The sequence below is a fragment of the Hydrogenophaga sp. PML113 genome (assembly GCF_001777155.1).
Taxonomy (GTDB): Bacteria; Pseudomonadota; Gammaproteobacteria; order Burkholderiales; family Burkholderiaceae_C; genus Hydrogenophaga; species Hydrogenophaga borbori.
This window is the reverse complement of record NZ_MIYM01000002.1, coordinates 221,721-279,391: the sequence shown is the minus strand read 5'-3', so window position 1 is coordinate 279,391 and position 57,671 is coordinate 221,721. Positions and strand designations below refer to the sequence as shown.

General features: G+C 70.5%; 43 protein-coding genes (2 of these 43 cut by a window edge). 29 read left to right on the top strand and 14 right to left on the bottom strand.

Annotated elements, in window-relative coordinates:
* A protein-coding gene (locus tag BHU06_RS04855; RefSeq protein WP_175442795.1) for a non-ribosomal peptide synthetase/type I polyketide synthase crosses the window boundary here: on the bottom strand, positions 1-10,953 show its 5' portion. 1,713 nt of this gene lie to the left of the window's left edge; only the first 10,953 of its 12,666 coding nucleotides appear in the window; it begins with the start codon at positions 10,951-10,953; the stop codon falls past the left edge of the window.
* Between the two features lie 403 nt (positions 10,954-11,356).
* On the opposite strand from BHU06_RS04855, the gene BHU06_RS04850 reads away from it, so the two are divergent.
* Together BHU06_RS04850 and BHU06_RS04845 are read left to right on the top strand one after the other, a co-directional pair.
* A complete protein-coding gene (locus BHU06_RS04850) occupies positions 11,357-12,136 on the top strand; it encodes a class I SAM-dependent methyltransferase (protein WP_070398011.1) in 780 nt (259 codons plus the stop codon).
* Between the two features lie 26 nt (positions 12,137-12,162).
* The gene (locus BHU06_RS04845; protein WP_083292924.1) at positions 12,163-13,218 is read left to right on the top strand and encodes a hypothetical protein; all 1,056 of its coding nucleotides are present in this window, start codon (positions 12,163-12,165) and stop codon (positions 13,216-13,218) included.
* A gap of 12 nt (positions 13,219-13,230) precedes the next feature.
* On the opposite strand, the gene BHU06_RS04840 is transcribed toward BHU06_RS04845, so the two are convergent.
* Positions 13,231-15,408, bottom strand: coding sequence for a hypothetical protein (locus BHU06_RS04840; RefSeq protein WP_083292921.1), 2,178 nt, complete (start codon positions 15,406-15,408; stop codon positions 13,231-13,233).
* A gap of 282 nt (positions 15,409-15,690) precedes the next feature.
* Here BHU06_RS04840 and BHU06_RS04835 point away from each other — a divergent pair, with 282 nt between their 5' ends.
* From BHU06_RS04835 to BHU06_RS04800, 8 genes are all read left to right on the top strand, one after another.
* A complete protein-coding gene (locus BHU06_RS04835; protein WP_070398010.1) occupies positions 15,691-17,628 on the top strand; it encodes a hypothetical protein in 1,938 nt (645 codons plus the stop codon).
* Positions 17,629-17,731: 103 nt separating this feature from the next.
* Positions 17,732-19,126 (top strand): TIGR03013 family XrtA/PEP-CTERM system glycosyltransferase, encoded by a 1,395-nt coding sequence (locus tag BHU06_RS04830; protein WP_070398009.1) that lies wholly within the window; start codon positions 17,732-17,734, stop codon positions 19,124-19,126.
* A gap of 111 nt (positions 19,127-19,237) precedes the next feature.
* Entirely contained in the window at positions 19,238-19,852 is a 615-nt protein-coding gene (locus BHU06_RS04825) for a hypothetical protein (protein ID WP_070398008.1), read from the top strand.
* Positions 19,849-20,145, top strand: coding sequence for an HPr-rel-A system PqqD family peptide chaperone (locus tag BHU06_RS04820; RefSeq protein WP_139146952.1), 297 nt, complete (start codon positions 19,849-19,851; stop codon positions 20,143-20,145). Before BHU06_RS04825 ends, BHU06_RS04820 begins: the two co-directional genes overlap by 4 nt.
* Positions 20,142-21,062, top strand: a complete 921-nt coding sequence (locus tag BHU06_RS04815; protein ID WP_083292919.1) for an HprK-related kinase A — start codon at positions 20,142-20,144, stop codon at positions 21,060-21,062. Before BHU06_RS04820 ends, BHU06_RS04815 begins: the two co-directional genes overlap by 4 nt.
* 61 nt (positions 21,063-21,123) lie before the next feature.
* Positions 21,124-22,233, top strand: a complete 1,110-nt coding sequence (locus BHU06_RS04810) for a nucleotidyltransferase family protein (protein WP_070398007.1) — start codon at positions 21,124-21,126, stop codon at positions 22,231-22,233.
* Position 22,234: 1 nt separating this feature from the next.
* A complete protein-coding gene (locus BHU06_RS04805; protein WP_070398006.1) occupies positions 22,235-23,005 on the top strand; it encodes a S1C family serine protease in 771 nt (256 codons plus the stop codon).
* The gene (locus BHU06_RS04800) at positions 23,002-24,120 is read left to right on the top strand and encodes an NAD(P)/FAD-dependent oxidoreductase (protein WP_070398005.1); all 1,119 of its coding nucleotides are present in this window, start codon (positions 23,002-23,004) and stop codon (positions 24,118-24,120) included. The genes BHU06_RS04805 and BHU06_RS04800 overlap by 4 nt, the downstream gene beginning before the upstream one ends.
* A gap of 12 nt (positions 24,121-24,132) precedes the next feature.
* Here the strand turns inward: BHU06_RS04800 and BHU06_RS04795 are convergent, their stop codons facing one another.
* The gene (locus BHU06_RS04795; RefSeq protein WP_070398004.1) at positions 24,133-25,215 is read right to left on the bottom strand and encodes a quinone-dependent dihydroorotate dehydrogenase; all 1,083 of its coding nucleotides are present in this window, start codon (positions 25,213-25,215) and stop codon (positions 24,133-24,135) included.
* Positions 25,216-25,257: 42 nt separating this feature from the next.
* On the opposite strand from BHU06_RS04795, the gene rpiA reads away from it, so the two are divergent.
* Positions 25,258-25,929: a ribose-5-phosphate isomerase RpiA gene (gene rpiA, locus BHU06_RS04790; protein ID WP_070398003.1), complete on the top strand. Its 672-nt coding sequence runs from the start codon at positions 25,258-25,260 to the stop codon at positions 25,927-25,929.
* Between the two features lie 7 nt (positions 25,930-25,936).
* On the opposite strand, the gene BHU06_RS04785 is transcribed toward rpiA, so the two are convergent.
* Genes BHU06_RS04785 through BHU06_RS04775 form a run of 3 tightly spaced genes read right to left on the bottom strand, consistent with a single transcriptional unit; the run spans position 25,937 to position 29,243 of the window.
* Positions 25,937-26,599 carry a glutaredoxin family protein gene (locus tag BHU06_RS04785; RefSeq protein ID WP_070398002.1) on the bottom strand — a complete coding sequence of 221 codons (663 nt, stop codon included), beginning with the start codon at positions 26,597-26,599 and terminating at the stop codon, positions 25,937-25,939.
* Positions 26,600-26,645: 46 nt separating this feature from the next.
* A complete protein-coding gene (locus BHU06_RS04780; RefSeq protein WP_070398001.1) occupies positions 26,646-28,715 on the bottom strand; it encodes a M3 family metallopeptidase in 2,070 nt (689 codons plus the stop codon).
* 57 nt (positions 28,716-28,772) lie between these two features.
* On the bottom strand, positions 28,773-29,243 hold the full coding sequence (locus BHU06_RS04775) for a YhbY family RNA-binding protein (RefSeq protein WP_070398000.1): 471 nt from the start codon (positions 29,241-29,243) through the stop codon (positions 28,773-28,775).
* Positions 29,244-29,282: 39 nt separating this feature from the next.
* Between BHU06_RS04775 and BHU06_RS04770 the strand changes: the two genes are divergently transcribed.
* From BHU06_RS04770 to BHU06_RS04750, 5 genes are all read left to right on the top strand, one after another.
* Positions 29,283-29,948, top strand: a complete 666-nt coding sequence (locus BHU06_RS04770; RefSeq protein WP_070398248.1) for an RlmE family RNA methyltransferase — start codon at positions 29,283-29,285, stop codon at positions 29,946-29,948.
* Positions 29,949-30,105: 157 nt separating this feature from the next.
* The gene (ftsH, locus tag BHU06_RS04765; protein WP_070398246.1) at positions 30,106-32,022 is read left to right on the top strand and encodes an ATP-dependent zinc metalloprotease FtsH; all 1,917 of its coding nucleotides are present in this window, start codon (positions 30,106-30,108) and stop codon (positions 32,020-32,022) included.
* A 74-nt stretch (positions 32,023-32,096) separates the two neighbouring features.
* Positions 32,097-32,921: a dihydropteroate synthase gene (folP, locus tag BHU06_RS04760; RefSeq protein WP_070398247.1), complete on the top strand. Its 825-nt coding sequence runs from the start codon at positions 32,097-32,099 to the stop codon at positions 32,919-32,921.
* 75 nt (positions 32,922-32,996) lie between these two features.
* Positions 32,997-34,331, top strand: coding sequence for a phosphoglucosamine mutase (gene glmM, locus BHU06_RS04755; protein ID WP_070397999.1), 1,335 nt, complete (start codon positions 32,997-32,999; stop codon positions 34,329-34,331).
* Positions 34,331-34,822 (top strand): GNAT family N-acetyltransferase, encoded by a 492-nt coding sequence (locus tag BHU06_RS04750; RefSeq protein WP_070397998.1) that lies wholly within the window; start codon positions 34,331-34,333, stop codon positions 34,820-34,822. Before glmM ends, BHU06_RS04750 begins: the two co-directional genes overlap by 1 nt.
* Before the next feature lie 21 nt (positions 34,823-34,843).
* On the opposite strand, the gene BHU06_RS04745 is transcribed toward BHU06_RS04750, so the two are convergent.
* Both BHU06_RS04745 and BHU06_RS04740 read right to left on the bottom strand, forming a co-directional pair.
* On the bottom strand, positions 34,844-36,049 hold the full coding sequence (locus BHU06_RS04745) for an exo-beta-N-acetylmuramidase NamZ domain-containing protein (protein ID WP_070397997.1): 1,206 nt from the start codon (positions 36,047-36,049) through the stop codon (positions 34,844-34,846).
* Between the two features lie 11 nt (positions 36,050-36,060).
* A complete protein-coding gene (locus BHU06_RS04740; RefSeq protein WP_139146951.1) occupies positions 36,061-36,594 on the bottom strand; it encodes a DOMON-like domain-containing protein in 534 nt (177 codons plus the stop codon).
* A gap of 135 nt (positions 36,595-36,729) precedes the next feature.
* On the opposite strand from BHU06_RS04740, the gene BHU06_RS04735 reads away from it, so the two are divergent.
* The 4 genes from BHU06_RS04735 to BHU06_RS04720 are packed head-to-tail and all read left to right on the top strand — an operon-like array spanning position 36,730 to position 40,985.
* Positions 36,730-37,473, top strand: a complete 744-nt coding sequence (locus BHU06_RS04735) for a GNAT family N-acetyltransferase (RefSeq protein ID WP_254668122.1) — start codon at positions 36,730-36,732, stop codon at positions 37,471-37,473.
* Positions 37,473-38,402, top strand: a complete 930-nt coding sequence (locus BHU06_RS04730) for a UDP-2,3-diacylglucosamine diphosphatase (protein ID WP_070397995.1) — start codon at positions 37,473-37,475, stop codon at positions 38,400-38,402. The genes BHU06_RS04735 and BHU06_RS04730 overlap by 1 nt, the downstream gene beginning before the upstream one ends.
* On the top strand, positions 38,399-40,477 hold the full coding sequence (ppk1, locus tag BHU06_RS04725) for a polyphosphate kinase 1 (RefSeq protein ID WP_070397994.1): 2,079 nt from the start codon (positions 38,399-38,401) through the stop codon (positions 40,475-40,477). The genes BHU06_RS04730 and ppk1 overlap by 4 nt, the downstream gene beginning before the upstream one ends.
* A gap of 25 nt (positions 40,478-40,502) precedes the next feature.
* The gene (locus BHU06_RS04720) at positions 40,503-40,985 is read left to right on the top strand and encodes a histidine phosphatase family protein (RefSeq protein WP_070398244.1); all 483 of its coding nucleotides are present in this window, start codon (positions 40,503-40,505) and stop codon (positions 40,983-40,985) included.
* 7 nt (positions 40,986-40,992) lie between these two features.
* Here the strand turns inward: BHU06_RS04720 and BHU06_RS22765 are convergent, their stop codons facing one another.
* Together BHU06_RS22765 and BHU06_RS04710 are read right to left on the bottom strand one after the other, a co-directional pair.
* Positions 40,993-41,454: a hypothetical protein gene (locus BHU06_RS22765; RefSeq protein WP_070397993.1), complete on the bottom strand. Its 462-nt coding sequence runs from the start codon at positions 41,452-41,454 to the stop codon at positions 40,993-40,995.
* Between the two features lie 73 nt (positions 41,455-41,527).
* Positions 41,528-43,015 (bottom strand): Ppx/GppA phosphatase family protein, encoded by a 1,488-nt coding sequence (locus BHU06_RS04710; protein WP_070397992.1) that lies wholly within the window; start codon positions 43,013-43,015, stop codon positions 41,528-41,530.
* A gap of 196 nt (positions 43,016-43,211) precedes the next feature.
* On the opposite strand from BHU06_RS04710, the gene pstS reads away from it, so the two are divergent.
* The 7 genes from pstS to phoR all read left to right on the top strand — a co-directional run bounded on the left by pstS (position 43,212) and on the right by phoR (position 49,971).
* Positions 43,212-44,243, top strand: a complete 1,032-nt coding sequence (pstS, locus tag BHU06_RS04705) for a phosphate ABC transporter substrate-binding protein PstS (protein WP_070397991.1) — start codon at positions 43,212-43,214, stop codon at positions 44,241-44,243.
* 145 nt (positions 44,244-44,388) lie between these two features.
* Positions 44,389-45,381: a phosphate ABC transporter permease subunit PstC gene (gene pstC, locus BHU06_RS04700; protein ID WP_175442804.1), complete on the top strand. Its 993-nt coding sequence runs from the start codon at positions 44,389-44,391 to the stop codon at positions 45,379-45,381.
* A 19-nt stretch (positions 45,382-45,400) separates the two neighbouring features.
* Entirely contained in the window at positions 45,401-46,255 is an 855-nt protein-coding gene (pstA, locus tag BHU06_RS04695) for a phosphate ABC transporter permease PstA (RefSeq protein WP_070397989.1), read from the top strand.
* 38 nt (positions 46,256-46,293) lie between these two features.
* On the top strand, positions 46,294-47,121 hold the full coding sequence (gene pstB / locus BHU06_RS04690; protein WP_083292913.1) for a phosphate ABC transporter ATP-binding protein PstB: 828 nt from the start codon (positions 46,294-46,296) through the stop codon (positions 47,119-47,121).
* 39 nt (positions 47,122-47,160) lie between these two features.
* Positions 47,161-47,862, top strand: coding sequence for a phosphate signaling complex protein PhoU (phoU, locus tag BHU06_RS04685; RefSeq protein WP_070397988.1), 702 nt, complete (start codon positions 47,161-47,163; stop codon positions 47,860-47,862).
* Positions 47,859-48,590, top strand: coding sequence for a phosphate regulon transcriptional regulator PhoB (gene phoB / locus BHU06_RS04680; RefSeq protein ID WP_070397987.1), 732 nt, complete (start codon positions 47,859-47,861; stop codon positions 48,588-48,590). The genes phoU and phoB overlap by 4 nt, the downstream gene beginning before the upstream one ends.
* A 58-nt stretch (positions 48,591-48,648) precedes the next feature.
* Positions 48,649-49,971, top strand: coding sequence for a phosphate regulon sensor histidine kinase PhoR (gene phoR, locus BHU06_RS04675; protein WP_083292911.1), 1,323 nt, complete (start codon positions 48,649-48,651; stop codon positions 49,969-49,971).
* A 12-nt stretch (positions 49,972-49,983) separates the two neighbouring features.
* Here phoR and BHU06_RS04670 read toward each other — a convergent pair whose 3' ends face one another.
* The 4 genes from BHU06_RS04670 to trxA form a co-directional block, all read right to left on the bottom strand.
* Positions 49,984-51,687 carry a glycosyltransferase family 39 protein gene (locus tag BHU06_RS04670; protein WP_070397986.1) on the bottom strand — a complete coding sequence of 568 codons (1,704 nt, stop codon included), beginning with the start codon at positions 51,685-51,687 and terminating at the stop codon, positions 49,984-49,986.
* 110 nt (positions 51,688-51,797) lie between these two features.
* Positions 51,798-52,052: a type B 50S ribosomal protein L31 gene (locus BHU06_RS04665; RefSeq protein ID WP_070397985.1), complete on the bottom strand. Its 255-nt coding sequence runs from the start codon at positions 52,050-52,052 to the stop codon at positions 51,798-51,800.
* A gap of 166 nt (positions 52,053-52,218) precedes the next feature.
* Positions 52,219-53,481 (bottom strand): transcription termination factor Rho, encoded by a 1,263-nt coding sequence (gene rho, locus BHU06_RS04660; protein WP_070397984.1) that lies wholly within the window; start codon positions 53,479-53,481, stop codon positions 52,219-52,221.
* A gap of 205 nt (positions 53,482-53,686) precedes the next feature.
* Positions 53,687-54,019 (bottom strand): thioredoxin TrxA, encoded by a 333-nt coding sequence (gene trxA / locus BHU06_RS04655; RefSeq protein ID WP_070397983.1) that lies wholly within the window; start codon positions 54,017-54,019, stop codon positions 53,687-53,689.
* 162 nt (positions 54,020-54,181) lie between these two features.
* Between trxA and BHU06_RS04650 the strand changes: the two genes are divergently transcribed.
* Entirely contained in the window at positions 54,182-56,767 is a 2,586-nt protein-coding gene (locus BHU06_RS04650) for a PD-(D/E)XK nuclease family protein (protein ID WP_070397982.1), read from the top strand.
* On the top strand, positions 56,764-57,671 hold the 5' portion of the coding sequence (locus BHU06_RS04645; RefSeq protein ID WP_070397981.1) for an exodeoxyribonuclease V subunit beta. It continues 2,365 nt past the right edge of the window; 908 of the gene's 3,273 nt are visible here — the first part of the coding sequence; it begins with the start codon at positions 56,764-56,766; its stop codon lies off the right edge, out of view. The genes BHU06_RS04650 and BHU06_RS04645 overlap by 4 nt, the downstream gene beginning before the upstream one ends.

Sequence of the window (57,671 nt, the reverse complement as noted above, 5' to 3'; positions counted from 1 at the left end):
CACCAGCCAGAAGTTCAGGTCCTCGGTGGCGCCGCGGTGTTTGAAGCGCGTGCGCTCATGCGTGAGCGGGCCCCAGTTGGCGGGACGCGCGCGCGCGTCCTGGAAGGTGAACAGGGCCTGGTAGAGGCGGCCGTGCTGGCCGGGCTGGGCGGTCTCCAGCGCGGCGGACAGGCGCTCGAAGGGCACGTCCTGGTTGGCGAAGGCGTCCACCATGGTGGCGCGCACGTGCTTGATCCACTCCAGCCAGCTCATCTCGGGCCGCACGGCCAAGCGCACCGGCAGCATGTTGTTGAAGAAGCCCATGATGGGCTCCAGGTCCGGGTGCGGGCGGCCGCGCACCGGCACGCCGATGGTGGGCTCGGGGTCGTGCAGCAGCTGCGAGGCCAGCACCGCGTACACGGCGAGGGCGACGATGCTCAGCGTGGAGCCGGTCTGCTTGGCGACCTCGCGCACGCGCTCGGCGTGGGCGGATTCGATGCGCATGTACTCGGTGCTGCCCACGCGCTGCGCGCCGGGCAGGCGCGGCAGGTCGGTCAGCGCGGCCGGTACGGGGCGCTTGAGGAACTGGCGCTGCCAGTGGTCGAGCTGGCTGGCGATTTCTTCGCCCTGCATCCATTCGTTGTGCCAGGCGGCGAAGTCCACGTACTGCAGCGGCATGGCGGGCAGCACGGGCTCGCGTTTCTCCAGCAGGGCCGAGTAGAACGCGCTCATGTTCTCGTACAGCAGGTCGAAGGACCAGCCGTCCCACACCACGTGGTGGGTCATGAAGAAGAAGATGTGGTGGCGCTCGTCCATGCGGATGAGCCGCGCGCGGAACAGCGGGGCCTGGTCCAGGGCGAAGGGCTGGGCCACCCAGGTGGCGACGAGGTCGGCCATGGCTTCCTCGCGCCGGGCCTCGGGCACGTGGCTCAGGTCTTCGACGGGCAGCAGCGAGCAGGGCACGCTGTCGAGCGTGCGCTGCACCCAGGTGTCGCCGTCGCGCACGACGATGGTCCGCAGCGAGGCCTGGCGCCGCACCATGGCCTGGAAGGCCTGGTCGAACAGGGCTTCGTCCATGGGGCCGCGCAGGCGGTGGGCCGAGGGCACGTTGTAGACCACGCGGCCGGGGTGCATCTCCTCGATGAAGCGGATGCGCTCCTGCATGAGCGTGAGCGGGGCCTGGCGCCGCTCGGGCTGGTGCACCAGCGGCGGGCGCTGCGGGGCCTTGCCGCCGCGCTGCTCGTCGATGGCGCGCGCCAGCTTCTGCACCGTGGGCGATTCGAAGAGCACGCGCAGGTTCAGCTGCAGGCCCAGGCCCTTGTTGAGCTGGCCCATGAGCTTGGCGGCGAGCAGCGAGTGGCCGCCGAGCGCGAAGAAGTCTTCGTCGGCGCCGATGGCGGGCAGCTTGAGCACGGCCTGCATGGCCTCCAGCACGGCGCGCTCGGTGTCGGTGGCGGCGGCGGTGAGCGGGCCGCTGGCGGCCGGGGCCATGGCCACGGGCTGCGGCAGGGCCTTGCGGTCGATCTTGCCGTTGGGCAGCAGGGGTAGGGCGTCGAGCAGCACCACCTGCTGGGGCAGCATGTAGTCGGGCAGGCCGCCGCGCAGGGCTTCGCGCAGCGCGGCGGGCTCGGGCGCAGCGCCGGCGGCCGGCACGGCGTAGGCGATCAGGCGCACGTCGCCAGGCGTGTCCTCGCGCGCCATGACCACCGTGCGCGCGACGCCGGGCAGCGCGGCCAGGCGGGCCTCGATTTCGCCGAGTTCGATGCGGTAGCCGCGGATCTTGACCTGGAAGTCCAGGCGGCCCAGGTGTTCCAGGGTGCCGTTGTCGAGCCAGCGGGCGAGGTCGCCGGTGCGGTACAGGCGCGCGCCCGGCACGGCGCTGAAGGGGTCGGCCACGAAGCGCTCGGCCGTGAGTTCGGGGCGGTTGAAGTAGCCGTTGGCCACGCCGGTGCCGCCGATGCACAGCTCGCCTTCCTGGCCGATGCCGCAGGGCCGGCCCTGTTCGTCGAGCACCCAGACCTGGGTGTTGGCGATGGGGTGGCCGATGCTGATCTTCTGCGTGGCGTCGGTGATGCGCTGCACCGTGGACCAGACCGTGGTTTCGGTCGGGCCGTACATGTTCCAGAGTTCGATCTTCTGGTCCAGCAGCTGGGCGGCGAGCGAGGGCGGCAGCGGCTCGCCGCCGCACAGGGCGCGGAAGTTCGCGGGCGCGCGCCAGCCGGCGTCCAGCAGCATGTGCCAGGTGGTGGGCGTGGCCTGCATCACGTTGATGCGCTGCTCGGCGATGAGGCGGCCCAGCACCTCGCCGTCCATGATCTCTTCGCGCTGCGCGAGCACGGTGCAGGCGCCGGTGGCCAGGGGCAGGTAGAGCTCCAGCACCGCGATGTCGAAGGACAGGGTGGTGACGGCGAGCAGGCGGTCGCTGGCCGTCAGCCCCGGCTCGCGCCGCATGGTCATGAGGAAGTTGCTGACCGCGCGCTGCGGCACCACCACGCCCTTGGGCTTGCCGGTGGAGCCGGAGGTGTAGATCACGTACATCGGCGCGTCGCCGCTGGGGTTCTGCGGCGCGGGCGGCTCGGTGTCGGGTGCGGCGTCGATCAGGGCCCGGTCGTCGTCGACGCGGATCTGCTGCTCGCGCGGCAGGCCGCTGAGCGCGGCGTGCGCCGATTCGGTGATGACCAGGCGCAGGCCCGCGTCCTCGGCCATGTAGCTCAGGCGGTCCTTGGGGAAGTTCGGGTCCAGCGGCACGTAGGCGGCGCCGGTCTTGAGGATGCCCAGCAGCGCGGGCACCAGCTCGGGGCCGCGCGCCATGCACACGCCCACCAGGTGGCCGGGGCCGACGCCGCGCTGCGCCAGCAGCTGGCCGAAGCGCCGGGCGCGCTGTTCGATCTGCGCGTAGGTGAGCGGGGCGCCGTGCGCGATCACCGCGATGGCGTCGGGCGTGGCCTGGGCCTGCTGGCGGATGGACGCCTCGACGCGCGTGGTGACGTCGAACGGCGTGTCGGTGGCGCGGTTCCAGGCGCTCAGGCGCGGGTCGACGGTGGGCGTGGCGGCGCTGGCCGGCGCCGCCGCGGCGGGCGACCTCGGCGTGGCGGGCGCGGCCATGGCGGGCGCGCCGTTGAGCCGGTCGATCTGCGCCAGCAGGCCGTCCACCAGGGATTGCGCGCGCTCCAGGCTGAAGAACTCGGCGCTGTGGTGCAGGTCCAGCGTGAGCGCGGCGTCCTGCTCGTAGAAGTTGAAGAACAGCTCGGCCAGCAGGCCTTGCTTGCGGCCTTCGTGCAGGGCGGCGCGCAGCGGCAGGTAGCCCGAGAGGTCGACCTTGGGGTTGAGGTTGAAGTAGATGCCGGTGAGCGGCGGGCGGTCGCCGCGGCTGGGCAGGCCCAGGGCGCGGGCCAGCGTGCCCTGCGTCATGACCGGGTACTCCAAGGCATCCATGAGGTGCGAGCGCACGCGCGTGAGCAGCGCCTCATCGGTGTCCTGTGGCGAGCACGACAGTCGCAGCGGCAGGTCGAGCACGCCGTCGGCCATGAGCGGGCCATGGCGCTGCAGCGCCTGGCTGGCGTAGGGGATGCTGACGACGAACTCCTCCTGGCCGCCGCGTTCCTGGATCAGGCGCGTGACGGCGGCGAGCAGCCACTGGAACAGGGTGGCGCCGCGCGCCTTGGCGCGCTGGCGCAGTTGCTCCAGCCGCGCGCCCTCGATGCGCACGCGCACGGTGTCGGCCGTGAACTGGCGGCGCCCGGCCGGGCTGCGGTCGCCCAGGTTCACCGGGGGGGGCGGCTGCTGCATCACGTCGGTCCAGAACGCCAGCGCTTCCCGGGCCTGCGCGCTGTCCTGGCGCGCCTGCTCGGCGGCGGCGAAGGCCAGCGGCGACTCGGCGGGTTTGGCGAAGGCCGGCGCCATGCCTTGGCGGCGCGCCTGGTAGGCCTCGGCGAGCTCGGCGTTGAAGACGCTGGAGGCCCAGCCGTCGAAGATCAGGTGGCTGGCGACCACGTGCACCACCACCCGGCCGTCGGACAGCTCGAGCAGGCTGAAGGCGGCCAGCGGGGCCTGGTCGAAGGGGAAGTCGCGCCGGCTGGCCTGGGTGCAGAAGGCGTCGAGCGCGGCCTCGGCGTCGGCCTCGTGGCGCAGGTCCACCTCGGCGATGGCCACGGGCTTCAACGGCTGCAGGCTCTGGCGCGGCTCGCTGGTGTCGAAGGCCAGGTGGAAGGCGGCGTGGCGCTGCGCCACGTCTTGCAGGGCCTGGCGCAGCGCGGCCTTGTCGGCGCCGCCCTGCAGGCTCACGCAGAAGGACTCGTTGAGCGCGCGGCGCGCGTTGTCGTCGAAGGCGCCGACCAGCCAGCGCTCGGTCTGGCCGGGCGAAAGGGCGGCCTCGGTGGGGGCCGCGGTGGCGGTGGTGGTCGCGGGCGCGGGCTCCACGGGCTGGCCGCCGCCGGGCGAGCCGCCGTCGCGGCGCGTGATGAAGCCCAGGGCCATCAGCTCGTCCAGGGCCTTCAGGATGGTGTCGGCGATGCGGTGGGTGATCTCCTCCGTCATGGCCTCGGTCACGAAGTGGCCGAACTGCTCGTAGACGTGCAGGCCCAGGTGGCGGATGAGGTAGTAGAAGAGGCTGACGTTCTTCTGCCCTTCGTCCCAGTGCAGGCGCCAGATGGAGGCGCAGTGCACCGCGTCGCAGGGCGCGCCGCGCTGCGCGAAGCCGGCGTTGAGGCGGTCGATCATGCGCTGGGTGCGCGCGTTGATCTCGGTGTAGAAGGCCGGGCCCGCGCGGTCGATGTGCTCCAGCGAGGCCTTGGCCGCGGCCAGGGCCAGCGGGTGGCGCACGAAGGTGCCGGCGAAGTAGGTGACGCCCGCTTCGGGGTAGGAGTGGTCGCCGTACTGCCAGTGGCCGCCGTCCAGGGCGTCCAGCCAGTTGGCGTTGCCGGCGATGGCCGCGAAGGGCAGGCCGCCGCCGATGACCTTGCCGAAGGTGGCGATGTCGGCGCGCACGCCGTAGAACTCCTGGGCGCCGCCGCGCGCCACGCGAAAACCGGTGACGACCTCGTCGAAGATCAGCGCGCAGCCGTTCTGGTCGGCGATCTCGCGCAGCGAGCGCACGAATTCGCGCGGGCGGATGTTGGGGTACTTGTTCTGGATCGGCTCGGTCATGATGGCCGCGAGCTGCGGCCCCTGCTCGCGCAGCACCTTGAGCGATTCCTCGCTGTTCCAGTCGAGCACCAGGATGTTCTCGACCGCGTTGGCCAGGATGCCCGGCGCGGCCGACAGCGAGCGCAGCTGTTTGGTGCCGCGCACGATGACCTCGTCGAAGATGCCGTGGTACGAGTTGCTGAAGATGGCGATCTTCTTGCGGCCGGTGACGGTGCGCGCGATGCGCATGGCGCCCATCACGGCCTCGGAGCCGGTGTTGCAGAAGCCCACGCGCTCCATGCCGGTGAACTGCGAGATGAGGCGCGCAACGTCGGCCGACAGCGGGTGCTGCGGGCCGACCTCCAGGCCCCGGTCGAGCTGCTGGTGCATGGCCTGCAGCAGGTAGTCGGGCTGGTAGCCCAGCATGTTGGCGCCGAAGCAGGAGAGCAGGTCGATGTACTCGTTGCCGTCCAGGTCCCACAGGCTCGCGCCCTTGGAGCGCTCGACCACGATGGGATAGACGAGGTCTTTCCACATCGGGTTGAAACCGGTGACCACGCGCGGGTCGGCCATGACCTTGCGGTTGTCCTGGCTGAAGGACTTGGATTTGCCGGTGCGCGCGTTGTACTTGGCGATGAAGTCGTCGATCCAGCGGTGCTGGGCGGGCGTGAAGTCCTGCCCGGCCTGCAGCGTGAGGCGCGGCGAGGCGCCGAAGGGCTTGTCGACCAGGGCCTTGATGGAGGGCTCGCTGCCGTCGGCGCTGGGGGTGTTGCCCCCGGCGGTGGGGGCGGGGGCGGGTGCACTGGCGCGGGCCACGGGCGCGGCCGCGCTGGCGGCGGCGCTGACAGGTGCGGCGAGCGGCGCGGGCATCGGCGCGGCCACGGCGGCCGGCGCCACCGGCGCGCCCGCGAGCAGCGCGAGCTGCTGCGACATGAGCTGCATCTGCTGCTGGATGAGCGTGTGCAGCGCACCGCCCTGGCCGGCGGCCAGCGGGGCGGCGTTGAAGGCGGGCAGGGCGACGGCTTGCGGCGCGGCCATGGGTGCGGCCAGGGCGACGGCATCGGCCACGGCCGGCGCGGCCACCGCGGCCGGCGCCGGCGGCGCGAAGCGCTCGGGCGGCATCTCGGCGTCGAGCAGGGCCGCCAGCTTGTGCGTGTTGTCCAGGTCTTCCAGCAGGCGGCGGAAGCGCAGCTTGACGCCGAACACGCGCTCGATCTCCAGCGTGGCCTGGGTCAGCGAGAGCGAGTCCAGGCCCTGGTCCACGAAGCTGGCTTCGGGCGCGATCTCGTCGGCGGGCAGGCCCGAGACATCGCTGAGGATGCGTTGCAGTTCGGCTTCGACGGCGGGGATGCGACTCATGGCAATAGGGGCCTGCTGGGGTGCCGGGGCACCGGTCGATGAAAGGGTGGGGGTGGCGGTGGGCGCGCGGCGCGTGAACCAGTGGCGTTCGCCGCCGAAGGGGTAGGTGGGCAGGGCCGCGCGGCGCGCGCTCGCGGCCACGGGCCAGGCGATGTCCACGCCCGTGCACCACAGCGCGCCGATGGTGGCGAGCGCGTGCGCGGCGGGCTCGCCGGGCTGGTTGGCGGGACCGAGCAGGGCCAGGCAACGCGGCGCCGCGTTCTGCGCGCCGCGGTGCTGGCGCACCAGCGCGGACAGCGCCTGGCCGGGGCCGACTTCCAGGAAGACGCACTCGCCCTGGGCGAGCTCGGCCTGCACGGCCTGGCTGAAACGCACGGGCGCGCGCACCTGGCGCGCCCAGTAGGCGGGGTCGGTGGCCTCGGCGGCGGTCAGGGGCGCGCCGCTGACGCAGGAGTACACCGGCAGGCGCGGCGCGCCCAGGTGGGCCTTGGCGAGCGCGGCTTGCACGCGCGGCAGCGCGCCGTCCATGCTGGCGCTGTGGAAGGCGTGCGAGACGCGCAGGCGGGTGCAGTGCACCTCGCTGCGTTCCAGGGCCTTGGCCAGCGACTCGATGGCCTCGAAGGGGCCCGCGACGACGGTGAGCGTGGGCGCGTTGATGCCGGCGATGTCGATGCCTTCGGGCAGGCGCGCGCGCAGTTCGTCGGCGCCCAGGCGCACGGCCAGCATGGCGCCGGGGGGCTGGTCGGCCATGGCCTGGCCGCGCGCGACCACGGCGGCCAGCGCGTTGTCCAGCGGCATCACGCCGGCGTGGCAGGCGGCGGCGTACTCGCCGATGCTGTGGCCGATGAGCGCCGCGGGTTTCAGGCCCAGGCTGTCGAGCCAGCTGGCCAGCGCGTAGGACATGGCGAACAGCGCCGGCTGCGCGTGGCGGGTGTCGGCCAACTGGGTCGCGATGGCCTCGTCGGCCGGATCGGCCTGAACCAGCCAGGGCAGCAGGTCGGTGCCGCCGAGCAGGGGCTTGAGCGCCTCGGTGCAGCGCCGCAGGGCCTCGCCGAAGGCCGGGGCCTCGTCGAACAGCTGGCGCGCCATGCCCGGGTGCTGCGAGCCCTGGCCAGGGAACAGGAAGACCAGGCGCGGCGCGGCCAGCGCGGTGGTGGGGGACTTGAGCCCGCGCAGCGCCGCCACGGCTTGCGCGGTGGAGGCCGCGACCACGCTCAGGCGCTGCGCCATGGCCCGGCGCCCGCGCATCAGCGTGGCGGCCACGGCGGGCAGCGGCAGCTCGGGATGGGCCTGCAGGTGGTCGGCCAGGGCGTGGGCGCGCGCCAGGGCCTCGTCGGCCGTGCGGGCGGACAGCGGCAGCACCCAGCGCTGGCCTTCGGCCTCGTTGCCGGGCGAAGGCGGCGCGGCGGGCGCGGCCTCGATGACCACGTGCGCGTTGGTGCCACCCACGCCGAAGGAGCTGACGGCGGCGCGGCGCGGGGTGTCGCCATGGCCCTCGGTCCAGGGCGTGTTGCGCGCCACCACCTGGAAGGGCGTGCGCTCGAAATCAATCTGCGGGTTGGGCTGGGTGTAGTGCAGCGTGGCCGGGATGACGCCGCGCTGCAGCGCCAGCGCGGCCTTGGCCAGGCCCACCACGCCGGCGCCAGCGGCCAGGTGGCCGATATTGCTTTTGACCGAGCCGATGGCGCAGAACTGCGTGTCCGGCGTGTCCTCGGCCCAGGCCTTGCTCAGCGCGCTGATCTCGATCGGGTCGCCGAGCGCGGTGGCGGTGCCGTGCGCTTCCACGTAGCCGATGCTGCGCGGGTCGACGCCGGCGTGCTCCAGCGCCATGCGGATGGCTTCCAACTGGCCGGTGACGCTGGGCGCGGTGAAGCTGGCCTTGTCGCCGCCGTCGTTGTTGAGGCCCACGCCGCGCACCACCGCGTAGATGGTGTCGCCGGCCGCAACGGCGTCGTCCAGGCGCTTGAGCACCACCATGCCGCCGCCGCTGGCGAACACGGTGCCGCTGGCCTGGGCGTCGAAGGGGCGGCAGTGGCCGTCGGCCGATTCCATGCCGCCTTCCACGTGCAGGTAGCCCGTGGCCTGCGGCACATGCACGTTGGCGCCGCCGGCCAGCGCGATGTCGCACTGCCCGCTGGCCAGCGCGTGCCAGGCCTGAGCCACGGCCACCAGGCTCGTGGAGCAGGCGGTGTGGATGCTGAGCGCCGGGCCCTTGAGGTTGAGGCGGTTGGCGATGCGCGTGGCGACGTAGTCCTTCTCGCTCGCCAGCATGGTGGCGAACTCGCCCACCTGGCGGATGAGCTCGGGGTTCTCCTGGCGCAGCGCGAGCGCATAGGCGTTGTTGCCGGTGCCCGCGTACACGCCCACGCGCTCGCTGGTGCGCGTGTGGTCGATGCCGGCGTGCTCCAGCGCGCTGATGCTGAGCTCCAGCATCAGGCGCTGCTGCGGGTCCAGCAGCACGGCCTCGCGGGCGGAGACGCCGAAGTGCGCGGCGTCGAAGCGGTCGGCGTGCTCCAGTGCGCCGTGCGCGGGCACGAAGTTCGGGCGCGCGCGCTGTTCTTCGGGCACCGCGGGATCGAGCTCGTCCGGGCGGAAATGGCGGATGCCCTCGCGGCCGTCCAGCAGGTTCTGCCAGAAGGACTCGAGGTCGGGCGAGCCTGGCACGCGCACGGCCATGCCCACGATGGCGATGCCGCCGCCGGCGTTGGCCGGGGCAGCGCGGCGCTGGCGGCGCGGCGCGCTGGCCGCGCCCGCCATGGCGGCGGCCATGCCGGCCAGGGTGGGGCGGTCGTACACGTCGGCCACGCCGAGGGTGGTGATGCCCGCCTCGCGCACCCGCGAGACGAAGCGCATCACCAGCAGCGATTTGGCGCCGATGTCGAAGATGTTTTGCTCGTCCGCAATGCGTTCGACCCCCAGCAGTTCGCACCACAGCCGGCGCGCCAGGGCCAGCGGGTCGCTGGCGTCCAGCGGGCTCGCGTCCATCGCGGGCAGGGGCAGGCTGCGGCGGTCGATCTTGCCGCTGGGGGTGACGGGCAGGCGGTCGAGCACCACGTAGCGCACCGGCACCATGTACTCGGGCATGCGCGCGCGCAGGTGCTGGCGCCACAGGGGCGACAGACTCGCCGCGTCGCCGGCCGCGCCGGGGTTCAGCACCACATGCGCCACCAGCTGGCGGCCCGCGCCGGGCAGCTCGGGCGCGGTCACCACGGCTTCCTTCACGCTCTCGTGCGCCATCAGGGCGAGCTCGATCTCGCCGGGCTCGATGCGAAAGCCATCGACCTTGACCTGCTGGTCCGCGCGGCCCAGGTAGGTGAGCACGCCGTGTTCGTCGCGGCGCACCAGGTCGCCGGTGAGGTACCAGGTCTGGCCACCGGGGCCGGGCTCGGGGCCGACGTCGGTGCGGAAGCGCTCGGCGCTCAGGTCGGCGCGACCCAGGTAGCCGTTGGCCAGGGTTTCACCGCCGAGCAGCAGTTCGCCCACGGTGAAGCCTTCGCCGTCGTCGTGCGCCTCGCGCAGGGCCACCTGCACATGCGGCAGGGCCTTGCCGATGGGGGGGATCTCGGGCCACTGCGCCGGGTCGCCGGTGAGGTCGTGCGCGGTGACGACGTGGCTTTCGGTGGGGCCGTAGTGGTTGTGCAGCTCGGCGCCGGGCAGGCGCTGGAACAGGGCGCGGATGGCCGGGCTCACCTGCAGCTGCTCGCCCGCGCTGACCACTTCGCGCAGGTGGCGCGGCGCCTCGTCGCGCGAGGCGTCGGCGATCATCTGCAGCGCCACGTAAGGCACGAAGAGGCGTTCCACGCGCAGGTCGATCAGCGCGCGGTGCAGCAGGGCCGGATCGCGGCGCTGGGCGTCGGGCACCAGCACCAGGGTACCGCCCGTGGCCACGGTGGAGAAGATCTCCTGGAAGTGCACGTCGAAGGACAGCGGCGCGAACTGGAGGGTGCGCGCGGCCTGGCCCAGGCGCGGGTGCGCCACGTGCCAGTGGATCAGGTGGCGCAGCGGACGCTCGCCCATGGCCACGCCCTTGGGCCGGCCGGTGGAGCCGGAGGTGAAGAGCACGTAGGCCAGGTCGGGTTCGGCCGCGTGCAGGCCCGAAGCGGTGGGGGCGGGCCGCTCCAGCGTGGGCAGCTCGCCCACGCGTTCGCGCAGCAGGGCCAGGGCCGATGCCTCGCCCACTACGGCGCGTGGGCGCGCGTCATCGAGCATGGCGGCCAGGCGTTCGGCGGGGTACGCCAGGTCGAGCGGCACATAGCCCACGTCCAGGTGAGCGGCGGTGAGGATGTGGACGATGGATTCGGGCGAGCGCGTGGCGGCGATGGCGATGCGCTCGCCACCGCGCACGCCCGCCGCCCGCCAGCGGCGCGCCCCGTCTTCGACGCGGGCGAGCAGTTTGCGGTACGTCAGCGTCTGACCGTCGGCGGTTTCCAGGGCGGGCCGCTCGGGCCAGGCCCGCGCCGCCTGGACGAGCCATTCACCCAAACGGGACACGCGCCGTGCCGATGGTTCCGTTTGAGCTTTCTTGTCCATCCTCACCTCGTAGAACCAGAGCCGGAGAATCTAATACAAAATAACGCCACTCGAAACCGACTGTAACAACGGCGTTCCCGAAGGCCAATCGCCGCGGCCGCGCGGTTGTGAACTTTTTGACGGTACCGGTGGCGGTATGGGGAATCAGGCGCCAAGCGGTGCGCTGAGGCCTGCTGGCGGCGGAATGCGAGTACCAGTAAGGCGATTGTGTTGATGATTGACATCTCATGCATCGCCATTTCGTGGAGATATCGCACGTTCGGATGTGCATCGAAGGTATGTAAATGTGCATCCCTGTGCTAGCTTCGCCGGATGGTGGCGGCCCATGGGCGCCCATTCGCACAAATCAACTGGAGGCCTTCGCATGACGAGCCCGACTTCACACGATGCCCAGCGCGTCAGCCGCGAGGCCGAGATCTACGACAACGACGAGCTGGAGCGCGACCGCCTGGAAGCGGTCATGGCCTACACGCAGATGGGCCCTGCGCGGCGCCGCCGCGACGAGTTGATCCGCGCCGTGCACACGCGCCACACCGACACCCGCGTGCTGGAGGTCGGCAGCCAGGCCTGGGAAGCCCACTACCTCAAGTGGAACCTCAAGCCCACGCAGCTCACTTGCATCAACATCTCCGACCGCGAACTCGACAAGGGCCGCCAGGTGGCCCAGGCCAAGGGCCTGCCGGTGGAGTTCAAGCTGATGGACGCGCACGAGCTGCAGTTCCCCGACGCCACCTTCGACCTGGTGTTCGGCACGGCCATCCTGCACCACCTGGAATTCGAGCGCGCGGTCAAGGAGATCGCGCGCGTGACCAAGCCGGGCGGCGAGATCCTGTTCGTCGAGCCTTTGCTGCTCAACCCGGTGGCGCGCCTGGTGCGCGCGCTCACGCCCAAGGCGCGCACGCCCGACGAGAAGCCGCTGGCGCGTGAGGAGCTCGACATCCTGGACCGCTACTTCGCGCCCAAGCACCTGTACACCGATCTGTTCGCCTTTCCCGCCGCGGTGCTGTCCAAGGCGGTGCGCGCGCAGCCCAGCAACTGGATGGTGAACGCGGCCGACCGCGTCGACGCCGCCATCGCCTCGTCCATGCCCTCGCTCGGCGCCTACTACCGCACGGTCACCGTGCACGGCACGCGCCGCGTGTGAGCCTGGCGCGTCCCACCGCTCGCCCGATGGTCGCCGGCTACCGCCCGATCGATCACCCGGAACTGCGCCCGGTGCCGGCGCGGCGTTCGTCCGATCGGCCCCTGTTGCTCGTGGTGGTGGACACCGAGGAAGAGTTCGACTGGACCCAGCCCTTCAACCGCGACGCCGTGGCGACGGAGTCGATCCCCGCGCAGGACCATGCCCACGCGGTGTTCGATAAATACGGCATCGTGCCGACTTACGTGCTGGACTATGCGGTGGCCCGCTCGGCGCCGGCGGCGGCCTACCTGCGCCGGCTGGTCGACGCGGGCCGCGCCCACTTTGGCACGCACTGCCATCCCTGGGTGACGCCGCCGTACGAGGACGAGGTCAACGCCTACAACTCCTTCCACGGCAACCTGCCGCCCGAGCTGGAGGCCGCCAAGCTGGAGGCCAGCACGGAGGCCGTGGCCCAGGCCTTCGGGCAGCGGCCGCTCATCTTCAAGGCCGGGCGCTATGGCGTCGGCGCGGCCACCTTGGGCGTGATTCGGCGCCTGGGTTACCGCATCGACTGCAGCTTCGTGCCGGCCACCAGCTTCGAGCGCGTGCACGGCCCCAACTTCCTGGGCACGTCCATGCACCCCTTCTTCGCCGACGAGTCGCGCGACCTGCTGGAGGTGCCACTGACCGTGGGCTACGGCGGACGCGCCTGGTGGGCCGGCCAGCGCTTCGCCGCGCTCTGGGACAACCCCATGCTGCAGCAGCTGCGCGTGCAGTCGGTGCTGAGCCGCCTGGACGTGCTGTGGCGCGCCCGCCTGAGCCCCGAGGGTTTCGACGCCGACACGCAGATCCGGTTGATGGAGGCGCTGTACGCGCAGGGCGTGCGGGTGTTCAGCCTGACCTACCACTCACCCTCGCTGGCACCGGGCAACACGCCTTATGTGCGCAACGAGCACGACCTGCAGGAGTTCCTGCGCCGCATCGACCGCGTCTGCGCGCACTTTCGCGACCGGCTGGGCGGCCAGTTTTCCACGCTGCTGGACCTGTGGCGCGAGGTGGGTGCCGCACCGGCGACGGCCCCGAGCGCGCGCGCGGCGGTTTGAGCCGCCAGCCGCTCAGCGCGGCACGATCGCGTAGGACGGATCGCTGCTGAAGCCGCGCGCGCCCGACTCCAGTTGGGGCGTGAACGCCTTCCAGCGCGCGTAGGCGGTGGCGGCGTTGTTGGCCCCGGCGTTGCTGGCGGCGGCGAGCATGCCGCGCGCCACGGCCGCGTAGCCGCCGGCCCAGTCGGGGTAGGCGGGATCGCCGGCCGCGGCAGCGCCTTCGCAGGCGGCCGAGCCGTAGTTGGCGCGGTAGAAGTCGGCCCAGTTGTTGATGTAGCTGCCGCCGCTCATGGTCTGCAGCCAGTAGCCCGCGGCGCGGCTGGTGCAGAAGCCGGCCGACTGGGTGCTGGCCAGGAAACGGTCGATCTGCATGCGGCCCACGCTGTTGAGCACGGCGCTGGCGTTCGGCACGTTGTTCTCCGTCAGCCAGCTCATCACGGTGGCGAAGAAATCCGACTCGTACGACGGCGACTGGTTGTTGTTGTACTGCGAGATCAGCGCCCCCATGGGCGAGAACAGCGGGCCCGACTTGCCCGGGCCGTAGGTGGCCAGCGCCCACGCCATGTTGTTCGACAGCATGGTGTCGAAGTAGCCGTTCATGGGGTGGTTGTCCGGGGCGGCGAAAGCGGCCTCCGCGATCGAGCGGATGCCCCAGGCCTGGCCGCGCACCTGTTCGGGCATCAGCAGGCCCTTGTCGCGCTCGCGGTAGATGGGGTCGTTGGCGGCGACGTTCCAGGCGGCCCAGAACATCATCTCGTCGAGGTAGAAGGCGTCGCCGGTGACCAGGTAGGGGATGTAGGCGTACGACCCCTGGTGCGCGATGTCCGGCGTCCAGGCGCTGGAGCCATTGCCACCGGGCACCGAGGGGCTGGAGGCGCCATAGCGCAGCGCGATGCCGGGGTACTTGATCACGCTGATGGGCTGGTCGGTGGCCTCGTCGCGGTAGTGCACGGGGGCGCTGGCGGCGGCGTCGGCGTTGGCCAGCATGGAGGCGCGGGCGCGGTCGTCCTGCGTGATGAGGTACAGCGCGGTCCAGCGCGGCAGTGGCGCGATCTCGTCGCGCCCACCGGTGCCGGGCATGTTGGTGGTCAGCATGGCCGTGCCCATGGGACCGGTGTTGCTGCTCGACAGTGAGCGCGCCTCGTTTTGCAGCACGCTGTCGGGAATGTTCAGGCCCAGGTTGTAGTTCCAGGTGGCGCGGCTGGCCAGGAAGTAGGGCATGTGGTGGCGCAGGCGAACGTTCGGCGCGGCGCCGCCGCTCCACACCACCTTGTGCCAGCGCGCATGGTGCGTGTGCGTGAATGAGGGCTGCGACAGCAGCGTCTGGCCATTGGCCGTGACGGTCAGCGAGTAGCTCAGGTTGGCGGGATTGGCCTTGAGCGCCCAGTTGTTCTCCATCACCACGTCGGTGCGGATGCGGCTGCCACCGTTGTACAGGCGGGTGTGCAGGCGCGCGACCAGGTGCGGGTGGGCCGCCCCGGTGGCCTGGTTGATCATGGGGGCCACGACGTTGAACTCGCTGGCCACCGGGCCGTGCAGGCGCCGGCCGGCGCCCGAGGCGATGAGCTGCTGCAACTGCTGTTGCGGGTTGGCCACCAGGGTGGTGCCGTCGGACAGGCGTGCCGTGACCTGCAGGTTCCAGGCCGGCGCGGCCGGCAGCGAGACGGCTGGATTGCTCTTGGCGGCGGGGTAGAGGTTGATCAGGCGCGGGGTATTGGCTGGCAGGCTGGGCAGCGTGGCGCTGAGCACGGCGAAGCGCACGGAGCCGTTGGCATGGGTGGACACCTCGTCCATCTGCACGGGCACGGTATTGCCGGCACTGTCCTGGGCGCTGAGGCCCTGGCTGGTGGAAAGGTCGCCGCTGCGGAAGGGCTGGCCGAAGGTGATGGGCAGGTTGGTCTGGGCGCTGCCGGCGGTCACTTCCACGCAGGTGATGGCGCCCGCGGCGCAGGCCAGGCCCGCTGCGCCCGCAGAGGGAGCGGGCGGGGGTGGCGGGGTGCTGGGCGGCGGCGCGGTGGGCGGCTCCGACGGGCCGGGGGGCGACACGCCGCCGGGTGTCTGGGCCGGTGCGTCGCTGACCAGCCCGGCGCTGCCGCCACCGCCACCACAGGCGGCCACCAGACAGGTGGCGGCAAAGAGCGTCGCGAGCATGGTCCTGCGCTGTTGAACCTCGAAAAAGTAGGTGTTCATGGATGACAGGTCAAACAATCTCTGCGTCGGGCCACGCGGCACCGACAGAAGGTCACCGAGGTTCTTGGGAAGCGGGGAGGGCGGGCGCCGCACCATCACTTGGGGTGCATTTTGCGGCGCGTGGATTTTTTCACGAATTCATGACGTCCTGGATTCAGAATGTGAGTTCCGCCGAAATCGAAACCATCTGAAAAAGCCCGGGGTTTGTCTCGATGGCCCTGGGGGTATTCGAGCCCTGGCGGGGCCGATACCGTGGTTTCGGATTGATACATTTGGGCCTTCATGACCGTTCGAGCCCTGAAGACGCTGGCGGCCGCCGCCCTTGCCCTGAGCACCGCCGCCGCCGCCCTGATCGGGGCATCGGCCCACCCGATCCTGCCGCTGGGCCTGGGCGCAGGGGTACTGCTGGCGATGGCGCTGACGGCCTGGCGCCCGTTTCTGGGCGCGTGGCTGCTGCCCGCGGTGCTGCCTTGGGCCAGCCAGACCGTGCACACGGGCTGGCTCATGTTCGACGAGTTCGATCTGATGGTGCTGGCCGTGGCGGCCGGCGGCTGGGGCGCCTGGGCGCTGCAGGCCTGGCGGCACCGCGACGGTGGGCCGGTGCTGGACCGGCGCTCGCTCGCGCTGTCGGTCGCCTTGCTGGTGGTGGCGGCCTGGGGCGCGGGCCGCGCCCTGGGCGATGGCGGGGCCTGGCCCTCCTGGGCGGCGTTTCCCTTCGCGGACTACCCGTCGCCGGCCAACGCCTGGCGGTCGAGCAAGTCGCTGGTCTGGGCGGCGCTGCTGTTGCCGCTGTGGACCGGCGGTGATACCGGATCGCGGCAGCGCTGGCGCCTGGCCTGGTGGCGCGGCTGCCTCATGGGCCTGGCCTCGGTCTGCGCGCTGGTGCTGCTGGAGCGCTTGTTGTACGCCGGCCTGTTCGATCTGTGGTCGGGCTACCGAACCACCGCCTGGTTCTGGGAAATGCACGTGGGCGGCGGCGCCATCGACGCCTACCTCGCCCTGAGCCTGCCGCTGGCCGCCTGGTGGTGGTTGCGCGCGCGCGGCCCGTGGACCTGGTGGGCGGCGGCTGCGCTGTTCGTGCTGGCTTGCCACGTGGTGCTGACGACCCAGTCGCGCGGCCTGTACGGCGCGGCGCTGATCGGCACGCTGCTGGCCGCCGCCCTGCACCGCCTCATGCCGCTGCAGGCATCCGATGGCGACCGGGCGCCGCCGCGATTGGGCAATGCCGCGGTGGTGTCGCTGGTGCTGGTCCAACTGGTCTGGGTGCTGCTGGGCACCACCGCCATCGCACAGCGGCTGGCGCGCTCGGGCCAGGATTTCACCGATCGCTTCGGCCATTGGCGCGCCGTGGCCTCGGCGGCCGACGGCATGGCGGACCTGGCACTGGGCATCGGCGCCGGCCGCCTGCCGGCGCGCTGGGCCGAGCGCCCCGACGCAGGGATGCCGGGCCGCGTGCAGTGGCCGACGGCCGATGGCGGGACGCGCCTGCGGCTGCACGGTCCCGACCGTGCAGGGCTGGACGGCGTGCGCTTCGCGGTGGTGCAGCGCCTGCGCGGCTTCGAGGCCGGCACCTACCGCGCGCGCCTGGTCTATGAGGCGCACCCCGGTCTGCGGCTGCTGGTCAGTGTCTGCGAACGCCACCTGATCTACGACCGCCGCTGCCAGTGGCGTTTCATCCGCCACGCGGACGACGCCGCCGGCGAGACCGGCCGGGTGGTGCGCGAGGTGGATCTGTTCGGCGATTCGCTGGCCCCTGACGCCCCGCTGGCGGGCTGGCGCGAAGGTTTTTTCAGCCTGTCGGTGCTGAACCCCGGCATGGCGGTGACGGTCGAGCGCCTTGAGCTGTTTGATCCCCAGGGCCGCCAGCGCCTGCTCAACACCGGCTTCGAGCAGGGGGCCGCGCGCTGGCTGCCCGCTGCCCAGGGGCATTTCGAACCCTGGCACGCGGACAACCTGTACCTGGAGGTGCTGGTCGAGCGCGGGGCCGCCGTGCTGGTGGCACTGCTGGCCTGGCTGGCCGGGGCGGCGCACGCCGCCTGGCGCGGGGTGCGGGAACGCGAGCCATTGGCCGGCGCCTGGCTGGCTGGCGTGACCGCCATCGCGGCCCTTGGCCTGCTCATCAGCGTGACCGAAGTGCCCCGGGTGGCCTGGTGCTGGTGGATCACCCTGGGCCTTGGCTTGGCATTCGGGCGAAATACTTCACACAAAAGCAGGATGTAAGCGATTGTGTTGACATGGTGTGGCCACTATCCTCGGACGAATGGGCAGGATGCGGTAGGGAGTACCCACATGACACCGATCTGCCGTGCCCGGAGAACCGCGCGTGATCAGGATCTTCAACCACTATTTCGACCGACACACCCTCATCCAGCTGTTGCTTGACGTCACGCTGGTCGCCGGCGTTTTCGTCGGCGCGCTGATCGCCCTCTCCAAGCCCGAGGACCTCACCAGTGCCCAGATCGGCCGCGGCGCGGCCCGCGGCCTGCTGATGGGCATCGGCTTCCTGGCGATCAATGCCGCCCTGGGCTTCTACGACCGCCGCACCATCCTGTCCACCCGTCAGGCGCTGGCGCGTTCGCTGGTGTCCTTCAGCCTGACCACGGCCCTGGTGGTATCGGTGCTGCTGCTGCTGCCGCTGCAGGCCTTCTACGGCCGCACCTGGTCGGTGGTGCTGATCATGATGGTCACCGCCGTGCTGCTGCTGTACCAGGTGCTGGTGGGGGAGTTCCTGCCGAAGGCCATTCCCAGGCGCCGGGTGCTGGTGTTCGGCACCGGCGCGCGCGCGCTGGCCGTGGGCCGGGCGCTGGAACTGCCCGGGGCCAACGCCGAACTCTGCGGCTACCTGGCCGGCCCCAACGAACAGGAGCAGCAGGTGCCCGCGGGCAAGGTGATCACCACCCAGCAGGCCTTGACGGATCTGGTGCAGAGCCGGCGCATCGACGAGATCGTCGTGGCCATCACCGAGCGGCGCGGCGGCAGCATGCCCATGCGGGCATTGCTCGACTGCAAGCTGGGCGGCGTGCGCGTCACCGACATCGCCGCCTTCTATGAGCAGAACCTCGGCCAGATCCGGCTGGAGGCCGTGTCGGCCGGCTGGCTCATCTTCGGCGACGGTTTCAACCAGGGCGTGGTGCGTACCACCATCAAGCGCCTCTTCGACATCCTGGGCGCGTCGGTGCTGATCCTGATCTCGCTGCCGATCATGGCGATCGCGGCGCTGGCCATCAAGCTGGAAAGCCCCGGCCCCATCCTGTACCGCCAGGAACGCATCGGCCTGAACAACCGCCCCTTCAACGTGGTGAAGTTCCGCAGCATGCGCACCGACGCCGAGAAGGATGGCGTGCCGCGCTGGGCCACCGCCGGCGACAGCCGCGTCACCCGCGTGGGCAAGGTCATCCGCAAACTGCGCGTGGACGAACTGCCTCAGCTCTTCTCGGTGCTCAACGGCGACATGAGCCTGGTTGGTCCGCGCCCGGAGCGCGGCTTCTTCGTCGACAAGCTGATCCAGGAGATCCCGTTCTACGCGGTGCGCCACAGCGTCAAGCCCGGTGTGACCGGCTGGGCCCAGGTGCGGTACCAGTACGGGTCTACGGTGGAAGACACCGCTGAGAAGCTTCAATACGACCTGTATTACGTGAAAAACCACTCACTTTTTCTTGATCTGGTGGTGCTGTTCGAGACGGTGGGGGTAGTGTTAACAGGTAAGGGCGCGCAATGAGTCTGCCGGCCGTCCAGACGATTACTTTTTGCTACAGATCGATCTACAATACCCCGCATACGTGCGGCCAGACTCGTGGGGTTTTGGCTGTCAGGCCGAAGGAGTTTTTCCATGTCCGATGTGAACCAATCTGAAGACGGCGCCGTGCGGGAAGCCGGCGCCCAAAAGTCCGGGGTCTCGCGTCGCCACTTGGTTCGGGCGGGCCTCAGCGCCGCGCCCGTGCTGGCCGCGCTCAAGAGCAACACCGTGCTCGCTGGCGGCGACCACACCTGCATCAAGCCCTCGACTTTCTCCTCGCTGCGTGCGGCGCAGATGAAGGTGAGCGCTCGGCGCGAGATCAAGACCGACTACGAGTGCCAGTCGCACGGCTACTGGAAGAACCGCGACAACGGCCTGCCGCGCGACTACAAGACCACCACCAAGTTCCTGTCCACGGAAACCGGCTTCACCCAGAACCCGGCCAGCGTCTTCACCGGCAAGAGCCTGCAGCAGGTGCTGGAGTCCGGCGGAAACCAGGGCAATACCGCGCTGGCCCGTCACGTCGTCGCCGCCTTTCTCACGGCCAAGGCGTACCAGAACGACCCGTCGCGGGTGATGCTCACCCAGGCGCAGTGCCGCGCCATCTGGAATGGCCAGGGCGTCTGGCAGCCCTTCGCGGGCACCACCTGGACGCTGAGCCAGACCATGGCCTACTTCGACCTGGTCTACGGTCCCTCGTTTCTGTGACCCTGGCACCAGGCGATCCGCTCGCCTGGGTCTGTCGGCGCACGCAGGCGCTGCACCTGCGGCGATGGCCCGATGGCGGCGTGGTCTACGACGCCGCGGACGGCAGCCTCAGTGCCATTTCGCCCGTGGCGGCGGAGCTCATCGAGCGGCTGCTGGATGGGCGGCCCGCCGACGCCGAGACCCTGGCGCGGCATCTGCTGCAAGCCCCCCCTGAAGCCGAGGACGTCGAGGGCGTGCGCCAGCACCTCGCGCAGTTCGAGCACATGGGTTTCATCGAGCGGGTGCCGGCGTGAGGACAGCCCGCGGGCGCGTCGCCGACCTGACGCCCGCCGAGCTGTCGGCCCGGCTCCACAACGGCGGCCTGGTGCTGTCGGTGCCGCCATTCACCGTGCGTGTGCGCAGCCCCATTCCCATCGTGCGCGAAGGCATCGAGCGGCTGTACGCGCTGCACGAGCACGCGGGTGACGAAGACGTGTTCTGCGACTTCCATGTGAGCGTCCTGCCCAGCCTGGGCTGGACCAGCCTTCGCTGCGAGCTCGACGTCGACGGCCAGCGGCCGTTCACGCCGCTGGCGCGCGGCGAGGCATTCGCCTTCTTCGAGTGGGGCTTGAACTGGTGCGTGACCAGCCACTGCCACCACTGGCTCACGGTGCACGCCGCCGTGCTGGAACGCGACGGCCGCGCGGTGCTGCTGCCGGCGCCTCCCGGCTCGGGGAAAAGCACGCTGTGTGCCTGGCTCATGCACCAGGGCTGGCGCTTGATGTCCGACGAGCTCGCGCTGATCGATCCGGCGAGCGGGCAGCTCAGCGCCTCGCCGCGACCCGTGAGCCTGAAGAACCAATCCATTCCCTTGATGCGCGAGCGCATGCCGGACGCTGTGATCGGCCCGTTGGCGCACGACACGCTCAAGGGCGTGGTGGCGCACCTGCGGGTGAACGAGGCCAGCCTGCGCCAGGCGGCGCTGCCGGCCATGCCGCGCTGGATCGTATTTCCGCGCTTCGAGAAGGGCGCGCCCCTGAGCGCCGTGCCGCGCCCGAAGCCGCAGACGCTGGTGGAGCTGGCGTCGAACAGCTTCAACCACCACGTGCACGGCCCGCGCGGTTTCGAGCGCATGGCCGACATCGTTGACGGCTGCGACGCCTTCGACCTGCGCTACAGCGAGCTCGACGACGCGGCGGCCTGGTTCGATTCCCTGGCGAGGGCCGCGTGAGCGCCACCGGTCCGCGTCCGAAGCGCTCGGCCCCGCGTTGTGTGGCATGGAGGGTGGTCCCGTGACATTGCCCGCGCTCGACCTGCTGATGCTGCCGCTGCGCGAGCCCGAGCGGCTGGGCTCGCTCACGCCGGGCCAGTGGGACCTGCTGGTGCGCCAGGGCCGCCGCGCCGATCTGCTGGCCCGCATGGCCGAGCGCATCGACGCCGCCGGCCGCTGGGCGGACGTGCCGCCCGAGGTGGCGCGCCACCTGCGGTCCATGCAACTGCTGGCGCGGCGCCAGCACGAGGAGCTGCGGCACGAGACGCAGCAGCTGCTGCGCGTGTTCGGGCAGGCCGGTCTGCCGCTGGTGTTGCTCAAAGGCGCGGCCTACGTGCTGCAGGACCTGCGCGTGGGCGAGGGGCGCATGGTCTCGGACATCGACATCCTGGTGCCGCGCGAGCGCCTGGCCGAGGTGGAGTCGGCGCTGATGCTCAGCGGCTGGGTCAGCACCAACACCAACGCCTACGACCAGCGCTATTACCGCACCTGGATGCACGAGCTGCCGCCCATGCGCCACCTGCGCCGGGGCACGGTGCTGGACGTGCACCACGCCTTGGTGCCGCTGTCGGGTCGGCTGCGGGCCGATCCCTCGGCCATGCTGGGCGACATCCGTCCCATTCCCGGCCACCCGGGCGTGCACGCGCTGGCCCCCGTGGACATGGTGTTGCACAGCGCCGCGCACCTGTATGCCGAAGGCGAGCTGGAGCTGGGCTGCCGCGGCCTGCTGGACATCGAGTTGCTGGTGGGCGAGTTCGGGCAAGACCCCGCGTTCTGGCCCGCGCTCACCGCGCGCGCCACGGCGCTGCACTGGGAGCGCCCGCTGGCCCAGGCCCTGGTGTACCTGGACGAACTGCTGCGCACCCCGCTGCCGCCCGAGGCGCGCGACTGGGCCGCGCGGGCGCACCGCCGCTGGGCACCGGGCTGGCGCGGCCGCCTGCTCGACGCCATGTACCGGCGCGCGCTGCGCCCCGATCACCACTCCCTGTCGGATCGCTGGACCGCGCTGGCCCGCGCCGGCCTGTATGTGCGCGGGCATTGGCTGCGCATGCCGCCCTGGCTGCTGGCCGGCCACCTGGCCCGCAAGTCGCTGATGGCGCTGCGGGCGCCGCGTGGCGCTACGGAGAACTGACATGGACCGGCGCCACTGCCTGGGCCTGATCGGCTCCCTGCCGCTGTGGGGGGTGCCCGGCGCCGCGCGCGCCGCGCTGGCCGACACCGTGGCGCGCATGAAGCCCTCGGTGGTGCTGGTGGGCACCTGGCGCGAGACCGACAGCCCGCGCTTCCAGCTGCGTGGCAGCGGCTTCTTGGCGGGCCGGCCCTCGCAGGTGGTGACCTGCGCGCATGTGCTGCCCACCCAGGAGGACGGCACGCCGGCCGCGCAGCTGGTGGCGCAGGTGTGGCAGCGCGAGAGCGGCTGGTCCCTGCGCCAGGCCCGCGTGCTGGGCACCGAGCGCCACGGCGACATCGCGTTGCTCAGCATCGACGGCCCGCCCGGTCCGCTGGCGGCGCTGGGCGATTCCTCGGCGGTGCGCGAGGGCGACGACCTGGCCTTCATGGGCTTTCCCATCGGCAACGTGCTGGGCTACGCGCACGTGGTGCATCGGGCCATGGTGTCCAGCATCGCGACCTCGGCGCCGCCGAGCCCGGACGCCGATCGCCTGCGCGGCCCGGCGATCCGTGGCGCGCGCGAAGGCGCCTTCGACATTTTCCAGCTCGACGCCGTGGCCTACCCGGGCAACAGCGGTGGGCCGCTGTTCCGGCCGGAGACGGGGGAGGTCGTGGGCATGATGAACATGGTGCTGATCAAGGGCACGCGCGAGTCGGCGCTGAGCCAGCCCTCGGGAATCGCCTACGCCATCCCCTCGGCGCGCGTGCGCGAACTGATGAGGACCCAGCGATGACGGCCGAGCGCGTCGATGCGGTGGTGGTGGGGGCCGGCGTGGTCGGTCTGGCCGTGGCGCGCGCGCTGGCGCAGGCCGGCCGCGAGGTGCTGGTGCTGGAACGCGAGGCGGCCATCGGCACCGGCACCAGCTCGCGCAACAGCGAGGTCATCCACGCGGGCATCTACTACCCGGCGGGCTCGCTCAAGGCCCGGCTCTGCGTGCAGGGCAAGCGGGCGCTGTACGCCTATGCGGCCGAGCGCGGCATCGCGCACCGGCGCTGCGGCAAGCTGATCGTGGCGAACACGCCTTCGCAGCTGGCGGGGCTGCCGGGCATCGTGGCGGGCGCGGCGGCCAACGGCGTGGACGACCTGGAGATGCTCTCGCGCGATGCGGCGCGTGAACGGGAGCCTGCGCTGGAGTGCCTGGGTGCGGTGCTCTCGCCGTCCACCGGCATCATCGACAGCCATGCGCTCATGCTCTCGCTGCAGGGCGACCTGGAGGCGGACGGCGGCATGGTGGTCTGCCACAGCGGCGTGCGCGAGATCCAACGCCAGGACGAAGGCTGGCTGATCGTGTCAGAGGACGGCACGCCACTGCTGGCGCGCACGGTGGTCAACAGCGCCGGCCTGCACGCCTGCGCGCTGGCCGGCCGCATCGCCGCGCTGCCCCCCGGCAGCGTGCCGACGCCGCGCTACGCCAAGGGCAGCTACTTCACGCTCGCCGGCCGTTCGCCGTTCCAGCGGCTCATCTATCCCGCGCCCGAGCCCGACCAGCACCTGGCCGGCCTGGGCGTGCACCTCACGATGGACCTGGGCGGGCAGGCCAAATTCGGGCCTGACGTGCAGTGGGTGGACCGCGCCGACGACCTGGTGGTCGACCCCGCCCGCGGCGAGGGCTTCTACGCCGCCGTGCGCCGCTACTGGCCGGCGCTGCCCGACGGCGCGCTGCAGCCGGGCTACGCCGGCCTGCGGCCCAAGATCAGCGGGCCGGGCGAGCCCGCGGCCGACTTCCTGATCCAGGGCCCCGCGCAGCACGGGCTGCCGGGGCTGGTCAACCTCTTCGGCATCGAATCGCCGGGGCTGACCAGTTGCCTGGCGATCGGCGAGCGGGTGCGCGAGCTGCTGGCCGACTGAGCGGGCGCCGCTTCAGCGCCTGAGCGCCGCGATCGCCTGGGCCGATTCGTAGACCAGCGCCGGCCCCTGGTAGATCAGGCCGGTGTAGATCTGCACCAGGTCCGCGCCCGCCTCGATCTTGCTCAGCGCGTCGCGCGCGCTCAGCACGCCGCCCACGCCGATGATCGGGAACGAGGCCCCCAGGGCCGTGCGCAGGGCGCGGATCACGCGGTTGCTGGCCTCCAGCACCGGCGCGCCCGACAGGCCGCCGGCTTCCTCGGCGTGGCGCAGGCCCTTCACGGCCTCGCGCGACAGCGTGGTGTTGGTGGCGATCACGCCCAGCTCGCCGCTGGCCTGACCGTCGGCGCGGCAGCCGTGGCGGCGCAGGGTCTCGGCGATGACGCCGATCTGGGCCTCATCCAGGTCGGGCGCGATCTTCACGAACACCGGGATGCGGCGCTGGTGCCGCTGCGCCAGCTGTTCGCGCCGCTCCATCACCGCCCCCAGCAGCGCGTCCAGCGCGGCGTCGCTTTGCAGGCTGCGCAGGTTCTGCGTGTTCGGGCTGGAGATGTTGACGGTGACGTAGTCGGCGTGTGGGTAGACGCCGTCCAGGCAGGTGAGGTAGTCCTCGGTGGCTCGCTCGATCGGCGTGCTCGCGTTCTTGCCGATGTTCAGGCCCAGCCGCATGGGCGTGGCGCCGCCGTCGCGGCGAAAGCGCGCGCGCTGTACGTTGGCCAGGAAGGCGTCAAGGCCGTCGTTGTTGAAGCCCAGCCGGTTGATCAGGGCCCGGCGCTCGGGAAGGCGGAACATGCGCGGCTTGGGGTTGCCGGGTTGGCCCCTGGGTGTGACCGTGCCAACCTCCACGAAGCCAAAGCCCATGGCGGCCAGGCCGTCGATGCAGCGCGCGTTCTTGTCCAGGCCCGCCGCCAGGCCCACGCGGTTGGGAAATTGCAGGCCGGCGAGCGTGAAGGGGTCGCTCACGCGCGGCTGGCTGTACAGGCAGGTGAGCGGCGAGTGCTGCACGCGGGCGATGGCGCCCAGCGTCAGTTCGTGGGTGGCCTCGGGGTCCAGACCGAACAGGAAGGGGCGCGCCGCGCCGTAGGGAAAGAGTGACATCGGATAATCCGCGGTTTTTCGACCAACCCCGGATTCTCGCAAATGACCCAGGACGAACTCAAAACGCTGGTGGGCCAGGCCGCCCTGCACTACGTGACGCCCGGTGAGGTGGTCGGCGTGGGCACGGGCTCCACGGTGAACAAGTTCATCGAGGCCCTGGCCACCATGAAGGACCGCGTGCCCGGCGCGGTGTCCAGCTCCGAGGCCTCCACCGCCCGGCTCAAGGCCATCGGCATCCCGGTGCTCGAGGCCAATGAGGTCGGCGAGCTCTCGGTCTACATTGACGGCGCCGACGAGATCGACCCGCGCGGCCACATGGTCAAGGGCGGCGGCGCCGCGCTCACGCGCGAGAAGATCGTGGCGGCCCAGTCGCGCCGCTTCGTCTGCATCGCCGACGAATCCAAGCTGGTGCAGACCCTGGGCGCGTTTCCGCTGCCGGTGGAGGTGATCCCCATGGCCACGGCGCGCCTGGTGCGCCAGTTCGCGGCCCTGGGCGGCCAGGCCCGGGTGCGCCTGAAGGACGGACAAGCCCTGGTGACCGACAACGGCCAGCACATCCTGGACGTGACCGGCCTGCGCATCACCGACCCGCTCGCCTTCGAGAGCGAGGTCAATCAGTGGCCGGGGGTGGTGACGGTGGGCGTGTTCGCCCACCAGAAAGCGGTCGTGTGCCTGCTGGGCACGCCGGCGGGGGTGAAGACGCTGAACTTCTGAGCGCGGTTCAGAAGCGGATGCCGGCTGGGTTGGTGACCGGCGGCTGCACCGGGGTCTCGGCCGGCGCGGGCTGAGGGGCGGCGCCGTCGGCGGACGCATCGCCCGCCGGGGTGGGCGATCCAGGCAACGGCGTGGCGGCCACCAGCGGTGCGGGTGCCGGGCGGCGGTAGCTGGACGGCAGGGCCGACTGCTTGGGGTAACCCGCGGCGTCGAGGTACTGGGTCCACTCCGTTTCGAGGTAGCCGCGCAGCTTCTGGCCGCCGATGGTCAGCAAGGGGAGGGAGGCGTCGCTGTTGAGGCGGCGCAAGGCCTGCACATCGTCGGCGGTGTTCACCGTCTTTTCGGTGTACGGAACGCCGCGCGAGTTGAGCAGGTTGCGGCCCGTGTTGCAGGGCGCGCAGTTGTCGCCGGTGTAGAGCACGACGGGGTAACGGGAGGCGATCTGGCGCAGTTCGTAGGGCAACTGGCCCCCGCCGCCGACCGAGGTGGCCGGGGCGCTGCCGCTGGCGCCCGGTTGCGGGCGCGCCGTGGCGCTGGGGGGCGGCTGGTCGGAGAAGGTGACGCGGCCGTCCGGGCCGACGATGCGGTGGACGCCCTGGGCCATGGCCGGCAGCGCGGCCAGCAGGAGCAGAGCGGTGGTGACACGGGCGGCAGCGGAGCGCTTCTTCATCTTCGTCCCTCGGTTCTTTGGGCTTGTCGGCGGCCGGCGCGCGGGTTCAAACCATGCCTTGGTGCCGCAGCAGGGCGTCGATCGATGGCTCGCGGCCGCGGAAGGCCTTGAACGATTCCATCGCAGGGCGGCTGCCGCCGGCCTCCAGAATCGACTGACGGTAGCGCCGGCCCGTCGCAACGTCCAGGGTGCTGCGGCCCTGCTGCGCCGCGGCCTCCTCGAAGGCGGCGTAGGCGTCGGCGCTCAGCACCTCGGCCCACTTGTAGCTGTAGTAGCCGGCCGCGTAGCCGCCCGCGAAGATGTGGCTGAAGGTGTGCGGCGTGCGGCTGTAGGCCGGCGGCTTGAGCACCGCCACGTCGTCGCGCACGCGGTTGAGCAGGGTGAGGATGGCCGCACCGTCCGCCGGCGGCGGGGTTTCGCTGTGCAGCAGCATGTCGAACAGGGCGAACTCCACCTGGCGCAGGGTCTGCAGGCCGCTTTGGAAGTTCTTGGCGGCCAGCATCTTGTCGAACAGGGCGCGCGGCAGCGGCTGACCGCTGTCCACGTGGGCTGTCATGTGCTTGAGCACGTCCCACTCCCAGCAGAAGTTCTCCATGAACTGGCTGGGCAGTTCCACGGCGTCCCATTCCACGCCGCTGATGCCCGAGACGTCGCGCTCGTTCACCTGGGTGAGCATGTGGTGCAGGCCGTGGCCGAACTCATGGAAGAGCGTGATGGCGTCGTCGTGCGTGAGCAGCGCCGGCTTGCCGCCCACGCCCTCGGCGAAGTTGCAGACCAGGTGGGCCACGGGCGTCTGCAGGGCGCGCGAATCGGGGCGCAACCACCGGGCGCGCACGTCGTCCATCCAGGCGCCGCCGCGTTTGCCGGTGCGCGCGCCAGGGTCCAGGTAGAACTGACCCACGAGCTGGCCGCCACGCTCGATGCGGTAGAACTCCACGCCCGGATGCCAGACCGGCGCGCTGTCGCGGCGGATGGCCACCTCGAACAGCGTCTCGACGATCTGGAACAGGCCGGCGAGCACCTTGGGCGCCGTGAAGTACGGTTTGACTTCCTGCTCGCTGAAGGCGTAGCGCGCCTCCTTGAGCTTTTCGCCGATGTAGGGCCAGTCCCAGGCCTGGGGGTCGGCGATGCCCAGGTGATCGGCGGCGAAGGCGCGCAGGTCGGCCAGGTCTTGTTCGGCGAAAGGGCGGGCCTTCGTCGCCAGGTCGCGCAGGAAAGCGCTCACCTGCTCGGGCGACTCGGCCATTTTGGGCACCAGCGAGACGTCGGCGAAGTGGCGGTAGCCGAGCAGGCGCGCCTCTTCGTGGCGCAGGGCCAGCAATTCGACCATGAGGGCGGTGTTGTCGAAGCGCGCGAGCTCGGCAGGGGCCTGATCGCTGGCGCGGGTGACGTAGGCGCGGTAGAGCTTTTCGCGCAGCGCGCCCGAGCGGGCGAACTGCATCACCGGCAGGTAGACCGGCATCTTCAGGCTGAGCTTGTGGTCCGTGCGGCCTTCGACGCGGGCCGCGGCCGCGGTGGCCTGCACCACGTCCTCGGGCACGCCGGCCAGCTCGTTGGTGTCCACGTACAGCGCGAAGGCGTCGGTGGCGTCCAGCGCGTTCTCGCTGAATTTCTGCGCCAGTTCGGCCGCGCGTTCCTGGATGGCGGCGAAGCGCTCCTTGGCGGCGCCCTGCAGCTCGGCGCCGCCCAGCACGAAGCCGCGCAGCGCATTGTGGTGGGCTTGGGCCTGCTCGGCCGTGAGCGAGGCCGGGTCCATGGACTTGTATTTGGCGTAGAGCCGCTCGTCGGCGCCCAGGCGGGTCCAGAACTCGGTGACCTTGGGCAGGGCCGCGTTGTAGGCGGCGCGCAGCGCCGGGGTGTCGGCCACGCTGTTGAGGTGGCTCACCGCCCCCCAGGCCCGCGACAGGCGTTCGGTCGCCACGTCCAGGGTGCCGGCCATGGCGGCCCATTCGGCGGGAAAGCCGGCGGCCGTCACAGCCTCCAGCGCGGCACTGGCCTGGTTCAGCAGCTCGTCGATCGCCGGGCCCACGGTATCGGGGGTGATGGCGTCGAAGCGCGGCAGGCCGCTGAAGTCGAGCAGCGGGTTGAGCTGGGCGGGGTCTTGGCGGACGTTCATGGGGGCTCAGATGGGTGGCGGCGGGCGGGAGTTCAAGCCGTCGGCGCAAGCAGGCGCTCAGCCGGCGTTCTTCTTGACACTCTTTTTGCGGACTTTGGCTCGCTTGACCTGACCGCCGGGCGTGATGCGCTGGTTGCCCAGCACCTTCACGACCTTGACCTCGGGTTTCTGGCCGGGGCGCTTGCCGAACTTGAGCACCTTCACTTCGCGCGGACCGGGTTTGCGGTCTTCATCGGCGGGGCGGGCTTTTTCGGGCAGGGGGCGCCAAAGCACCAATAGCTTGCCGATGTGCTGGATCGGCGCGGCGTCGAGGGCCTCGGCCAGCTCGGCCAGCATGGCCTCGCGCGCGGCGCGGTCGTCGTTGAGCACGCGGATCTTGATGAGGCCGTGCGCCTTGAGCGCGGCATCGGCTTCCTTGCGCACGGCGGGGGTGAGGCCGTCGTTGCCGATGTGGACCACGGGGTCGAGGTGGTGGGCCTCGGCGCGGTGGACCTTGCGTTGGGCGGGCGTGAGGGTGATGGAGGGCATGGGAGAATTATCGTTTACCACCCCCAAGCACGCATGGGCATCAAGGTCCGCACCCAGAGCAAGAAGGTCAACAAGGCCTGGCTCAACGAGCACGTGAACGATCCTTACGTGCGCCTGGCCCAGAAAGAGGGCTACCGCGCCCGGGCCGCCTACAAGCTCAAGGAAATCGACGAAACCCTGGGCCTCGTGAAGCCCGGCATGGCCGTGGTCGACCTGGGCAGCGCCCCGGGCGCCTGGAGTCAGTACCTGCGCCGCCGCCTCAGTCCACAGGGGGCGGCGGCCGGAAGGCTCAACGGCACCATCGTCGCCCTCGACCTGCTGCCCATGGAACCGGTGGAGGACGTGCTCTTCATCCAGGGCGACTTCCGCGAGGCCGAGGTGCTGGCGCAGCTGGAGGCGGCGCTGGCCGAGCGCGGCCTGGCCCAGATCGACCTGGTGGTATCGGACATGGCGCCCAACCTCTCGGGCGTGGCCGACGCCGATGCCGCCCGCATCGAGCACCTGATCGAGCTGGCCGTGGATTTCGCCCGCGCCCACCTCAAGCGCGAGGGCGCGCTGGTGGTCAAGCTCTTCCATGGCGGGGCCTATGACCCCATGCTGGCCCTGTTCCGGCAGAACTTTCGGGTCGTCAAGGCGATCAAGCCCAAGGCCAGCCGCGACAAATCCGCCGAAACCTTCCTCGTTGGCCTGGGTCTGAAGGGCTGAATTGCCCGTTCGTCCGATGAATGGGCGGTGCGGGAGGGGCAAAGCCAAGACGCCCATTGACATTTCCACGTCACCGACGAACGGCAGGGGGACTTGAAAGTCCTAGAATGCCTTGCATATGCGTGCAAATGCGCGCGTGCGCACCCAGGAGCAGCAGTTGAACAACCAGTGGTTCTCGAAAATCGCCGTGTGGATGGTCATCGCCATGGTGCTCTTCACGGTCTTCAAGCAGTTCGACGGCCGTTCGACCGCAGGCGCGGGGTACATCGGGTACTCCGAGTTCCTTGACCAGGTCAAGGCCCGCCAGATCAAGAGCGCCACCATCCAGGAAGGCCAGGGCGGCACCGAAATCGTGGCCGTCACCCAGGACGACCGGCGCGTGCGCACCACCGCCACCTACCTCGACCGGGGCCTGGTCGGCGACCTCATCAATTACGACGTCAAGTTCGACGTGCGCCCGCGCGAAGAAGGCTCGCTGCTGATGACCCTGCTCGTGAGCTGGGGCCCCATGCTGCTGCTGATCGGCGTCTGGATCTACTTCATGCGGCAGATGCAGGGCGGTGGCAAGGGCGGTGCCTTCAGCTTCGGCAAGAGCAAGGCGCGCATGCTCGACGAGAACAACAACACCGTGACCTTCGCCGACGTTGCTGGCTGCGACGAGGCCAAGGAAGAGGTGAAGGAGGTCGTCGACTTCCTGAAGGACCCGCAGAAATTCCAGAAACTGGGTGGGCGCATTCCGCGCGGCCTGCTGCTCGTGGGCCCGCCGGGCACCGGCAAGACCCTGCTGGCCAAGTCCATCGCGGGCGAGGCCAAGGTGCCGTTCTTCAGCATCTCGGGCTCCGACTTCGTGGAGATGTTCGTTGGCGTGGGCGCGGCCCGCGTGCGCGACATGTTCGAGAACGCCAAGAAGAACGCCCCCTGCATCATCTTCATCGACGAGATCGACGCGGTCGGCCGCCAGCGCGGTGCCGGCCTCGGCGGCGGCAACGACGAGCGCGAGCAGACCCTCAACCAGATGCTGGTCGAGATGGACGGCTTCGAGACCAACCTGGGCGTGATCGTGGTGGCCGCCACCAACCGCCCCGACATCCTCGACGCCGCGCTGCTGCGCCCGGGCCGCTTCGACCGCCAGGTCTACGTGACGCTGCCCGACATCCGCGGCCGCGAGCAGATCCTCAATGTGCACATGCGCAAGATTCCGCTGGGCACCGACGTGAACGCCGCCATCATCGCGCGCGGCACGCCGGGCATGAGTGGCGCCGACCTGGCCAACCTCTGCAACGAGGCCGCGCTGATGGCCGCCCGCCGCAACGCGCGCACCGTGGAGATGCAGGACTTCGAGAAGGCCAAGGACAAGATCCTCATGGGCCCCGAGCGCAAGAGCATGGTCATGCCCGAGGAAGAGCGCCGCAACACGGCCTACCATGAGGCCGGCCACGCGCTCATCGGCAAGCTGCTGCCCAAGTGCGACCCGGTGCACAAGGTCACCATCATCCCGCGCGGGCGCGCGCTGGGCGTGACCATGAGCCTGCCCGAGAAGGACCGCTACAGCTACGACCGCGAGTACATGCTCAACCAGATCAGCATGCTGTTCGGCGGCCGCATCGCGGAAGAGGTGTTCATGAACCAGATGACCACCGGTGCCAGCAACGACTTCGAGCGCGCCACGCACATCGCGCGTGACATGGTGATGCGCTACGGCATGACCGACGCCCTGGGCCCGATGGTCTACGCCGAGAACGAGGGCGAGGTCTTCCTGGGCCGCTCGGTCACCAAGACGACCAACATCTCCGAGCAGACCATGCAGAAGGTCGACTCCGAGGTGCGCCGCATCATCGACGAGCAGTACGCCGAGGCGCGCCGCCTGATCGAGGAGCACGCCGACAAGATGCACGCCATGGCCAAGGCCCTGCTCGAATGGGAGACCATCGACGGCGAGCAACTCGACGACATCATGGCCGGCAAGCCACCGCGTCCGCCCAAGGACTGGACGCCGCGCAACCCCGTGGGTGGCGGCGGCAGCGGCGGCGGCTCGTCCACCGTGACGCCCGACCCGGCGCCCAACGCGGCCTGATCGCCAACAACACCCACACCACCCGAACGGGGCCCTCATCGGCCCCGTTTTCTTTTCCCGCCCACGTGAGCGCCATGCGCTGGATCACCACCCGCTTCGATATCGACCTCACCGAGCCCCGCGTGATGGGCATCGTCAACGTCACGCCCGACTCCTTCTCCGACGGTGGCCAGCATGCCAGCGCGCGCGCGGCGATCGTGCACGCCGAGCGGCTGGTGGCCGAGGGCGCGCAGCTGCTGGACATCGGCGGGGAGTCCACCCGCCCGGGCAGCCTGCCCGTGCCGCCGGACGAGGAGCTGGCGCGCGTGCTGCCCGTGCTGCGCGAGGCCTTGCGCCTCAACGTGCCCCTGTCCGTGGACACGAACAAGCCGGAGGTGATGCGCGCCGTGCTGGACCTCGGCGCCGACATCGTCAACGACATCTGGGCCCTGCGCCAAGGCGACGCGCTCGAGGTGGTGGCCACCCATCCGCGCGCGGGCGTGTGCCTGATGCACATGCACCGCGATCCCTTGACCATGCAGGTGGCGCCGCTGGAGGGCGACGTGCTGCCCGTGGTGCGCGGTTTCCTGCGCGAGCGCGCCCAAGCCTTGCGCGAGCGCGGCGTGGCGCGCGATCGCATCGTGCTCGATCCCGGCATCGGTTTCGGCAAGACGGTGGCGCAGAACTTCAGTCTGCTTGCGCGCCAGGCCGAGCTGCTGGACGAGGGGTATCCGCTGCTGGCGGGCTGGTCGCGCAAGTCCTCGCTGGGCGCGGTCACGGGCGTGCAGAGCCCCGCTGAGCGCGTGCACGCGAGCGTGGCCGCCGCGGTGCTGGCGGTCGAGCGGGGTGCGCGCGTGCTGCGCGTGCACGACGTGCGCGCCACGGTCGAGGCCCTCAAGGTGTGGCAGGCCGCACGCTGAAGGCGGCCGTTCACCCCAGGGGATCGCGATAATCAAAAGGTCACACAAAACAAGCCATTCCCAGGAGAACAAGACATGGCCCGGCAGTACTTTGGCACCGACGGCATCCGCGGCACCGTCGGTCAAGCCCCGATCACCCCCGATTTCGTGCTGCGCCTGGCGCACGCGGTGGGGCGCGTGCTCAAGCGCACCGAAACCCACCCCACGGTGCTGATCGGCAAGGACACGCGCATTTCCGGCTACATGCTCGAGGCCGCGCTCGAGTCGGGCTTCAACTCGGCGGGCGTGGACGTGCTGCTGCTGGGGCCGGTGCCCACGCCGGCGGTGGCCTATCTCACGCGCGCGCAGCGCGCCAGCCTGGGCGTGGTCATTTCGGCCAGCCACAACCCCTTCGCCGACAACGGCATCAAGTTCTTCAGCGCGCAGGGCACCAAGCTGCCCGACCAGTGGGAGCTCGATGTCGAGGCCGCGCTCGATGAGCCCCCGGTCTGGGTGCCGGCGGCCGGACTGGGCAAGTCGCGCCGGCTCGACGACGCCGCGGGCCGCTACATCGAGTTCTGCAAGAGCACCTGCCCGCAGAACCTGAGCCTCAAGGGCCTGAAGATCGTGGTCGACGCGGCGCACGGCGCGGCGTACCACATCGCCCCCGCCGTGTTCCACGAGCTGGGTGCCGAGGTGGTCAAGATCGGCTGCTCTCCCGACGGCCTGAACATCAACGCCGGGGTGGGCGCCACCCACCCCGAGGCCCTGCTGGCGGCGGTGCGTGAGCACGGAGCGGACTACGGCATCGCGCTCGACGGCGACGCCGACCGCCTGCAGATGGCCGACCGCCACGGCCGGCTCTACAACGGCGACGAGCTGCTCTACCTGATGGTGACCGACCGCCTGGCGCGCGACGAAGACGTGCCCGGCGTGGTGGGCACGCTCATGACCAACATGGCGGTGGAGGTGGCGCTCAAGGCGCGCGGCGTGCGCTTCGTGCGCGCCAAGGTGGGCGACCGCTACGTGCTCGAAGAACTGGAGCGCCACGGCTGGACGCTGGGCGGAGAGGGCTCGGGCCACCTGCTGGTGCTCGACCGCCATTCCACGGGCGATGGCCTGGTCTCGGCCCTGCAGGTGCTCTATGCCTGCGTGGGCAGTGGCAAGACGCTGGCGCAGCTGCTGGCCGACGTGACCCTGTTTCCGCAGACGCTCATCAACGTGCGCCTGCAGCCCGGGCAGGACTGGAAGACCAACCGGCGCCTGGCCGACACCACGCAGGCGGTGGAGGGCGAGCTCGGCGAGGCTGGCCGCGTGCTGATCCGGGCCAGCGGCACCGAGCCGCTGCTGCGTGTGATGGTGGAGGCGCGCGACGCCACCGTGGCCAAGGCCAGCGCCGAACGCCTCGCCGAGGCGGCGAGGGCCGCCTGATGGCCGCCGCTTTCTCGGTGCGCCGCGCCGACTACGGCCGCCCCAGCGACGCGCGCGCCATCGTGGCCCTGCTCGACGCCTACGCCAGCGACCCGGCCGGTGGCGGCGAGCCCCTGAGCGACTTTGCGCGCTCGCGGCTGGTGCCCGAACTCGCGAGCCGGCCCCACGCCTTCAGCGTGCTGGCCTTCGATGGCGAGGCCGCCGTGGGCCTGGTCAACTGCATCGAGGGGTTTTCTACCTTCAAGTGCCTGCCGCTGGTGAACGTGCACGACGTCGCGGTGCTCGCCAGCCACCGCGGCCGCGGCATCGCCGAGGCCATGCTGGCCGAGGTGGAGCGCCTCGCGCGCGAGCGCGGCGCCTGCAAGCTCACGCTGGAGGTGCTGTCGGGCAACGCGCCCGCCATGCGGCTGTACCAGCGCGTGGGCTTTGCGGGTTACCAGCTCGATCCCTCGATGGGGACCGCGCAGTTCCTGCAGAAGTGGCTGGACTGAGGCGCGGGCGCGCTCAGCAACTCAGTAGAGCAGGAAGGGTCGGCGCGCCTCGGTCCACGCGGCCTCGTCGGCCCGCGCCGGCGCGTCCAGTGCCTCGGGCGGCGCGTCCACATCGTCCACCCACTCGCGCAGCAGGGGGCCGCCGTTGATGAGGTCGATGGCCAGGCGGTCGCGCTCGTACTCGTAGGGGAAGTCGCGCCACAGCGGGTAGTCGGGCCGCTGCAGGCGGATGGCACGAAAGGCCAGGGCCTGCAGGCGCCAGGGCTGGAAGGCCCCGTGGTCGTAGTGCGCGGGGTCTTCCACATGGATCTGCACGCCAGCGCACAGCTGGCTTGCGTGCTTGTGGAAGGTGGGCTCGAACCAGCATTCGCGCAGCACGCAGCCGCGCAGCCATTGCGGTGCGATCCGGCGCATGTCGGCCAGCAGGCGCGTGGTGTCGATGTCGGGGGCGCCGAACAGCTCCAGCGGCCGTGTGGTGCCCCGGCCTTCGCTGAGCGTGGTGCCTTCCAGCATGACCGTGCCCGCGTAGGCGCGCGCCATCGACAGGTTGGGCGCGTTCGGGCTGGGGTTGACCCAGCTGCGCTCGCCGATGGGCCAGCCGAAGCCCGGCGCCTCGTCCGGCCGCCAGCCGTCCATGGCGATCACGCGGTACTCCAGCGACAGGCCCAGCGTGGCGATGAACCACTGGCCCAGCTCGCCCATGGTGAGGCCGTGCCGCATGGGCATGGGGCCGGCGCCCACGAAGCTCTCCCAGCCCTCGCGCAGCGTGAGGCCTTCCACCGGGCGGCCCGCCGGGTTGGGCCGGTCCAGTACCCACACGGCCTTGCCCCGGCGCGCGGCGGCTTCCAGCACGTAGCGCAGTGTGGTGATGAAGGTATAGATGCGGCAGCCCAGGTCCTGCAGGTCGACGAGCAGCACGTCGAAGCTGTCCATCATGGCGTCGCTGGGGCGGCGCACCTCGCCGTACAGGCTGAACACCGGGATGCCCCAGCGGGGGTCGGTGTAGTCGGGCGACTCGACCATGTTGTCCTGCTTGTCGCCGCGCAGCCCGTGCTGCGGGCCGAAGGCCGCGCTGAGCTGGAGGTCGGGCAGGGCGGCCAGGGCGTCCAGGCTGTGGGTGAGGTCGCGCGTGACGGAGGCGGGATGGGCCAGCACGGCGACGCGCCGACCGGCCAGGGGCGCGCGCAGCGCGGGATCGTTCAGGAAACGTTCGATGCCGAATTGCATGGGCGGTGTGTTCAGTCGGCGGGCAGGCGCAGTGTCCAGCCCGCGGGGTCGTGGAAATCGGGTGTGGGTCGGGGGTGGTGCAAGGCCCAGTGCGAGACTTGGCCGTGCTGGTCTTCGATCACGGTGCTCAGGCCCAGCTGCCAGGGCCCGGGCGGCAGTTGCCGGCGATCGAGCACGGCGACGAGTTCGACGCCCTCGGCCGTGTCGCGCCGTTCGATCAGGGGCGCGTGCAGCGGTCCCCTCAGCGCATCGCGCACGCGCGTGCGGCTGAAGGCGTAGTCGGCCCACTGGCCCGAGGGGGAGAAGTTGAACTCGCGGTAGGCGCCCTGGCCGGGCTGGCCGATGAAGGCCTCGAAGCAGGTGTGGCGCCACAGGCCGTCGGCCATGCCGCCACCCTGGGGTTCGGGCCAGCGCACCGCGGCGGTGTCGCCGCGCACGCGGTAGTGCAGCACCAGCTCGCGCGGCTCGGCGCTCACCAGCACCGAGACCGACAGCTCGATGCGCGGCGATTCGGGGTGGGGGCAGAGGTTCAGGGCGGCGGACACGGGCGCCATTGTGTCAGCCCGTGCCCCGCGCCGAGTCACGGAACGGTCATTGGCTTGCCATGGGCGCGCCACGCAAGCGCCGCAGCATGAAAGGCCATGGACAAGACCTTGATCTCCGCGGCGCTGGCGCCGCCCATGGCCCCGCCCGCGCCCGAGCGTGCCAGCGGTCTGCAGGTGCGCTGGGCGCGCCACCTCGACGACGTGCGCGCGGCGCAGCGCCTGCGCTTCGAGGTCTTCGCGGGCGAGATGGGTGCGCGGCTGTCCACGCCGCTGCCCGGCCACGACATCGACCTTTTCGACGATTTCTGCGAGCACCTGCTGGTGTGCGATTCCGCGACCGGGGCGGTGATCGGCACCTACCGCGTGCTCACGCCCGTGCAGGCGCGCCGCGTGGGCAGCACCTACAGCGACACCGAGTTCGACCTCACCCGCCTGCGCCAGGTGCGCGATCGCATGGTGGAGCTGGGGCGCAGCTGCGTGCACCCGGCGCATCGCCAGGGCGGCGTGATCCTGGCCCTGTGGGGCGCGCTGGGCGACTTCATGCAGCGCAATGCGCTGGACGTGATGATCGGCTGCGCCAGCATCCCCATGCAGCACGACGGCCGCTTGGCCGCCAGCCTCTGGCGCCAGGTGCGCGAGCGCCACCTGGCGCCCATCGACTGGCACGTCCGCCCGCGCCTGCCGCTGCCGGTCGACCGGCTGGACGGCTCGCTCGAGGTGGAGCCGCCGGCCCTCATCAAGGGCTATCTGCGGCTGGGCGCCAAGGTGCTGGGGCCGCCGGCCTGGGACCCCGACTTCAACACCGCCGACCTGCCCATGCTGATGCGCCTGGGGGATCTGCCCGCGCGCTACCGCAAGCACCTGCTGGGGAACGCCTGATGCGATCCGCTTTTGATGCACTGGGTGGCTGGGCGGCGCGCTCGCGCCTGCCGGCCGGGGGCGGCGGCGCCCTGCCCATCGACCTGGGGGCCGACGACACCGACGATGGCGACACCACCCCCGACGGCCCGGAGCGCGCCCGCTTCCGGGCCGTTTTCATCTCCGACCTGCACCTGGGCACGGCCGGTTGCCAGGCGCGCCAGCTGCTGGAATTCCTCAAGCAGCACCCGAGCGAAACCCTGTACCTGGTCGGCGACATCATCGACGGCTGGCAACTGCGCCGCAAATGGTTCTGGCCGCAGTCGCACAACGACGTGGTACAGAAGCTGCTGCGCCGCGCCCGCAAGGGCTGCCGCGTGGTCTTCGTGCCCGGCAACCACGACGAGTTCGCGCGTCAGTTCGACGGCCACCAGTTCGGTGGCATCGAGGTCAGCAACGAAGCCGTGCACCTCACGGCCGACGGCCGTCGCCTGTGGGTGGTGCACGGCGACCACTTCGACGGCGTGATCCAGTGCGCGAAGTGGCTGGCCTACCTGGGGGACAACGCCTACGAGCTGCTGCTGCGCCTGAACCGCCACCTGAATTCGCTGCGGGCGCGCCTGGGCCTGCCGTACTGGTCGCTCTCGCAGTACCTCAAGCACAAGGTCAAGAAGGCCCTGAACTACGTGATGGACTTCGAGCGCGCCGTGGCGGCCGAGGCCCGCTCGCGCGGTTACCACGGCGTGGTCTGCGGCCACATCCACCGGCCCGAGATGCGCAGCATCGATGGCACGCTGTACTGCAACGACGGCGATTGGGTGGAAAGCCTGTCGGCCCTGGTGGAGCACCTGGACGGCCGGCTGGAATTGGTGCACTGGGCGCCGGGCGCCTTGCCCGACGGCATCGCGCATGGTGAAAACGCGCGCGGCCAAACCATAATCGGCGCATGACCGGCTCCGCCTCCATTCCGCGCTTTTCCCTTCTCGATCGCGACCACAGCATCCTCGCGTTCAACGAACGCGTCATGGACTGGGCGCGCCGCCCCGATGTGCCCGAACTGGAGCGCCTGCGCTACCTCAGCATCGTCTCCAGCAACCTGGACGAATTCTTCGAGGTGCGCATGGCGCCTCAGCTGGCGGCGGCCAAGGCCCACGAGACGCGCGGCCTCTACACCGCCCAGACCTTTGATGCTCTGTCGGCCAAGGTGCACGAGCTGGTGGCTCAGCAGTACGCCATCTACAACGATGAGCTGCTGCCCGCGCTGGAGAAGAAGGGCATCAAGATCGTCGCCCACAGCGAGCGCAACGCGCGCCAGCGCCGCCATGTGCGCGAGATCTTCCACAACGAGGTGCAACCCCTGCTGATGCCCGTGGGCCTGGACCCGGCGCACCCGTTTCCGCAGGTGGCGAACAAGTCGCTCAACTTCATCGTGCGCCTCACAGGCAAGGACGCCTTCGGCCGCGAAAACGAGATCGCCATCGTCAAGGTGCCGCGCATCCTGCCGCGCTTCTTCCGCCTGCCGTCGGTGAAGGGCTCGCGGCAGATTCATTTCGTCTCCATCTCCAGCCTGATCCGCACGCACCTGGGCGACCTGTTCCCTGGCCGCCAGGTGACCGAGTTTTCGCAGTTCCGCGTCACGCGCCACTCCGACCTGGCGGTGGACGAGGAAGAGGTGAAGAACCTGCGCACCGCGCTGCGCAAGGGCCTGCAGCAGCGCCACTACGGTCAGGCGCTGCGGCTGGAGGTCTCGGCCGGTGCCTCCACCTTCCTGTCCGACTTCCTGCTGGAGCAGTTCGGCCTGCCCGAGGCCTGCCTGTACCGCGTGCCCGGCCCGGTGAACCTGGTGCGCTTGAACCAGCTCATCGACAAGGTCGACGCGCCCGAGCTGCGCTTCGAGCCCTACCTGCCCGGCTGGCCGCTGCAGCTCACGCCGGGCCAGTCCTTCTTCGAGCGGCTGCGCCAGGGCGACGTGCTCATCCACCAGCCGTACGAGAGCTTCGACGCGGTGCTGTCCTTCCTGCGCGAGGCGGTGGAAGACCCCGACGTGCTGGCGATCAAGCAGACCATCTACCGCACGGGTGCCAAGAGCGAGCTCATGGATCTGCTGCGCGAGGCAGTGCGCCGCGGCAAGGAAGTGACGGCTGTGGTGGAGCTCAAGGCCCGCTTCGACGAGGAAGCCAACATCAACTACGCCGAGCGCCTGGAGTCCGTGGGCGCGCAGGTGGTGTACGGGGTGGTTGGCCTCAAGACGCACGCCAAGATGCTGCTGATCACGCGCCGCGAGGCCGAAGGCCTGCGCCGCTACGCGCACCTGTCCACCGGCAACTACAACCCCGGCACCGCGCGCGTCTACACCGACCTGAGCACCCTCACGGCGGACGAGGCGCTCACCGCCGACGTGGACCAGGTTTTCCTGCATCTGGCCAGCCAGAACCGCCTTGCTCGGCTCAACAAGGCGCTGATCGCGCCCTTCCTGCTGCACAAGGCCATGCTCGACAAGGTGGCCGCCGCCGGCGAGGCCGCGTCACGCGGGCAGGACGCGCGCATCACGCTGAAGATGAACGCGCTCACCGACGAACCGCTGGCGCGCGCGCTGGCCGCGGCCTCGCAGCAGGGTGTGAAGATCGACCTCATCGTGCGCGGCGCCTGCGTACTGCCGGCCGGCGTGCCTGGCTTCACCGACAACGTGCGCGTGCGCTCGGTCATCGGCCGGCTGCTGGAGCATTCGCGCGTGTACCACTTCCGCGTGGGCGGCGAGGAAGAGGTCTGGCTGGCCAGCGCCGACTGGATGAACCGCAACATGCTGCGCCGCGTGGAGCTGGCCTGGCCGGTGACCGATCCGGCCCTGCGCCAGCGCATCGTGGACGAATGCCTCAACGCCTATCTGCACGACACGCGCGATGCCTGGCTGCTGCAGCCAGACGGCCGCTATGTGCCGGCCGGGCAGGGCGCCTCGGGGCGCCAGCGCCACCACTTGCAGTCGGCCCAGGCCAGCCTGATGGCCCGGCATGGCGGGAAAGGCTGAAGGCATGGCCATGACGGTGCGCGGCATGGACCTGATCCTGTGGCGCCACGCCGAAGCGCAGGACCACCCCGACCCGGCCGAGGGCCTGCCGGGCGACCGCCACGACCTGGCGCGCCGGCTCACGCCGCGCGGCGAGAAGCAGGCCGCGCGGATGGCGGCCTGGCTGGACCGCCAACTGCCCGAGGGCGCGCGGGTCTGGAGCAGCCCGGCCGCTCGTTGCGAGCAGACGGTGATGGCGCTGGGCCGGCGCTACAAGCTGAGCGAGGCGATCGCGCCCGAGGCCAGCGCCGAGGCCCTGCTGGACCTGGTGCAATGGCCGGCGGGCAAAAGCCCCGTGCTGGTGGTGGGCCACCAGCCCACGCTGGGCCAGGTGGTCGCGCGCCTGCTCGGTTTCACCGAGGACGATTGCTCGGTGAAAAAAGGCGCGCTGTGGTGGCTGCGCCACCGCGAGCGCGCCGGCGTGGGCGAGACCGTGGTCGTGACGGTGCAGACGCCCGAGATGCTGTGACGCCGGCTCAGGCGGCCTTGGCGGGCGCCTTGCGGGGAGCGGCCTTCCTGGCGGGGGCCGGCTTCGCCGCGGCTTTGGCCGTGGGTTTTGCGGCGGTCTTTGCCGGCGCCTTCGGGGCGGCCTTGGCAACGGGTTTTGTGGCGGCTTGGGGGGCCTTCTTGGCCGCTGGCTTCTTCGCCGCGGCCTTTCGCTTCGACGGGGCCGGCGGGGCGGAGGGTGCCTTGGCGGCCGGCCGGCCGGTCTTGAGTGTGGGCACGGTGGCCACGGCGGTCTTGTAGGCGGCGTCGCTCAGGCCTTGCAGCACCATCAGTCCGGCGCGCAGCAACTCGCTCTTCTTGACGCTGATGCCCAGCGCGATGGCGCGGGTCTTGAGCGTTTCGATCGCGGCGAACTCGTTCTTCGGGATGGTGAAGCTGTCGCGAACGAGCTTGGGCTTCTTGCTGGTGGACTTGTCGGTGGCTGGGGCCATGAACGCTCCTCGGTGAATAAGAGGCGTTCAGTATAAACCGTATAAACGGTTTATATGAAAGATCGGGGGCGGCTCAGCGGACGTCCGCCGTGAACTTCCAGGCCGACACCTTCTGCCAGGCCTGTACCTCTTCACCCAGCAGCCAGGCAGACTGCGGGAAGCGCCGGGCCCAGCCCGATGGCGTGGACAGCTTGAAAGCGCCCGACTTGTAGCTCAGGCGCATCGCCTGGTATTCGGGCATCTGGCGCGCGTGGCACAGCAGCACCGCCAGTCGCAGGCAGATGAGCTGTTTGGCGAACAGCTCGTCCTGCAGCGACTGCTCCAGCTTGCGCAGCTTGCCGCGCTGGCCCAGCACCAGTTCGCTCATGCGGTGCAGTTCGCGCAGCGAGAAACCCGGTGCGTCCAGGTTGTCCAGGATGTAGGCCCCGTGGTGGTGGTTGCGCTCGTGCGAGATGTGCGAGCCGATCTCGTGCAGCTGCGCGGCCCAGGCCAGCTTCTGCGAGTAGCGGCTGTCCTGCTCGTCCGGCGCGGCGATCTGCGAGAACAGGGCATTGGCCACCTCGCCCACGCGGCGTGCCTGCGCCTCGTCGGCCGAGAAGCGCTGCGCCAGCCAGCGCACGGTGCGCTCGCGCACATCACCGCCATCGCTCTCGCGATCGATCAGGTCGTACAGCGCGCCGTGGCGCAGCGCGCCCTGCGCGGGCAGCATCTGGTCCAGGCCGTAGAGGTCGAAGATCGCGCGCAACACCGCCAGGCCGCCCGCCAGCACGGGACGGCGGTCGTCCTTCAGGCCGTCGAGGCGCAGGTTGTCCACGTGGCCGGCGCGCAGCAGCCGCTCGGTCAGCCAGTCCAGGCCGGAGCGGGTGATCAGTCCCATGGCCCAGCCGTTGGCACCCAGCATGTCGGCGATGGAGCCCACCGTGCCGGAGGAGCCGTAGGCGACGTGCCATTGCGCGGGCGGGAACTTGTCCAGCGCCTCGTCCAGCACGGCCTTGGCGGCCACCTCGGCGGTCTTGAGCGTGGACGCGGTGAACTGGCCGCGCGGGAAGTAGCGCGAGGACCAGGCCACGCTGCCCAGCCGATAGGACTCCAGCACCTCGGCGGTGTAGCCTTGGCCCATGATCATTTCGGTGGAGCGCCCGCCGATGTCCACCACCAGGCGGCGCTCGTCGGAATGCGGCAGCAGCCGCGAGACGCCCTGGTAGATCAGCCGCGCCTCCTCGTGGCCCGAAACCACCTCGATCGGAAAGCCCAGCACCTGCTGCGCCCGGTTGAGGAATTCGTCCCGGTTGCGGGCCTCGCGCAAGGTCTGCGTGGCCACGGCGCGCACCTGCTGCTTCTTGAAGCCCTGCAAGCGCTCGCCGAAGCGCGCCAGGCATTCCCAGCCGCGCACCATGGCGGCCGAACCCAGGTTTTTCTCCTCGTCCAGCCCGTTGCCCTGGCGCACCGTTTCCTTCAGGTACTCCACCCGCTCGATGTGGCCGGCGTGGTAGCGGCCGATCTCCAGGCGAAAGCTGTTCGAGCCGAGGTCAACGGCGGCGAGGAGGGTTCCGTTTTGCATGGAGAAATGGGGGGCGTGCGGGTGAACCCCGCAGGGAGGCGAGGCGCCAATTGTGACGCATGCCCCGGGCGTGGGCGGTGGCGGGGGTGGCGTGGGCGGTTCTTTTTATGACGGGCTTTTGATGTCACGCAGCTGTCACACAGCCTCCATAAAGTCCGTTTGTCCGCCTTTTCCGCAACCCCTGAGGACCCCTCGCATGAACAGCAAACGCACCCTCCTGAAAGCCCTGGCCGCTGCCGCGATGGCCACCGTCGCGCTCGGCACCGCGCACGCCGCCGACATCACCGGCGCCGGCGCCACGTTCCCGTTCCCGATCTATGCCAAGTGGGCGGAGATGTACAAGGCTCAGACGGGTACCGGCCTGAACTACCAGTCGATCGGCTCGTCGGGTGGTCTGCGCCAGATCCGCGCCAAGACGGTGGCCTTCGGTGCCTCCGATGCCCCGGTGAGCGGCGCCGACCTCGACAAGGACGCCATGGTGCAGTTCCCGGCCATCATCGGCGGCACCGTGCCGGTGTTCAACCTCGAAGGTTTCGCCCCCGGCTCGGTGCGCATCACCGGCCCGGTGCTGGCCGAGATGTTCCTGGGCAAGATCACCGCCTGGAACGATGCCAAGATCGCCGCGCTGAACCCCGGCAAGACCCTGCCCAACACCGCCATCACCGTGGTGCACCGCGCCGACGGTTCGGGCACGACCTTCAACTTCACCGACTACCTGAGCGCCGTCAGCAAGGACTGGGCCGACGCCGTGGGCAAGGGCGCCGCCGTGAAGTGGCCGGCCGCCACCTCGGTGGGTGGCAAGGGCAACGAAGGCGTGGCCGCCAACGTCAGCCGCACCCGCGGCGCGATCGGCTACGTTGAGTACGCCTACGCCAAGAAGAACAACATCCCCCACATGACCCTGCAGAACGCCGACGGCCAATACGTGCAGCCCGACGACAAGAGCTTCGCGGCCGCCGCCGCTGGCGTGGACTGGTTCAGCGTGCCGGGCATGGGCGTGTCCATGGTGAATGCCAAGGGCAAGGACAGCTGGCCCATCAGCACCGCCTCGTTCATCCTCATGTACAAGCAACCGGCCGACAAGGCGCAATCGGCCGAGGTGCTCAAGTTCTTCGACTGGGCGTTCAAGAACGGCAAGCAGGCCGCCATCGACCTGGACTACGTGCCGATGCCCGACGCGGTGACCGGCCAGATCCGCGACAAGGTCTGGTCGCAGATCGCCCGCTGATCGGCTGGGCCCAGGCCCCGACGAACCCACCGGTGGGCAGAGGCCGGCCGGTGGGTTTTTTCGGTCCGATGTCTGTCATACAGTCCGTCATAAACGGCCCGAAGGGGGTCCGATGAACACCACCACCCGCAGCGCAGACCCCAGCATGGCTTCCTCCCGTTCCCCATCCGGTACGCGTGACCAGCGCAGCGACGACGCCATGGTGGCCGTCGCCCGCCGCCAGCAATGGCAAGACCTGGTCTTTCACCGCCTGACCCAGGCTTTCTCGCTGCTGGTGCTCGTGGCGCTGGTGGGCATCATTGTTTCCCTCTTCCTCAACGCCTGGCCCACCTTCAAGACCTTTGGCTTGAAGTTCCTGTGGACCGTGGAGTGGGACATCGTCAATGAGCAGTACGGCGCCGCCATCGCGATCGTCGGCACCCTGCTCAGCGCGGGCATCGCCATGCTGTTCGGCGTGCCGCTGGCCTTCGGCATTGCGCTCTTCCTCACCGAAACCTGTCCCGTGTGGCTGCGCCGGCCGCTGGGCACCGCCATCGAACTGCTGGCGGCCGTGCCGTCCATCATCTACGGCATGTTCGGCCTGTTCGTGTTTGCGCCGGTGTTCGCCGACTACTTTCAGGTGCCGGTGCGCGAGCTGATGATGGGCATGCCCCTGATCGGCTGGCTGTTCGGCGGCGCGCCCAACGGCTTGGGCATCCTGGCGGCGGGCGTCATCCTGGCGTTCATGGTGCTGCCGTTCATCGCGGCGGTGATGCGCGACGTCTTCGAGATCACGCCACCCATCCTGCGCGAATCGGCCTACGGCCTGGGCTGCACCACCTGGGAGGTGGTCGCCAAGGTGGTGCTGCCGTACACGCAGAAGGGCGTCATCGGCGGCATCATGCTCGGCCTGGGGCGCGCCCTGGGCGAGACCATGGCCGTCACCTTCGTGATCGGCAACGCCAACCGCATGCCCACCTCGCTGTTCTCGCCCGGCACCTCCATCGCCTCGGTGCTGGCCAATGAGTTCGGCGAGGCCGAGGGCCTGCACTTCAACACCCTGTTCGCCTTGGGCTTCCTGCTGTTCTGCATCACCTTCGTGGTGCTGGCACTGGCCAAGTGGATGATCCTGCGCACCGAGAAGGCCAAGGGCGCCTGAGCCCCGAGCGAGACACACCATGCAGATGAACCAATCGCTCTACAAGCGCCGCCAGCGCACCAACCTCATTGGCCTGAGCCTGTCCATGGGCGCCATGGGCCTGGGGCTGTTCGTGCTGCTGTGGATCCTGTGGGTCCTGTTCTCCAACGGTCTGGCGGGCCTGGACCTCAACGTTTTCACCGCCGACACGCCGGCCCCGGGGTCGGAGGGGGGCGGCCTGCGCAACGCCTTGCTGGGCAGCCTGATGATCGTTGGCCTGTCGGTGCTGGTGTCCACGCCGGTGGGCATCCTGGCGGGCATCTACCTCACCGAGTACGGCGACAACAGCAAGGTGGCCGAGTTCACGCGCTTCGTCACCGACATCATGCTGTCGGCCCCCTCCATCGTGCTGGGCCTGTTCGTGTACTCCATCGCGGTCGCCACGGCGGGCCATTTCTCGGGCTACGCGGGCAGCCTGGCGCTGTCGCTGATCGCCGTGCCGGTCGTCGTTCGCACCACTGAGAACATGCTGCGCCTGGTGCCCGGCAGTCTGCGCGAGGCGGCCTTCGCGCTCGGCGCGCCGCGCTGGAAGGTCTCGCTCATGGTCACGCTGCGCGCGGCCAAGAGCGGCGTCATCACCGGCTTGCTGCTGGCGGTGGCCCGCATCAGTGGTGAAACCGCGCCGCTGCTGTTCACCGCGCTGAGCAACCAGTTCTTCAGCACCGACATGAGCCGCCCCATGGCGAACCTGCCGGTGGTGATCTTCCAGTTCGCCATGAGCCCCTACGACAACTGGGTCCGCCTGGCCTGGGCTGGCGCGCTGATCATCACGCTCACCGTGCTGGCGCTCAACATCCTGGCGCGCGTGTTCTTCCGCGACAAGGTGAAGGCCTGACGCCCACGCGAGCCGACCGCACAACAAGGAACACGACCATGTCCGAATCCACCATCGCTATCCGCCCAGAGAACCTGGCCGCCAGCCGTGCGCCCGCTGCCCCGGGCGAAGCGCGCAACGCCCTCGAGGTGCGCAACCTGAACTTCTTCTACGGCAAGTTCCAGGGCCTCAAGAACGTCACGCTGGACATCCAGGAAAAGCGCGTCACGGCCTTCATCGGCCCCTCGGGCTGCGGCAAGTCCACGCTGCTGCGCACGCTCAACCGCATGTACAGCCTGTACCCCGGTCAGCGCGCCGAGGGCGAGATCCGCCTGTATGGACAGAACATCCTCGACCCCAAGCAGGACCTGAACCTGCTGCGCGCGCGCATCGGCATGGTGTTCCAGAAGCCCACGCCGTTCCCGATGTCGATCTACGACAACATCGCCTTCGGCGTGCGCCTGTATGAGAACCTGTCGCGCAGCGACATGGACGACCGCGTGGAATGGGCCTTGACCAAAGCCGCGCTGTGGAAGGAAGTGAAGGACAAGCTCAGCCAGAGCGGCCTGTCGCTGTCCGGCGGCCAGCAGCAGCGCCTGTGCATCGCGCGCAGCGTGGCGGTCAAGCCCTCGGTGCTGCTGCTCGACGAACCCACGTCCGCGCTGGACCCGATCTCCACCGGCAAGGTCGAGGAGCTGGTGCACGAGCTCAAGTCCGACTACACCATCGCCATCGTCACGCACAACATGCAGCAGGCCGCGCGCTGCAGCGACTACACCGCTTACATGTACCTGGGCGAATTGATCGAGTTCGGCGCCACCGAGCAGATCTTCTTCAAGCCGACCAAGACGGCGACCGAGGACTACATCACCGGCCGCTTCGGCTGATCCGGCCCTGCAGACGCCAACCCCACGGGAGACACGCGAATGAGCGACAAACACCTGTCCAGCCAGTTCGACGCCGAGCTGAACTCCATCTCCACCCACGTGCTCGAGATGGGCGGCCTGGTCGAATCCCAGCTTCACCAGGCGGTCTACGCCCTGGGCAACATGAGCCTGGAGTCCGCCCTCCAGGTGGAAGAGAACGAGAACCGCATCAACCAGATGGAGCTGTCGATCGACCACGAGATCATCTCGACGATCGGACGCCGCCAACCCACGGCGCGTGACCTGCGCTTCCTGATGGCGATCTCGCGCACCACGCAGAACCTGGAGCGCGCGGGCGATGAAGTGGCGCGCATGGCACGCATGGTCAAATCCATCATCGGCAACGGCACGCCGCGCAACCTGCCCATCTCCGAGCTGCGCCTGGCGGCCGACCTGGCCGCCGCGCTGCTGCGCAAGTCGCTGGACTCTTTCGCGCGCCTGGACACGCAGATGGCGGTGTCCATCATCAAGGCCGACGACCAGATCGACGAGGAGTACAACGGCTTCCTGCGCAAACTCATCACCTACATGATGGAAGATCCGCGCACCATCTCGCCGAGCCTGGACCTGCTGTTCCTGGCCAAGTCCATCGAGCGCATCGGCGACCACGCGAAGAACATCGCCGAGCAAATCATTTTCATCGTCAAGGGCGAAGACGTCCGTCACACGCCCGTCGACAAAGTGGAGTCCGTTGCCGGATGAGAAAGCTGCCCCGGATCCTGGTCGTCGAGGACGAACCCTCGATCGCCGAACTGATCGCCGTCAACCTGCGCCACAACGGCTTCGCGCCCACCATCGTGTTCGATGGCGCGGCCGCTCAGCGCGAGGTGGACGCGGTGTTGCCCGACGTGATCCTGCTCGATTGGATGCTGCCCGGCGAAAGCGGCGCGGTGCTGGCGCGCCAGTGGCGCAAGAGCGAGCGCACCAAGAGCGTGCCCATCCTCATGCTCACCGCGCGCAGCGACGAGAGCGACAAGGTGCAGGGCCTGGACGCCGGTGCCGACGACTACATCACCAAGCCCTTCTCCACGCAGGAACTGCTCGCGCGCATCCGCGCGGTGCTGCGCCGCCGCGCGCCCGAGATCGTCAACGACTCGGTGCAGGTGGGCGAGCTCACGCTCGACGCGGCCACCTACCGTGTGAGCTTTCGCGGGCGCGAACTCAAGGTGGGGCCCACCGAGTTCAAGCTGCTGCACTACCTCATGAAGCACGCGGAGCGCGTGCACACCCGTGGTACGCTGCTCGACAAGGTCTGGGGAGACCATGTCTTCATCGAGGAGCGCACCGTGGACGTTCACGTCAAGCGATTGAGGGAGTCCCTGGGTGAGGCCTCGACCATGATCGAGACGGTGCGCGGCGCGGGTTACCGCCTCACCGCCATGGGCAGCCCCGCACGCCAGACACCCGGCACGCCGCTCTCGGCGACATGAGCCCGGCCCGGCCGCCCGCCAGGGCTCGCACCACGGTCCCTTGCGCGCCCGTGACACCATGAGCCGCCGGATTCTGGAGCTGCTGCTGCTGGTGGCGCTGGGGGCGGCGGTGGGCTGGGCCGCCGACCGCGCGGCCCTGGCGTTCGTGGGGGCCCTGGCGGGCTGCTCGATCTGGATCGTGCGCGACGCTCTGCGTGCCCAGCGCGTGCTGCGCTGGCTCAACAAGGCCGATGCCTCGCGCATGCCCGAACTCGGTGGCTTCTGGGGCGAACTGCTCGACCGGTGCCGCAAGCTGATCAAGAAGCTGGAGAAAAAGGCCGCCAGCAGCGACGCCCGCCTGGAAGACTTCCTGGCCGCGATCCAGGCCTCGCCGAACGGTGTGGTGCTGCTGGACGCCACGGGCCGCATCGAGTGGGCCAACCTCACCGCGTCCAACCAGCTGGGCTTCGATCCGCAGCGCGACCTTGGGCAATACGTGCGCAACCTGGTGCGCCACCCGGCGTTCAACGCCTACCTGAGCGCGGGGGATTTCGGGCACGAGATCACCATCGACGGCATCGGGCCGCGCCCCTCGCAGCCGACCAAAATATCGCTGCAGATCCACCCGTATGGCAAGAAGCGCAAGCTGATGATCACGCGCGACGTCACGGCCGTGCAACTGGCCGAGACGATGCGGCGCGACTTCGTGGCCAACGTGTCGCACGAGATCCGCACGCCGCTGACGGTGCTCAGCGGCTTCGTGGAAACCATGCAGAGCCTGGAGCTCAGCGAAGAGGAGCGCCAGCAGTACCTGGGCCTCATGAGCCAGCAGGCGCACCGCATGCAGACGCTGGTGAACGACCTGCTGACCTTGTCGCGGCTGGAGGGCAGCCCGGCGCCGGGGCCGGGGGAGTGGATCGGCACGCAGGAATTGCTGGAGCATGTGGTGCAGGAGGCGCGTGGCCTGAGCCAGGCGATCGCCAGCACGCCGCACCGCATCGAGCCGTCGGCGAACAGCGCCTCGTTCTGGGTGTCGGGCGCCAAGACGGAGCTGATCAGCGCGATGTCCAACCTGATGAGCAACGCCGTGCGCTACACGCCCGGTGGCGGCCGCATCGAGCCGGGCTGGCGCATCAACGACGAAGGCCTGGCGGAGTTCTATGTCAGCGACTCGGGCCCCGGCATCGCGGCCGAACACCTGCCGCGCCTGACGGAGCGCTTCTACCGCGTGGACCGCAGCCGCTCGCGCGAGACCGGCGGAACGGGCCTGGGACTGGCCATCGTGAAGCACGTGGCGCAGCGGCACGGCGGGCGCATCGACGTGCAGAGCACGGTGGGGCAGGGCACGACCTTCACCATCTCCCTGCCGCCCACACGGGTTCGGACCACGGCACCGGACTGAGGCGAGCCGGGCTCAGCGTCCCACGCGCAGGTACAGCACCAGGCTTTCCTTGCTGTCGTTGAGGCGCCAGAGGTTGGCCTTGAAGGCCCACTGCGTGAGATCGACGCGTTGGTGCAGGCTGCTCTGGCTCTGCGGGGTGGCGATCAGGCTGCGGCAGTCGGCGCCGGCCGGGTCGTTCTGGCCGGTTCGCACCAGCCTCAGCCCGCCGTGGTGGCGCAGGGCCGCGATCTGCGCCTGGGACAGGCCATCGGCGAGTACGCAGGATTGCGGAGGCACCAGCTCCGCGATGCGCCGCGAGATCGGGCCATAGCTGCGGCCGAAGTCCAGCAGCGGCAGCCACAGGGTCATCAGCAGAAGCCAGCACAGCGTACTGCCGGCGGCGGGCAGCACCAGGCTTTTCCAGATGGCTTCGCGGTGGCGGCCCACGCGCCAGGACACGAGCCACAGCCAGGCCAGCGTGGCCGCGGCGCCGAGCGCGAACAGCAGGAAGGAGAACTCGGGTACGAAACCCGGTGCCAGGCGCGCCACGTTGGCGGCGGGCTTGGCCGGCACGCCGGTCATCATGGCCACCCAGATCACCCAGATGACCAAGGCGCAGAAGGAGAAGAAGAGCAGCGTGAACCAGTCGATCAGCGCCGCCACGCTGCGCCGCAGGGTGGGCAGGGCGAAGGCGGCCAGCGCGGCCAGCGCGGGCAGGGCGAGCAGCAGGGCGCGGTCGCGCTCCGGATCCAGCGCGGAGTGCAGCACCACGATCAGTGCGGCCCACAACGGCAGGGCCACGTGGGGCTGTTGCCACTGGCGGCGCCAGCGCCACACCGTCCAGAGCGCCAGCGGCCAGGTCGGCCAGGTGAACCAGAGCAGCAGCCGGCCCCAGCTGTCCCAGGGGCGGCTCAGTGCCAGGGACGCGTCGGGCAGCGCCAGGGCGCCCGCCCAGGCACTGCCCAGGGTCATGAGCGCGCCGATGGCGCTGGCGGCGCCGAGCGTGACCGCGTCGCTGCGGTCCTCGCCGCGCTGAGCCTGGCGGTTGAACCACAGCAGCGCCAGCCAGCCCAGGCCCAGGGCCAGGCCCAGCGTGGCCGAGCCGCTGAGCGCCAGCGCCAGCCAGCCACCCGCCCACCACAGCAGGCCGCGCCAGGCGCGGGGCAGGCCGGGGTGCGCCAGCCGGGCGGCGCCCAGCAGCATGGCCGCCGTGGCGGTCAGGCGCACCCCGTCGGGCGTGGTTTCGTGCGAGAACTGCGCCAGGCCCAGGCAGGCCACCAGGGCCAGCAAGCCGGCGTCGGCCAGGGCGCGGGCATAGTCGGCCGGCCGCGCCTCACCGCCGAAGGCGAAGGCCACGGGCAGGGCGGCGGGCTGGCGCGCCAGCTGGTACACCGCGTACCAGGTGCAGCTCAGGGTGAGCGCCAGCAGCAGGCCGAAGGGCAGGCGGGCGGCGAAATCGGGAGGCAGGAACGGCAGGGCCTTGATGAACAGCGCGCCCAGCCAGTAGGGCAGCAGGGCGGTGTCTTCCACCGGCAGGCCCAGCACGGCGGGGTGCCACCAGCTGCCGCCGGCGGCCATCTCGGCCATGGCCCCGAACGCGCCCACGTCGGCGTTCTTCCAGGGCTCGCGGCCCAGGAAGCCGGGCAGCACATAGGCCACGCAGAACAGAATCAGGGCCACGCGCGGCAGGCGGCGCACGGCCGACTGGCTCACGATGGCGGGCGTCGGGCGGTTCACGGCTGGGGACTATACAAGCGGCGTGGCCGGGGCAAGCGGCGTGCGCGTGGGGGCAGGGGCGAAAAAAAAGCAGCCGGTGGCGGCTGCTTTTGGGGGGCCAGGCGCCAGGCTTATTTGGCTGCTTTGGCGTAGCGGTTGCGGAACTTCTCGACGCGGCCGCCCATGTTGTCCACGCTCTTCTGCGTGCCCGTGTAGAAGGGGTGCGACTCGCTGGAGGTGTCGAGCTTGAACAGCGGCAGCTCGCGGCCATCGTCCAGCTTGACGGTTTCCTTGGTGGGGGCGCAGGAATTGATGATGAACTGGGCGCCGTTCGACAGGTCCTGGAAGCAGACCGGGCGGTAGTTCGGGTGGATGCCTTCTTTCATGGCGGTTCCTTGTGGTCGGTTGCGACAGCCGCGCCGGAACCCTTCCGACGTACTTGCCGCCAAGCAAAGCCGGCGATTATAGCCGAGCGGGAATGTCTGACCGGGAATGGCGAGGGACCGGCTTGGCCGGGCCGCAGGCCTTGTTCCCGCTCAGGGGCGCAGGGGCTTACCCGCCTCGGCGCATCATGTCGAAGAACTCGGAGTTGTTCTTCGTGGCCTTCATGCTCTTGAGGACCATTTCCATGGCCTCGATCTCGTCCATGTTGTACATGAACTGGCGCAGGATACGGGTCTTCTGCAGGATCTCGGGCTGCAGCAGCAGCTCTTCGCGGCGGGTGCCGCTGCGGTTGAGCTGGATGGAGGGAAAGACGCGCTTTTCGTACAGGCGGCGGTCGAGGTGGATCTCGCAGTTGCCGGTGCCCTTGAACTCCTCGAAGATCACCTCGTCCATGCGCGAGCCGGTGTCGACCAGGGCGGTGGCGATGATGGTGAGCGAACCGCCTTCCTCCACCTTGCGCGCCGCGCCGAAGAACCGCTTGGGCCGCTGCAGGGCGTTGGCGTCCACGCCGCCGGTGAGCACCTTGCCCGAGGAGGGCAGCACGTTGTTGTAGGCGCGGGCCAGGCGGGTGATCGAGTCGAGCATGATCACCACGTCCTTCTTGAGCTCGACCAGGCGCTTGGCGCGCTCGATCACCATCTCGGCCACGTGCACGTGGCGGGCGGCCGGTTCGTCGAAGGTGGAGGCGATGACCTCGCCGCGCACGGTGCGCTGCATTTCGGTCACTTCCTCGGGGCGCTCGTCCACCAGCAGGACCATGAGCTCCACGTCGGGGTGGTTGGCGGTGATGGCGTGGCAGATGTGCTGCATCATCACCGTCTTGCCGCTCTTGGGCGGGGCGACGATCAGCGCGCGCTGGCCGCGGCCGATGGGCGCGATGATGTCGATGATGCGACCGGTGATGTTCTCTTCGCTCTTGATGTCGCGTTCCAGGCGCATCTGCTCCTTGGGGAACAGCGGCGTCAGGTTCTCGAACATGATCTTGTGCTTGTTCTCCTCGGGAGCCAGGCCGTTGATCTTGTCGAGCTTGTTGAGGGCGAAGTAGCGTTCGCCGTCCTTGGGGATGCGGACCTCGCCCTCGATCATGTCGCCGGTGTGCAGGTTGAAGCGGCGGATCTGGCTGGGCGAGATGTAGATGTCGTCGGTGCTGGCCGTGTAGCTGGTGTCCGGCGCGCGCAGGAAGCCGAAGCCGTCCGGCAGGACCTCGAGCACGCCGTCAGCGAAGATCTGTTCGCCGGCTTTCGCGCGCTTCTTGATGATGGCGAACATCAGCTCCTGCTTGCGCATGCGGCCGGTGTTTTCGATTTCGAGCGCTTCGGCCTGCTTGACCACTTCGGAAACGTGCAGGGCCTTGAGTTCGTTCAGGTGCATAGCCGTCACTCCAGGGCGGAGGCGATAGGGGGATGAGCGGGGAGGTGGGCGCTGCGGTCCGGATGACGGACGTTGCGCTGGGGAAAAGCGGCGGGCTTGCTGCCCGCGTTGCGCCGGATTATGACAGGAATCGCTGTGTGTGCGCCCTGTCGTCGAGCCCGCGCGCGGCTCGGGGCCCGGGCGGGCGCCCGGGCCAGGGAGGAGGTCAGGCCAGCTGCTGGTCGATGAAGGCGGTGAGCTGGGCCTTGCTGAGGGCGCCCACCTTGGTGGCGGCGAGCTGGCCGTCCTTGAACAGCATCAGCGTGGGGATGCCGCGGATGCCGAACTTGGCGGGCACGTCGCGGTTGTCGTCGACGTTGAGCTTGGCGACCTGCAGCTTGCCGTCGTAGGTGCCGGCGACCTCGTCCAGGATGGGCGCGATCATCTTGCAGGGGCCGCACCATTCGGCCCAGAAGTCCACCAGCACCGGGGCTTTGCTGTCCAGCACATCGGCCTTGAAGCTGGCATCGGAAACGTGTTTGATCAGGTCGCTGGCCATGGTTCGTCCTTGGGTGTTCGGTGAGCGGTGGGAGGTTACAGTGCGGCGCTTGCGGCAGGCCGGGCGTCGACATCGGCTCCCCCGTACGAGCGGCCGCATTGTGACAGAAACCCCCCATCCATGACGCCAGCGCCCGCGAGACCTCACGACGAGTCAGCCCTTGTGGCCGGCGCTGTGCAGGACGGCGAGGTGCCGTGCGCGTGGCGCCTGCCGCTGGACGAACTGGCGCGCCAGGCCGCCCAGGCTGGCCTGGCGCCGTCGCGCGTGGTCGTGCTGCTGCCCTACGGGGCGCTTGTGGCCGAGGCGCGCCGCGCCTGGGCCGCCCGTGCGCCGCAGGCCTCGGGCTTCGCGCCGCGCTTCACCACGGCGCGCGATTGGGCCGCCGCGCTGTCGCCCTGGCGGCCGGGCTCGGACGACATCAGCCACGACATGGCGCGCGACGCGCTGGTGGCCGCCGCCTGGATCGAGCGCGTGGTGCGCGAGCGCTTGGAGCCCGGCCTGCGCCGCGAACTGGTGGCGCGCCTCATCGGCGCCGCGCGGCAGCTGGCCCCCCTGGCGGCCGCGCAGCCGCCCGAGCGGCGCGCGGCCTGGGCCGAGGACCGCCGCGCCGCGCTGGCCGCCACGCTGGGCTCGGCCGCCGCGCAATGGGAGTCGCTGGTGGCGAGCCTGGCCATCACCTGGGCAGGCAGTTCGGCCTACGTCACCGACGCCTTGTGGTCACCGCTGGCCGCGCCCGGCGCCGACGCCGACCGCCTGCTGTGCCTGCCCGGCCACCACCCCGACCCGCTGGCCGAGGCCCTGCTGACCCACTGGGGCGATAGCGCCGGCCGGCTCGCCTGGTCGGCGCCCGCCGAGCCGGCCCCGCGCGTGTGGGCCTGTGAGGATTTCGAGGCCGAGGCCCAGGCCGCGGCCGCCTGCGCCATCGAACACCTCAATGCCGGGCGTGCGCCGGTGGCGCTGATCGCCAACGACCGCCTGCTCACCCGCCGCGCGAGCGCGCTGCTGGTGGGCGCTGGCGTGCGCCTGCGCGACGAGACCGGCTGGAAGCTGTCTACCACGCGCGCGGCCGCCAGCCTGATGGCCCTGCTGCGCGCGGCCGACGCGCGCGCCAGCACCGACGAGGTGCTGGATTGGCTCAAGCTCTCGCCGGCCTTCCCGCCGCAGGCGGTGGAGTCGCTGGAGCGGCGGCTGCGGCAGAGGGGGGTGGCGCGCTGGTCCGCCGTGCCGCTGGACTGGCGCGGCGCCGACATCGATCCCCAGCGCACCGAACTGCAGGCCGCGCGCCCCTTGCTGCTGTGGCTCCAGGACACCGCGGCGGCCCTGGAGCGCAGCGGCCAGTGGGCCGCCCTGCAGGCCGACGAAGCCGGCCGCCAACTGATCGGCGTGTTGCGCCTGGGTGAGGGCGCGCACGAACTCGACGGCCTGGGTGAGGCCGCCGCCGGCGAGCGCGGCGCGAAGGCCCGCTGGCCGCTCACGGCCTTCGCCGCCTGGGTGCGCGACGTGCTCGAAGGCGCGGTGTTCCAGCCCACCGTGGCCGGCGCGCCGCAGGTCGTCGTGCTGCCGATGGCGCAGCGCCTGGGCCGCCGCGTGGCCGCCGTGGTGGCACCCGGCTGCGACGAACGCCACCTGAGCGCCAGCCCCGAGCCCGACAGCGCCTGGACCGCCGCGCAGCGCGAGCTGCTGGGCCTGCCCGACCGCGAGGCCCTGGCGCGTGCCGAGGCCTCGGCCTGGGCGCAGCTGTTCGACGGCGCGCCGGTGGACGCGCTGTGGCGCCGCCACGAGGCCGGTGAGGCGTTGCTGCCCAGCGCCTTCATCGACGGCATCGCGCCGCGCCCGGCCAGCGAGCTGCTGCCCGCCAGCGCCCTGCCCGCGGGCGGCACGGCCCCGCCGGCGGCCCGCGCGCCCGCGCTGCTGCCCGAACGCCTGTCCGCCAGCGCCTACGACGACCTGCGCACTTGCCCCTACCGCTTCTTCGCGCGCCGCCAGTTGCGGCTCGACGAGGTGGACGAGCTCGACGCCGAGCCCGACCAGGGCGACCTGGGCAACTGGCTGCACGCGGTGCTGCGCGCTTTCCACGAAGCGCGCGGCGACGATCGCCCCGGCGAGGACGCCGACCGCGCCGCGCTCGACGCGCTGGCCGAGCGCGTGGCGCTGGACATGGGTCTCGGCGACGAGGTGCAGGCCGGCGGCTTCCTGCCCTACCGCGCCGTCTGGCCCTCGCTGCGCGAGGCCTACCTGCGCTGGCTCTGGCCGCACGAGGCCGAGGGCTGGCGATTCGTGGCGGCCGAGGCCGAGCGCGAGCAGCGCGTGGGCCGCTGGGCCTTGTACGGCCGGCTCGACCGCATCGACGCGCGGCGCGACGCCGAGGGCGGCGAGAGCTTCGTCATCGACCACAAAACCGAGAGCCGCGCGCGCACCGAAGCGCGCGTGAAGGAGCCGATGGAGGACACGCAGCTGGCGTTCTACGCCGCGCTGCTGCCCGAGCCGCGCCTGCGCGCCGCTTACCTCAGCATCGCCGACACGCGCGGCGAGCGCGACGAACCCGCGAAGCTGATCGAGCAGACCGAGGTATTGGCCGCGCGCGACGCCATCGTGCAGGGCCTGGTGCACGACCTCGACCGCGTGGCCGGCGGTGCCGCCATGCGGGCGCTGGGCGAGGGCACGGCCTGCGAGTACTGCGCGGCGCGCGGCCTGTGCCGCAAGGATTTCTGGACCGGTGCGGCCACGGGTGATGGGGGAGAGCCATGACCGGGCTCGCCTACCGCGTCGACGGCCAGCCCGCCGGCCCGCAGACCTTCTATGCCCGCGCCTGCGACCCGGCGCGCAGCGTGGCGGTGGAGGCCTGCGCCGGCGCCGGCAAAACCTGGATGCTGGTCTCACGCATCCTGCGCGCGCTGCTCGACGGCGCGCTGCCGCAGGACATCCTGGCCATCACCTTCACCAAGAAGGCCGCCGGCGAGATGCGCGAACGCCTGCAGCAGGCGGTGGCCGAATGGTCCTCGCAGGGCGACGACGAACTGTGCGCCGCGCTGGTGATGCGCGGCCTGAACGAGGCCGCCGCGCGCGCCCTGGTGCCCGCCGCGCGCGGCCTGCGCGAGCGGCTGCGCCAGCACGGCCGTCCGGTGCAGCTGCGCACCTTCCACAGCTGGTTCGCGGCGCTGCTGCGCGGCGCGCCCCTGTCGGTGCTGCAAGAGCTGGGCCTGCCGCCGCAGTACGAGCTGCAGGAGGACGACAGCGCCATCCTGCAGCGGCTGTGGCCGCGGTTTTATGCCGCGCTTGCGCAGGACGCCGCCGCGCGCGAGGACTTCTTCGCCAGCGTGGCCGACATCGGCCGCCACCAGACCCTGGCCGCGCTGCGCAACGCGGTCGCCAAGCGGGTGGAGTTCCAGTGGGCCGACAGCGCGGGCGCCGTCGACGGCGCCGTGCGGCCGCTGGCTGAGCAAATGCCCGGCTGGGCCGGCGCGGGCGACGACCCCGTGGCCTGGTTGGTGCGCGGCGAGCGCTTTCGCGCCGAGCTGCTGGCCGCGGCGGCGGCGCTGGGCGGCCTCGCCAAGGCCAAGAAGGCGGAGACCGCCGCGCGCGAACTGGAGCAGGCGGTATCGGCCGGCGACGGCCGCGCCGCGATCGCCGCCTTGACCACCGCCAAGGGCAC

Excerpts from the sequence above, each read along its gene's own strand:
- BHU06_RS04850 (WP_070398011.1), top strand. The coding sequence starts at position 11,357 with ATGACGAGCCCGACTTCACACGATGCCCAGCGCGTCAGCCGCGAGGCC.
- BHU06_RS04845 (WP_083292924.1), top strand. The coding sequence starts at position 12,163 with ATGGTCGCCGGCTACCGCCCGATCGATCACCCGGAACTGCGCCCGGTG.
- BHU06_RS04840 (WP_083292921.1), bottom strand. The coding sequence starts at position 15,408 with ATGAACACCTACTTTTTCGAGGTTCAACAGCGCAGGACCATGCTCGCG.
- BHU06_RS04835 (WP_070398010.1), top strand. The coding sequence starts at position 15,691 with ATGACCGTTCGAGCCCTGAAGACGCTGGCGGCCGCCGCCCTTGCCCTG.
- BHU06_RS04825 (WP_070398008.1), top strand. The coding sequence starts at position 19,238 with ATGTCCGATGTGAACCAATCTGAAGACGGCGCCGTGCGGGAAGCCGGC.
- BHU06_RS04805 (WP_070398006.1), top strand. The coding sequence starts at position 22,235 with ATGGACCGGCGCCACTGCCTGGGCCTGATCGGCTCCCTGCCGCTGTGG.
- BHU06_RS04800 (WP_070398005.1), top strand. The coding sequence starts at position 23,002 with ATGACGGCCGAGCGCGTCGATGCGGTGGTGGTGGGGGCCGGCGTGGTC.
- BHU06_RS04795 (WP_070398004.1), bottom strand. The coding sequence starts at position 25,215 with ATGTCACTCTTTCCCTACGGCGCGGCGCGCCCCTTCCTGTTCGGTCTG.
- rpiA (WP_070398003.1), top strand. The coding sequence starts at position 25,258 with ATGACCCAGGACGAACTCAAAACGCTGGTGGGCCAGGCCGCCCTGCAC.
- BHU06_RS04785 (WP_070398002.1), bottom strand. The coding sequence starts at position 26,599 with ATGAAGAAGCGCTCCGCTGCCGCCCGTGTCACCACCGCTCTGCTCCTG.
- BHU06_RS04780 (WP_070398001.1), bottom strand. The coding sequence starts at position 28,715 with ATGAACGTCCGCCAAGACCCCGCCCAGCTCAACCCGCTGCTCGACTTC.
- BHU06_RS04775 (WP_070398000.1), bottom strand. The coding sequence starts at position 29,243 with ATGCCCTCCATCACCCTCACGCCCGCCCAACGCAAGGTCCACCGCGCC.
- folP (WP_070398247.1), top strand. The coding sequence starts at position 32,097 with ATGCGCTGGATCACCACCCGCTTCGATATCGACCTCACCGAGCCCCGC.
- glmM (WP_070397999.1), top strand. The coding sequence starts at position 32,997 with ATGGCCCGGCAGTACTTTGGCACCGACGGCATCCGCGGCACCGTCGGT.
- BHU06_RS04750 (WP_070397998.1), top strand. The coding sequence starts at position 34,331 with ATGGCCGCCGCTTTCTCGGTGCGCCGCGCCGACTACGGCCGCCCCAGC.
- BHU06_RS04745 (WP_070397997.1), bottom strand. The coding sequence starts at position 36,049 with ATGCAATTCGGCATCGAACGTTTCCTGAACGATCCCGCGCTGCGCGCG.
- BHU06_RS04735 (WP_254668122.1), top strand. The coding sequence starts at position 36,730 with ATGGCCCCGCCCGCGCCCGAGCGTGCCAGCGGTCTGCAGGTGCGCTGG.
- BHU06_RS04730 (WP_070397995.1), top strand. The coding sequence starts at position 37,473 with ATGCGATCCGCTTTTGATGCACTGGGTGGCTGGGCGGCGCGCTCGCGC.
- ppk1 (WP_070397994.1), top strand. The coding sequence starts at position 38,399 with ATGACCGGCTCCGCCTCCATTCCGCGCTTTTCCCTTCTCGATCGCGAC.
- BHU06_RS04720 (WP_070398244.1), top strand. The coding sequence starts at position 40,503 with ATGGACCTGATCCTGTGGCGCCACGCCGAAGCGCAGGACCACCCCGAC.
- BHU06_RS22765 (WP_070397993.1), bottom strand. The coding sequence starts at position 41,454 with ATGGCCCCAGCCACCGACAAGTCCACCAGCAAGAAGCCCAAGCTCGTT.
- BHU06_RS04710 (WP_070397992.1), bottom strand. The coding sequence starts at position 43,015 with ATGCAAAACGGAACCCTCCTCGCCGCCGTTGACCTCGGCTCGAACAGC.
- pstS (WP_070397991.1), top strand. The coding sequence starts at position 43,212 with ATGAACAGCAAACGCACCCTCCTGAAAGCCCTGGCCGCTGCCGCGATG.
- pstC (WP_175442804.1), top strand. The coding sequence starts at position 44,389 with ATGGCTTCCTCCCGTTCCCCATCCGGTACGCGTGACCAGCGCAGCGAC.
- pstA (WP_070397989.1), top strand. The coding sequence starts at position 45,401 with ATGCAGATGAACCAATCGCTCTACAAGCGCCGCCAGCGCACCAACCTC.
- pstB (WP_083292913.1), top strand. The coding sequence starts at position 46,294 with ATGTCCGAATCCACCATCGCTATCCGCCCAGAGAACCTGGCCGCCAGC.
- phoU (WP_070397988.1), top strand. The coding sequence starts at position 47,161 with ATGAGCGACAAACACCTGTCCAGCCAGTTCGACGCCGAGCTGAACTCC.
- phoB (WP_070397987.1), top strand. The coding sequence starts at position 47,859 with ATGAGAAAGCTGCCCCGGATCCTGGTCGTCGAGGACGAACCCTCGATC.
- phoR (WP_083292911.1), top strand. The coding sequence starts at position 48,649 with ATGAGCCGCCGGATTCTGGAGCTGCTGCTGCTGGTGGCGCTGGGGGCG.
- BHU06_RS04665 (WP_070397985.1), bottom strand. The coding sequence starts at position 52,052 with ATGAAAGAAGGCATCCACCCGAACTACCGCCCGGTCTGCTTCCAGGAC.
- rho (WP_070397984.1), bottom strand. The coding sequence starts at position 53,481 with ATGCACCTGAACGAACTCAAGGCCCTGCACGTTTCCGAAGTGGTCAAG.
- trxA (WP_070397983.1), bottom strand. The coding sequence starts at position 54,019 with ATGGCCAGCGACCTGATCAAACACGTTTCCGATGCCAGCTTCAAGGCC.